Annotated in this window: 50 protein-coding genes, 3 pseudogenes and 1 riboswitch (2 of these 54 cut by a window edge); of the genes and pseudogenes, 26 read left to right on the forward strand and 27 right to left on the reverse strand. The window is 72.2% G+C overall.

The genetic code is table 11. The annotated features are described in order from the left end of the window. Positions 1–823: the start of a glycosyl hydrolase family 28-related protein gene (locus ACN263_RS08685; protein ID WP_422739294.1), read on the reverse strand. Its footprint begins 1,217 nt before the window's first position; the window shows 823 of its 2,040 coding nt (coding positions 1–823); it begins with the start codon at positions 821–823; the stop codon falls past the left edge of the window. A gap of 222 nt (positions 824–1,045) precedes the next feature. On the opposite strand from ACN263_RS08685, the gene ACN263_RS08690 reads away from it, so the two are divergent. Continuing rightward, entirely contained in the window at positions 1,046–2,137 is a 1,092-nt protein-coding gene (locus ACN263_RS08690; protein WP_422739295.1) for an NYN domain-containing protein, read from the forward strand. A gap of 86 nt (positions 2,138–2,223) precedes the next feature. Continuing rightward, positions 2,224–4,890, forward strand: coding sequence for an AAA family ATPase (locus tag ACN263_RS08695; protein ID WP_422739296.1), 2,667 nt, complete (start codon positions 2,224–2,226; stop codon positions 4,888–4,890). Positions 4,891–4,955: 65 nt separating this feature from the next. Here the strand turns inward: ACN263_RS08695 and ACN263_RS08700 are convergent, their stop codons facing one another. Continuing rightward, on the reverse strand, positions 4,956–5,879 hold the full coding sequence (locus ACN263_RS08700) for a hypothetical protein (RefSeq protein ID WP_422739297.1): 924 nt from the start codon (positions 5,877–5,879) through the stop codon (positions 4,956–4,958). Here ACN263_RS08700 and ACN263_RS08705 point away from each other — a divergent pair. The 6 genes from ACN263_RS08705 to ACN263_RS08730 all read left to right on the forward strand — a co-directional run bounded on the left by ACN263_RS08705 (position 5,863) and on the right by ACN263_RS08730 (position 10,910). Beyond that, a complete protein-coding gene (locus ACN263_RS08705; protein WP_422739298.1) occupies positions 5,863–6,954 on the forward strand; it encodes a hypothetical protein in 1,092 nt (363 codons plus the stop codon). The two genes, ACN263_RS08700 and ACN263_RS08705, sit on opposite strands and share 17 nt — an antisense overlap. Before the next feature lie 158 nt (positions 6,955–7,112). Next, entirely contained in the window at positions 7,113–7,334 is a 222-nt protein-coding gene (locus tag ACN263_RS08710) for a hypothetical protein (RefSeq protein WP_355050387.1), read from the forward strand. Positions 7,335–7,599: 265 nt separating this feature from the next. After that, positions 7,600–7,758, forward strand: a complete 159-nt coding sequence (locus ACN263_RS08715; RefSeq protein WP_422739299.1) for a hypothetical protein — start codon at positions 7,600–7,602, stop codon at positions 7,756–7,758. 389 nt (positions 7,759–8,147) lie between these two features. Further along, a complete protein-coding gene (locus ACN263_RS08720) occupies positions 8,148–9,473 on the forward strand; it encodes a trypsin-like serine protease (protein ID WP_422739300.1) in 1,326 nt (441 codons plus the stop codon). A gap of 187 nt (positions 9,474–9,660) precedes the next feature. Then, the gene (locus ACN263_RS08725; RefSeq protein ID WP_422739301.1) at positions 9,661–10,182 is read left to right on the forward strand and encodes a SigE family RNA polymerase sigma factor; all 522 of its coding nucleotides are present in this window, start codon (positions 9,661–9,663) and stop codon (positions 10,180–10,182) included. Then, complete coding sequence (locus tag ACN263_RS08730) at positions 10,179–10,910, forward strand: hypothetical protein (RefSeq protein WP_422739302.1); 732 nt, start codon at positions 10,179–10,181, stop codon at positions 10,908–10,910. Before ACN263_RS08725 ends, ACN263_RS08730 begins: the two co-directional genes overlap by 4 nt. Positions 10,911–11,031: 121 nt before the next feature. Here the strand turns inward: ACN263_RS08730 and ACN263_RS08735 are convergent, their stop codons facing one another. From ACN263_RS08735 to ACN263_RS08745, 3 genes are all read right to left on the reverse strand, one after another. Beyond that, a complete protein-coding gene (locus ACN263_RS08735) occupies positions 11,032–12,093 on the reverse strand; it encodes a Gfo/Idh/MocA family protein (RefSeq protein WP_422739303.1) in 1,062 nt (353 codons plus the stop codon). A gap of 86 nt (positions 12,094–12,179) precedes the next feature. Further along, a complete protein-coding gene (locus tag ACN263_RS08740; protein ID WP_422739304.1) occupies positions 12,180–12,845 on the reverse strand; it encodes a response regulator transcription factor in 666 nt (221 codons plus the stop codon). Beyond that, positions 12,833–14,122, reverse strand: coding sequence for a histidine kinase (locus ACN263_RS08745; RefSeq protein ID WP_422739305.1), 1,290 nt, complete (start codon positions 14,120–14,122; stop codon positions 12,833–12,835). Before ACN263_RS08745 ends, ACN263_RS08740 begins: the two co-directional genes overlap by 13 nt. 144 nt (positions 14,123–14,266) lie before the next feature. On the opposite strand from ACN263_RS08745, the gene ACN263_RS08750 reads away from it, so the two are divergent. The 3 genes from ACN263_RS08750 (at position 14,267) to ACN263_RS08760 (ending at position 17,437) form a co-directional block, all read left to right on the forward strand. Continuing rightward, positions 14,267–14,962, forward strand: a complete 696-nt coding sequence (locus ACN263_RS08750; RefSeq protein ID WP_422739306.1) for an SDR family NAD(P)-dependent oxidoreductase — start codon at positions 14,267–14,269, stop codon at positions 14,960–14,962. Beyond that, positions 14,956–16,590, forward strand: coding sequence for an MFS transporter (locus ACN263_RS08755; protein ID WP_422739307.1), 1,635 nt, complete (start codon positions 14,956–14,958; stop codon positions 16,588–16,590). Before ACN263_RS08750 ends, ACN263_RS08755 begins: the two co-directional genes overlap by 7 nt. 79 nt (positions 16,591–16,669) lie before the next feature. Next, complete coding sequence (locus ACN263_RS08760) at positions 16,670–17,437, forward strand: TetR/AcrR family transcriptional regulator (protein ID WP_422739308.1); 768 nt, start codon at positions 16,670–16,672, stop codon at positions 17,435–17,437. A 13-nt stretch (positions 17,438–17,450) separates the two neighbouring features. Here the strand turns inward: ACN263_RS08760 and ACN263_RS08765 are convergent, their stop codons facing one another. Then, positions 17,451–18,290 carry a helix-turn-helix domain-containing protein gene (locus ACN263_RS08765; protein WP_422739309.1) on the reverse strand — a complete coding sequence of 280 codons (840 nt, stop codon included), beginning with the start codon at positions 18,288–18,290 and terminating at the stop codon, positions 17,451–17,453. Between the two features lie 129 nt (positions 18,291–18,419). Between ACN263_RS08765 and ACN263_RS08770 the strand changes: the two genes are divergently transcribed. From ACN263_RS08770 to ACN263_RS08780, 3 genes are all read left to right on the forward strand, one after another. After that, entirely contained in the window at positions 18,420–19,340 is a 921-nt protein-coding gene (locus tag ACN263_RS08770; RefSeq protein WP_422739310.1) for an SDR family NAD(P)-dependent oxidoreductase, read from the forward strand. A gap of 89 nt (positions 19,341–19,429) precedes the next feature. Then, the gene (locus ACN263_RS08775) at positions 19,430–20,632 is read left to right on the forward strand and encodes a low temperature requirement protein A (protein WP_422739311.1); all 1,203 of its coding nucleotides are present in this window, start codon (positions 19,430–19,432) and stop codon (positions 20,630–20,632) included. Between the two features lie 13 nt (positions 20,633–20,645). Continuing rightward, positions 20,646–22,808 (forward strand): hypothetical protein, encoded by a 2,163-nt coding sequence (locus tag ACN263_RS08780; protein WP_422739312.1) that lies wholly within the window; start codon positions 20,646–20,648, stop codon positions 22,806–22,808. A gap of 11 nt (positions 22,809–22,819) precedes the next feature. On the opposite strand, the gene ACN263_RS08785 is transcribed toward ACN263_RS08780, so the two are convergent. Continuing rightward, entirely contained in the window at positions 22,820–23,209 is a 390-nt protein-coding gene (locus tag ACN263_RS08785; protein ID WP_422739313.1) for a hypothetical protein, read from the reverse strand. Further along, positions 23,206–23,655, reverse strand: a complete 450-nt coding sequence (locus tag ACN263_RS08790; protein ID WP_422739314.1) for a hypothetical protein — start codon at positions 23,653–23,655, stop codon at positions 23,206–23,208. Before ACN263_RS08790 ends, ACN263_RS08785 begins: the two co-directional genes overlap by 4 nt. A 472-nt stretch (positions 23,656–24,127) precedes the next feature. Here ACN263_RS08790 and ACN263_RS08795 point away from each other — a divergent pair, with 472 nt between their 5' ends. After that, the gene (locus ACN263_RS08795) at positions 24,128–25,702 is read left to right on the forward strand and encodes a Na+/H+ antiporter (protein WP_422739315.1); all 1,575 of its coding nucleotides are present in this window, start codon (positions 24,128–24,130) and stop codon (positions 25,700–25,702) included. A 128-nt stretch (positions 25,703–25,830) separates the two neighbouring features. Continuing rightward, on the forward strand, positions 25,831–27,126 hold the full coding sequence (locus tag ACN263_RS08800; protein ID WP_422739316.1) for a hypothetical protein: 1,296 nt from the start codon (positions 25,831–25,833) through the stop codon (positions 27,124–27,126). 73 nt (positions 27,127–27,199) lie between these two features. Here the strand turns inward: ACN263_RS08800 and ACN263_RS08805 are convergent, their stop codons facing one another. From ACN263_RS08805 to ACN263_RS08820, 4 genes are all read right to left on the reverse strand, one after another. After that, positions 27,200–27,943: an amino acid ABC transporter ATP-binding protein gene (locus tag ACN263_RS08805; protein ID WP_422739317.1), complete on the reverse strand. Its 744-nt coding sequence runs from the start codon at positions 27,941–27,943 to the stop codon at positions 27,200–27,202. After that, the gene (locus ACN263_RS08810) at positions 27,940–28,710 is read right to left on the reverse strand and encodes an amino acid ABC transporter permease (protein WP_422739318.1); all 771 of its coding nucleotides are present in this window, start codon (positions 28,708–28,710) and stop codon (positions 27,940–27,942) included. Before ACN263_RS08810 ends, ACN263_RS08805 begins: the two co-directional genes overlap by 4 nt. Before the next feature lie 39 nt (positions 28,711–28,749). Beyond that, positions 28,750–29,550: an ABC transporter substrate-binding protein gene (locus ACN263_RS08815; protein ID WP_422739319.1), complete on the reverse strand. Its 801-nt coding sequence runs from the start codon at positions 29,548–29,550 to the stop codon at positions 28,750–28,752. 333 nt (positions 29,551–29,883) lie between these two features. Beyond that, positions 29,884–29,995: riboswitch (SAM riboswitch) on the reverse strand. An 87-nt stretch (positions 29,996–30,082) separates the two neighbouring features. Then, positions 30,083–32,032 (reverse strand): amino acid transporter, encoded by a 1,950-nt coding sequence (locus ACN263_RS08820; protein ID WP_422739320.1) that lies wholly within the window; start codon positions 32,030–32,032, stop codon positions 30,083–30,085. 188 nt (positions 32,033–32,220) lie between these two features. Here ACN263_RS08820 and corA point away from each other — a divergent pair, with 188 nt between their 5' ends. After that, positions 32,221–33,351: a magnesium/cobalt transporter CorA gene (gene corA, locus ACN263_RS08825; RefSeq protein ID WP_422739321.1), complete on the forward strand. Its 1,131-nt coding sequence runs from the start codon at positions 32,221–32,223 to the stop codon at positions 33,349–33,351. Positions 33,352–33,375: 24 nt separating this feature from the next. On the opposite strand, the gene ACN263_RS08830 is transcribed toward corA, so the two are convergent. Both ACN263_RS08830 and ACN263_RS08835 read right to left on the reverse strand, forming a co-directional pair. Then, positions 33,376–33,561 (reverse strand): hypothetical protein, encoded by a 186-nt coding sequence (locus tag ACN263_RS08830; protein WP_422739322.1) that lies wholly within the window; start codon positions 33,559–33,561, stop codon positions 33,376–33,378. 205 nt (positions 33,562–33,766) lie between these two features. Further along, entirely contained in the window at positions 33,767–34,282 is a 516-nt protein-coding gene (locus tag ACN263_RS08835) for a 2'-5' RNA ligase family protein (RefSeq protein ID WP_422739323.1), read from the reverse strand. A 77-nt stretch (positions 34,283–34,359) separates the two neighbouring features. On the opposite strand from ACN263_RS08835, the gene ACN263_RS08840 reads away from it, so the two are divergent. Beyond that, positions 34,360–34,869, forward strand: a complete 510-nt coding sequence (locus ACN263_RS08840; protein WP_422739324.1) for a mycothiol transferase — start codon at positions 34,360–34,362, stop codon at positions 34,867–34,869. 19 nt (positions 34,870–34,888) lie between these two features. Here ACN263_RS08840 and ACN263_RS08845 read toward each other — a convergent pair whose 3' ends face one another. Beyond that, entirely contained in the window at positions 34,889–35,989 is a 1,101-nt protein-coding gene (locus ACN263_RS08845; RefSeq protein WP_422739325.1) for an NAD(P)-dependent alcohol dehydrogenase, read from the reverse strand. Positions 35,990–36,152: 163 nt separating this feature from the next. Between ACN263_RS08845 and ACN263_RS08850 the strand changes: the two genes are divergently transcribed. Both ACN263_RS08850 and ACN263_RS08855 read left to right on the forward strand, forming a co-directional pair. After that, positions 36,153–36,560: an SCP2 sterol-binding domain-containing protein gene (locus ACN263_RS08850; protein WP_422739326.1), complete on the forward strand. Its 408-nt coding sequence runs from the start codon at positions 36,153–36,155 to the stop codon at positions 36,558–36,560. Continuing rightward, positions 36,557–38,629, forward strand: a complete 2,073-nt coding sequence (locus ACN263_RS08855) for a glycogen debranching N-terminal domain-containing protein (RefSeq protein WP_422739327.1) — start codon at positions 36,557–36,559, stop codon at positions 38,627–38,629. Before ACN263_RS08850 ends, ACN263_RS08855 begins: the two co-directional genes overlap by 4 nt. Here ACN263_RS08855 and ACN263_RS08860 read toward each other — a convergent pair. Then, on the reverse strand, positions 38,598–38,876 hold the full coding sequence (locus ACN263_RS08860) for a hypothetical protein (protein ID WP_422739328.1): 279 nt from the start codon (positions 38,874–38,876) through the stop codon (positions 38,598–38,600). The genes ACN263_RS08855 and ACN263_RS08860 overlap by 32 nt on opposite strands. A gap of 104 nt (positions 38,877–38,980) precedes the next feature. Next, positions 38,981–39,484, reverse strand: a complete 504-nt coding sequence (locus tag ACN263_RS08865) for a DinB family protein (RefSeq protein WP_422739329.1) — start codon at positions 39,482–39,484, stop codon at positions 38,981–38,983. A gap of 166 nt (positions 39,485–39,650) precedes the next feature. On the opposite strand from ACN263_RS08865, the gene ACN263_RS08870 reads away from it, so the two are divergent. After that, positions 39,651–40,598 (forward strand): DUF72 domain-containing protein, encoded by a 948-nt coding sequence (locus tag ACN263_RS08870; protein ID WP_422739330.1) that lies wholly within the window; start codon positions 39,651–39,653, stop codon positions 40,596–40,598. 58 nt (positions 40,599–40,656) lie between these two features. On the opposite strand, the gene ACN263_RS08875 is transcribed toward ACN263_RS08870, so the two are convergent. Both ACN263_RS08875 and ACN263_RS08880 read right to left on the reverse strand, forming a co-directional pair. Then, positions 40,657–41,022, reverse strand: coding sequence for a hypothetical protein (locus ACN263_RS08875; RefSeq protein ID WP_422739331.1), 366 nt, complete (start codon positions 41,020–41,022; stop codon positions 40,657–40,659). A 203-nt stretch (positions 41,023–41,225) separates the two neighbouring features. Then, positions 41,226–41,852: a hypothetical protein gene (locus tag ACN263_RS08880; protein ID WP_422739332.1), complete on the reverse strand. Its 627-nt coding sequence runs from the start codon at positions 41,850–41,852 to the stop codon at positions 41,226–41,228. Positions 41,853–42,037: 185 nt separating this feature from the next. On the opposite strand from ACN263_RS08880, the gene ACN263_RS08885 reads away from it, so the two are divergent. Next, positions 42,038–42,208, forward strand: coding sequence for a hypothetical protein (locus ACN263_RS08885; protein ID WP_422739333.1), 171 nt, complete (start codon positions 42,038–42,040; stop codon positions 42,206–42,208). 54 nt (positions 42,209–42,262) lie between these two features. On the opposite strand, the gene ACN263_RS08890 is transcribed toward ACN263_RS08885, so the two are convergent. Beyond that, the gene (locus ACN263_RS08890) at positions 42,263–43,519 is read right to left on the reverse strand and encodes a hypothetical protein (RefSeq protein WP_422739334.1); all 1,257 of its coding nucleotides are present in this window, start codon (positions 43,517–43,519) and stop codon (positions 42,263–42,265) included. Positions 43,520–43,699: 180 nt separating this feature from the next. Further along, positions 43,700–44,410 (reverse strand): hypothetical protein, encoded by a 711-nt coding sequence (locus tag ACN263_RS08895; protein ID WP_422739335.1) that lies wholly within the window; start codon positions 44,408–44,410, stop codon positions 43,700–43,702. Between the two features lie 239 nt (positions 44,411–44,649). Between ACN263_RS08895 and ACN263_RS08900 the strand changes: the two genes are divergently transcribed. From ACN263_RS08900 to ACN263_RS08915, 4 genes and pseudogenes are all read left to right on the forward strand, one after another. After that, on the forward strand, positions 44,650–46,707 hold the full coding sequence (locus tag ACN263_RS08900) for a DNA gyrase/topoisomerase IV subunit B (RefSeq protein ID WP_422739336.1): 2,058 nt from the start codon (positions 44,650–44,652) through the stop codon (positions 46,705–46,707). Between the two features lie 32 nt (positions 46,708–46,739). Beyond that, positions 46,740–47,360: pseudogene (locus ACN263_RS08905) on the forward strand (DNA gyrase subunit A); the annotation flags it as partial. 27 nt (positions 47,361–47,387) lie between these two features. Further along, positions 47,388–48,035: pseudogene (locus ACN263_RS08910) on the forward strand (LAGLIDADG family homing endonuclease); the annotation flags it as partial. 393 nt (positions 48,036–48,428) lie between these two features. Next, positions 48,429–50,510 (forward strand): annotated as a pseudogene (locus tag ACN263_RS08915) (DNA gyrase subunit A); the annotation flags it as partial. A gap of 131 nt (positions 50,511–50,641) precedes the next feature. Here ACN263_RS08915 and ACN263_RS08920 read toward each other — a convergent pair. The 6 genes from ACN263_RS08920 to ACN263_RS08945 form a co-directional block, all read right to left on the reverse strand. Next, positions 50,642–51,274, reverse strand: a complete 633-nt coding sequence (locus ACN263_RS08920; RefSeq protein ID WP_422739337.1) for an alpha-ketoglutarate-dependent dioxygenase AlkB — start codon at positions 51,272–51,274, stop codon at positions 50,642–50,644. A 165-nt stretch (positions 51,275–51,439) separates the two neighbouring features. Then, positions 51,440–52,486 (reverse strand): PseG/SpsG family protein, encoded by a 1,047-nt coding sequence (locus ACN263_RS08925; RefSeq protein WP_422740640.1) that lies wholly within the window; start codon positions 52,484–52,486, stop codon positions 51,440–51,442. Beyond that, positions 52,483–53,205 (reverse strand): cytidylyltransferase domain-containing protein, encoded by a 723-nt coding sequence (locus ACN263_RS08930; protein ID WP_422740641.1) that lies wholly within the window; start codon positions 53,203–53,205, stop codon positions 52,483–52,485. The genes ACN263_RS08925 and ACN263_RS08930 overlap by 4 nt, the downstream gene beginning before the upstream one ends. A gap of 161 nt (positions 53,206–53,366) precedes the next feature. Beyond that, positions 53,367–55,211: a class I SAM-dependent methyltransferase gene (locus ACN263_RS08935; protein ID WP_422739338.1), complete on the reverse strand. Its 1,845-nt coding sequence runs from the start codon at positions 55,209–55,211 to the stop codon at positions 53,367–53,369. Continuing rightward, positions 55,201–56,052: a hypothetical protein gene (locus tag ACN263_RS08940; RefSeq protein ID WP_422739339.1), complete on the reverse strand. Its 852-nt coding sequence runs from the start codon at positions 56,050–56,052 to the stop codon at positions 55,201–55,203. Before ACN263_RS08940 ends, ACN263_RS08935 begins: the two co-directional genes overlap by 11 nt. 10 nt (positions 56,053–56,062) lie before the next feature. After that, positions 56,063–56,988: the 3' portion of a DegT/DnrJ/EryC1/StrS family aminotransferase gene (locus tag ACN263_RS08945; RefSeq protein WP_422739340.1), read on the reverse strand. 232 nt of this gene lie beyond the right edge of the window; the window shows 926 of its 1,158 coding nt (coding positions 233–1,158); its start codon lies beyond the right edge, outside the window — the gene reads right to left on this strand; its stop codon occupies positions 56,063–56,065.

Below are 56,988 nucleotides of genomic sequence, written 5' to 3' on the forward strand. Positions count from 1 at the left end.
AGTCCCGCCGGCCGGTGGGGTCGGCCCCGAACGCGAGGACGTTCGCCGCGAGCAGCCGTACCCGTGGCGGCGCGACCAGTTCGGAGTCGAGCAGGTCGATGACCGTCCAGGCGGCGGCCGTGCCGGTCGGCGCGGTGAGCCGGACCCTGTCGCCGGCCCGGTAGGTACGCCCGAGCAGCAGGCGCTGCTCGTCGTAGAAGTGGGTGGGCCGGAACGGCTTGGTGATGCTCGGGTACGGCGTGGTCGCCGACGGCACGCACTGGCACTCGGTGATCCACCAGTCCGGGTGCAGCAGGTCGGCCTGCGGGTCGTTGGTGAACGGGTACTGGTTGTAGAGCCACGAGTACTGCGAGGTCAGCGTCATGGTGCGGACGTGTGTGCCGTTGACGGCGACCTTCAGCGGCGCGGTGATCCCACCGCCGGTGGGGGCGTCCGGGATGCTGTACCGCACGGTGATCCCGTTGGCGGCGCGGGGCAGGACGAACTCGACGTACTCGCCGGGAGTGAGCCGGACGGCCCGGCGGCCGGACGCCTCGGCGGGCAGGGTGTAGGCGGACCGGTCCGGGCCGATGATCTCGCCGTTGGTGCGGGCGTTCTCGGCCTCCTGTTCGACGAAGTCGACGTCTGCCCCGCGTCCGGCGACGAGCGCCGGATCGAGCGCCGCCCGGGTGACGACCGGTTGTGTGCCTGGTGACCCGGCCGGGCCGGCGGCGGCCACGGTGGGTCCGGCGACCAGCACGGTGAGGCCGGCCGCGAGCGCGACGGCGGCGGCGACCGGGCGGCGGCCCGGGCGTTCGCGCGTCGGCAGGGTGCTGCGAGACATCGGTGACCCTCCTGGGTGGGTGGTGGTGGAGGTCCGCCCGGCGTTCCCCTGGACGCCCGACATTGACCGCCATGATGCAGCACCGGTACATCCCACTGCAAGACAACAATCCAAATATGAAAAGAGTCGACTATTGAGCTGCAAGAAATGGACGGACGTCGAGTTGAGCTGCGGCGCGTCGGGTGCCTCCGAACCCCGTACGGCCGGCGTAGGGTGAGCCGCGTGGAGCACGAAGATCGGATCGCCCTCTTCCTCGACTACGAGAACCTGGCGTTGGGGGCCCGCGACCACCGTGGCGGCGCGGCCTTCGACTTCCGGCCGATCGCCGACGCGCTGGCCGAACGCGGGCGGGTCGTGGTGCGCCGGGCGTACGCCGACTGGTCGTACTTCGACGAGGACCGCCGGATGCTCACCCGGTCCCACGTGGAGCTGATCGAGATCCCGCAGCGGATGGGCGCGTCCCGGAAGAACGCCGCCGACATCAAGATGGCCGTCGACGCGATCGAGTTGGCGTTCGAGCGCGACTACATCTCCACCTTCGTCATCTGTAGTGGCGACAGCGACTTCACCCCGCTCGTCCACAAGCTCCGGGAGCTCAACAAGCGGGTCATCGGCGTTGGGGTGGAGGGGTCCACGTCGGCGCTGCTGCCACCGGCGTGCGACGAGTTCCTGTACTACGACCGGTTGGAGGGCGTGGACATCCCGCCCGTACGCGCCCGGCATGCCCGCCCGGCCCGGCAGAACGGCCCCGACCAGCGGCCGCCCGAGCCGGAGCAGCAGCGGGAGCCGGAGGTGGAGGACCGGACGGCGGACGAGGAACCCGGCCGGGACGTGGACACGCTCGCCGTGCAGGTCGCCCAGACGGTGGCCGGGTTGCAGGGCAGCGCGAGCGGCGAGGTGACCGCCTCCCGGCTCAAGCGCACCCTGCTGCGCAAGGACCCCACCTTCAGCGAGTCCGACTACGGCTTCCGTACCTTCGGCGAGCTGCTGCGCCACCTCGCCGAGCACAACGTGGTCGACCTGGCCGAGGGGCCCGCCAAGGGCGACCCCGAGGTGTCCCTGCCCGAGCACGGCGACCGGGAGGTGGCGTTCGGCCTGCTCCGGGGTGTGGTGGGCGACCTGGGCAGCGCCGGCAACCCGGTGGCGCTCTCCGGCCTGAAGAACCAGCTCCGCCGGGTCCGTCCCGACTTCAGCGAGAAGAAGCTCGGCTACCGCAGCTTCCTACAGTTCTGCAAGGCCGCCGCCACCAGCGGCGCGGTCGACCTGCGGTGGAGCCCCGAGGCGGACGACTACCTGCTCACCACCTCGTCCTGACCCCATCGACCGCCGTCGAGCGGAAGTGCCGGGACTGCCCATAGGGTGGACGGCAGGGCTGCCCCGAGGGCGAGGTGAGGGTCGTCATGCCGGGACGTGGGGAATGGAGACTCGTCGGCCGTGACCTCGAGCTGAAGACCATCGAGGACGTCGTGGCGGCGCGGGTGCCCGGCCTGGTGCTGGTGGGCGAGGCCGGGGTGGGTAAGACACGGTTGCTGCGCGAGGCACTGGCCCGCGCCGGCGACAACGGCGTGGAGTGCCACTGGGTCTCGGCGACCGGCGCGGCCCGCTCGATCCCGTTCGGCGCGGTTTCCCACCTCATTCCCGCACCGACCCGACCGCACGCCGACCCGATGGGGCTGGTCGTCACCGTGGAGCGCGACTTCGCCCGACGCAGCGCCGGACGCACGGTCATGATCGGGATCGACGACGCACACCTGCTCGACGAGCCGTCCGCCGGGCTGCTGCACCAGCTCGCCGTGCACGGCCTGGCGGTGGCGGTGGCGACGGTCCGCGCGGGCGAGCCACTCTCGGACGCCCTCACCTCACTGTGGACCGGTTCCGGCCGGCGACTGGAGGTACGCCCGCTGCCGGCCACCGCCGTGGACCATCTGCTCGACGAGGCCGCGCCCGGTCCGCTCGACGCGCTCAGCCGACGTCGGCTGCGGCAGCTCGCCGACGGCAACCCGCTGCTGCTGCGGGAACTGCTCGCCGACGCGATGGAGACCGGCGGCCTGCACGAGGTGCGGGGCGTCTGGCGTTGGCGCGGCACCGCGTCCGGCAGTCCCCGGCTGGCCGAGCTGGTCAGCGCCCGGTTGCGCGCGCTCGAACCGGCCGCCCGGCAGGTGCTGGAGGTGGTCGCCTGCGGCGAACCCCTCTCCCTGGCCCTGCTGGAACGCTTCGTCGACCCGGCCGCCATCGAGGCCGCCGAACGCAGCGGCATGGTGGTCGCGGAGCGCTCCGGCGCCCGTACGGCCCTGCGGATGGCCCATCCGCTCTACGGCGAGGCGCTGCGCGCCAGCATGCCCGCCAGCCGCTCCCGCACGGTGTTCGGGCAGCTCACCGACGTGTTGGCGAGCATGCCACTGCGCCGCCGCGACGACGCGCTGGTGGCCGGCGTGTGGCAACTGCGCTCCGGCGGCGTCCGGCACCCGGGCATCGCGCTGGCCGCCGCGCGGCAGGCGATCGACCGGTTCGACATCGACCTGGCCGAGCGGTTGGCCCGCACGGCGTACGACGCCGACCCGGGGTGGGAGGCGCAGTGGCTGCTGGCCCGCGTTCTGCAGTACCAGGCGCGCAGCCAGGAGGCGTTCGACATGCTCCCGCCGGCCCCGCCACCGGGCAGCAAGCGGCTCGCCATCTGGGCGATCACCCGGGCCGGGCTGCTGTACTGGGGGCTGGACCGGATCGACGAGGCGCACGAGACGCTGCGGATGGTGCCGGCGGGCTCGCCCGGCCACGACCTGACCGAGGCCACCCGCTCGTGGGTGCTGTTCTACGACGGCCGGTGCGAGGCGGCGTTGGCGGTCGGTCAGGCCGTGCTCGCCCGCCCCGACACCGGCGTCCGCGCGGCGAGCTGGGCGACCATGGGCGCGGCCTCGGCGGCGGGCATGCTCGGCCGGCTCGGACTCGCGGCGGAGCTGGCGCGGCGGGGCCGGGCGGTGCTCGCCGCCGCGCCCGAGCACCTGCCCTGGAACGAGGCCCAGGTCGGGCTGGGGCTCTGCTACGCCCGGTACGCCGCCGGCGAGCTGGCCGAGGCCGTCGAGCTGGCCGACGAGGGCTACCGGGCGGCGGTGGCCAGCGACGCGCGGGGGATGGTCGCGGTGTGGGCCGGATTCCGGGGGATCATCGGCAAGGCGCAGGGGCAGCTCGACGCCGCCGAGGCCGACCTGCGCGAGGCCATCGCCCTGGTCGAGGAGAATGACCAGTACCACCTGGTACGGACGTACTGGGCCGAGCTGGCGGGCGTACGGGCCCTGGCCGGCGACCTGCCCGGTGCGCGACGCTGGCTGGCCGCGGCGGACGCCCGGGAGCGGACCGCCAACCGGATCTTCCACGCCTGGGTGGAGCTGAACCGCGCCTGGGTGCAGGTCGCCGAGGGGGACCGCACCGCGGCGCTCCGTACCGCCCGGCACGCGGCCGACCTGGCCCGCGGCAGCGAGCAGCCCACCATCGAGGCGGTGGCGCTCTACGAGTGCGCGCGCCTCGGCGCCCCGGAGCCGGTCCGGGACCGGCTGCACGCCCTCGCCGACCAACTCGGCGGGTTGGCGTCCACCCTCGCCGGCGCGACCGACGGTCTGCTCCACGACGACGGTCCGGCCCTGGAGGCAGCCGCGGACGACCTCGTCTCGCGCGGACACACCCTGCTCGCCGCCGAGGCGGTCGGCGTCGCCGCCCGGGCGTACGCCCGACGGGGTCGACCCCGGCTGGCGGTGGCGCAGCGGGCCGCCACGCTGGCCGAGGCGTGCCGGGGCGTACGGACGCCGCTGCTCGCCGCGACCGCCGTGGGCGTCGAGCAGGCGACGTTGACCCGCCGCGAGCGGGACGTCGCGCTGCTCGCGGTCGCCCTGTCCAGCCGCAGCATCGCCGACCGGCTCGGGCTGTCGGTCAACACCGTCAACAACAACCTGGCCCGGGTCTTCACGAAACTGGGTGTCCGCAACCGCCGGGAGCTGGCCGTCGTGCTCGGCCAGCAGACGTCCGGGCGTGCCGGGGCAGGTCACCACGAGCGATCGCCGCTCGACAGTAGGTAAGGACGACTGATCTACCGGGTTACCGCGCGCCTCCCTACCGTGCGGTAACACACCTACCGGTGCACTCAGTCCCTGGAGGACGGCATGAGCCAACTGGATGCAAGCGGACCACCAGGACCGCGACCCACCCGGTCGTTCCACAATGTTCTCTTCGCCGCCGGAATGGCGTTGGCGGTGGCCACCCTCACCGCGATCGTCGCCCCGACCGCCGGGGGCGCGTCGCCCGCCCCGGCCAGCGCCACCCCCGTGGCCGACTCGTCGTCCGCCGCGCCGCCCTGCACCCGTGAGTTGGAGGGTACGACCTGGCTGCTCGACCCGTGCGTCAAGCCGGGCGGGAAGCTCCCGGCGGAGGTCGAGGCGCGGCTCGCGCAGATCCGTACCCAGAACCGGATGGCGGCCGCCGACTGCCCGACACCGACCGGTTCCGCGTCACCCTCGGCGTCGGCCTCGCCGACCCGGCAGACCCGGCCGCCGGTGACGGCCCAGGCGGTCGCGCAGCGCGCCCCCGCCGCGACCGCGACTGCGCCCACGTCCCCGACGTCGCCCACCTCCTCGCCGAGCGGTTCGCCCTGCCCCTCGGGGAGCACGTCGCCCTCGGCCAGCGCGTCGCCGTCGGGTAGTTCCTCGCCCTCGCGCAGCGCGTCGCCGTCCGGCAGTTCCTCGCCCTCGGGGAGCGCGTCTCCGTCCGGTAGCGCGTCTCCGTCCGGGAGTGCGTCGCCGTCCGGTAGCGCGTCGCCGTCGGGGAGCGCGTCTCCGTCGGGTAGTTCCTCCCCGTCCGGCAGCGCGTCGCCGTCGGGCAGTTCCTCCCCGTCCGGCAGCGCGTCACCGTCCGGTAGCTCCTCCCCGTCGAGCAGCGCCTCACCCAGCGGCTCGTCGTCACCCAGCAACCCGACCGACCCGACCGACGGGCCGCCCTGGCCCACCGGCGGGCCGGGGTCGCCGCCACCCCCGCCGCCGACCGGCTGCCCCCAGGTGAACGGCAACCCCACCCTGGTGGACGCCAACAAGGACCGGATCCGCTGCCGGGAGGTGCAGACCGTCGAGGACGACACCGTGCTCACCGTCACCGGTGACTCGATCAGTTCGTCGCACCACCAGTTCGGCTACGGAATCATGGGACCCGGCTGCCCGAACACCTCGTTCGACGACCGCATGATGCCCGGCAACAACGGCGTCTACAGCTACGCCCGGCGCTACTTCGACATGGACGGCAGCATCGTCGACTACGACAACTACGCGCGTACCGGGTACGGCACCGGCGACATCATCGCCGGTCGCGCCGGTCCGGACTCGTGCGGCAACGCGTGGGCCCGGGTGGCCAGCCCGCTCGGTCTCGCCACCGCCCGCATCGCCAAGGCGAAGAGCGACAAGCACGACGCGTACCACGTCACGACCGGCGGCGTGAACAACACCAACTGGACGACGGTGCTGACCCGACTGGCGAAGTGCCGGGCCTACGAGTTCGCGGCGGAGACCCTGGACCCGTACGGCCTGATCCGGTTCGAGTGGGCGGCCGTGGGTGGCAAGGGCGGCATCATCACCAACGGTGGCGGCTGCAACTTCTGGATCGACCTGCCGGTGGGTGAGGACTACTACATCAACGTGCAGGTGCCCCGCTACGACGGTCCGAGCCGGTACGCGGGTGTCACCGCCGACGCCACCTTCATCGTCAACTCCCTGTTGGCGGCGGGCGCCGACAAGGTGGTGTGGATGCTCTACTACGACATCACCCCGGCCAACATCGACATCGGGCAGTACGCCTGGATGCAGCTCAAGGCGTACCTGCCGGCGGCCCTGCTCTCCTACATACCGCCGCAACCGGTGTCGATGCTGTCGCCGCTGATCGACCCCCTCTGGGTGGGCACCGTGCGAGGCGTGATCAGCGACCTCAACTGGGCCATCCAGATGGGTGTCCCGTTTGACCCGGCCGTCCGGGTGGCCTTCCCACCGCCGTTCACTCCGGGTGACATTCAGGTCACCGCGGAGGGTGGCTCGCCGCACCCCAGCCCTTCCGGGCAGGACAAGTTGGCGAGCACCCTGGCGGGCGTCCTCAGCGGTATGTGACGGGGGCCTGATCCATCGCTCAGGACGGGGAGGAGTCGCCGATGCGGTTCCTCCCCGTCGCCCACACAGGTGGAAGTGCGCCCGTATTGCCGCTATCGCCCCTGTATCTGCTCACCTGCGCCGTACCCCCGGCGCGAAAATTGCTATACGGTCGGCGAATGAAGGTGGAGGAACACTGGTGGAACGGTGACACGACCCCGCGCGGGCGCCGGGACGTGTACATCCGTACTGATGGGCAAGGTTGGGAGGTCCGCGCCCAGATCGGTGGGGCGTCGGGCCGCGAGCGGGTGCAGCAGTGCCCCAGCCGGGCCTCGGCGACCATCCTCGCCGATGCCTGGCGCGGGACGCACCCGTCCTGGCGCGAGCTGAAGCAGCGCTGATCCGGCACCGGGTCGGGCCGGCAACGCCCCCCGCGCCCCCCGGCCCACCCGGTGCTCGACCCACCCCCTCTTCGCGCCTCCGGGTCACTGCGAGCAGTGCACGATCAACTCGACATCGCCAATCTGGCGGCATCCCGAGGCCATGATGCCGCAACATCGCGGAAGCGGAGTGGATCAACTGCGGCTGCGGTGCCAGGTGCCGTGGGCGCATTCCCCGCGCCAGGCCGGGTACACGGGGGCGGTCCGCGCGCGAGGGAGGTCGCCCATGTCGCAGAGTCCCGACGAGGACAATCCCCGGCTCGACGAGGAGGTCCGGGAGGCCGAGCGCCTGCTCGCCAACCTCGCCGCGTCGTCGGACGACACGCTGACCGACGATGACGCGCGGGTGCCGGACGACGCCCCCAGCGCGCAGCCCACCGACTAGTGCTGCAGCGCTGAGCCACAAGCAGCCGATCTCATAGGCTTGCCGTCGACGGCGATTCTGGCCAAGACCACACCATCGGTCTGGTCGCAGGCGGTTATCACTTTCGGCAAGGGGAGTCGGTGCTGCGGGAGCCGCGCAGGGCCTCGTCGTTGACGGCGAGGCCCGCAGCGTCGTCTTCGATGATCGCGGCGTACGAGCGCTATACATCAGACGCGATCACGGCTGTGTCGATCCCCCGCCTCAGGTCGCCCTCGCATAGTCCATTGAGTAAATGCGCCAGGATGTCATGAAATGACCTTCGGGATCGCGGCTGCCGAAAATCGACGCTAGGCTTTCCCAATCCTTCCCGGCCGGAGGGTCAACTTGTCCTTGGCGACGGAGGGAATGAATTGAAAGACATCAACGAATGGGGTGTAACTGCCGCACCTCAGACAATCAAACGAGGTCGTGCTGTTGTTGCCATTGCCGCAGTAGCGACGATCATTATCTCCGGTGCGACAAATGGAGTGGCCGCGGCAAGCCCTGACCGACAGGCTCGGATGGAAGGCAGTGCTGCGGGGGCTGCCTTCCTGACGCCCGAAACCCTTCGGGTCATGCGGCAGCAGGAGGCGCTTCAGCCCGCGATCGAGATCCTGCAGTCCGAGGTCGACAAGTCGGCGTCATCGGGATACATGAGCATGGGTTTCGAGGGCGACGGCGTCGCACTGTACTGGAAGGGGGAGCTCACCCCGGGCATGCGACGGGCGGTGGCGGCGGCTCAACCCGTCGGCGCGGTCACGGTTCGCCCCGCCGCGCACTCCCTTGTGGAGTTGGAGGCAGCTGCCGCCAAGATTGATGCCGCATTCACCCCCGCGACCGGGGGTGACATCCAAGAGATCGTCATTCGCCCGGACGGCAGCGGACTCGACATCGTGAAGATGCCGCCGGCCATCGCCGAGAAGGTGAAGGCGAAGGCTGCCGCAAAGGGCGCTCGCGCTCAACTCGCCACCGAGCGTCAGCTATCCGACCTCGACGTTGGTGTGCCGTTGCTGGTCAGCACTGCCGAATCAACCATCGAAAATTTCGCTTGTAGCGGTGCCTGCAAGCGCAGGGATGACACTTCGGCCTGGAACGGTGGCACGTACCTCGTATTTAAGAACACCCCGACGGGTAATGTGCACTGCACCTCCGGTTTCGGTGTCCAAAAGGGTGGCCAAACCTACGTCCTCACTGCCGCTCATTGCGGCACGAACGAGATCGCCTACGACTATGTCGGCGAGCGGGTCGGCGGGATCTACCAGGAAAACTGGGACAAGGACATCATGCTTCTCAACGCCCGCGGCAGCCGGTTGATCTTCGACGGCAGCGCGACCACCAGCACCACCAAGGTGGTCAACAGCTACGGGAACCAGGTGACGAATGAGCTGCTGTGCCAGTCGGGTTCCACCAGCGGAACCATCTGTGGCCTGAAGAGCCAGTCGGGCAGTTACACGGTCAACGCCTGCGACTCGGACGGTGACTGTTACAACATGCACAGCTTGTCGAAGACCGTGCAGGTGGATGGGCGAGCCGGCGGAGCCCCGGGTGACAGCGGAGGGCCGTTGTTCTCGCTCAACGGCAGTGGTGTTCGCGCCAAGGGAATCCTTAGTGGAAGTGCGTCAGGGAACGCGACCATCATCTACTACCAGGACTGGAACACGATTGGCGCTGATCTCGGCGCCTACCCGGTGAACTGATGGTCATGTGCGCTTGACAGGCCAGCGCGGGCAGTGTGGGGTCGCCGAGCTTCTCGGCGGCCCCACCTCGCCGAACGGCGGGGTGGATGAGCGCCACCACGTCGGTACGCGTCGCCCATGGATCAACGGTTGCTCTCTGTTTACCTGAGGCGGGGGCCACGGCGTCTAAGGGGTGTGGGAGAGACACATGGCAGGTGGTGACCGCGAAGATGACTTCGCAACGTTTGTGAGCACCTACTCTCAGGGTCTTCTGAGGTCGGCGTGGATGCTCACCGGCGACGACGGTCGCGCCGAGGATCTGCTTCAGAGCAGCCTGTCCAAGGCATGGCGACGATGGAGTCAGGTCACGAGCGCGAGCAGTCCCGAGGCGTACGTCCGACGGATCCTCTACACCACGTACGTGTCGTGGTGGCGCCGGAGGTGGCACGGCGAACTGCCGAGCGCCAACGTCCCGGAGCAGATGTACGAGGCCGACCTGCCGGAACTGATCTCCAGGCGCGAGGCGGTGCGAGCCGCGCTGGGGCGATTGACCCGACAGCAGCGAGCTATCGTGACGCTGCGTTACCTGGATGATCTGTCCGTCGCCGAGACAGCAGCCATCCTCAACTGCTCAGTGGGCACGGTCAAAGTGCAATCGGCTCGTGCGATGGCCACTCTTCGCCGGGACCCGCGACTCAGTACGTACAGCCCGACCGGAGTTGACTCGTGAACGAAGACAGATTGCGACAACTGCTTACCGATGTAGCACCGGACCTTGCGCCGCCACCTGACCGGATCGCTTCGGTCCGGCGCCGAGCCGCACACCATCGGGCCTGGGTGGCGGCTGGCGCCACGGTGGCGGTGGCCGCCGTCTCGCTGATCGCCGCTATCCCCGCATTCAGCAGTCTCGGAACGACCCCAGCTGTCTCGAATGACAGGCCGGCCGGCGCGGTTGGTCCGACGACGACGTCCGGTGCGACCCTGAGAACCGATGGTTGCCGCACCGACTCGTCTGGCTCCGCGACCGACCCGAGGACTGCGGACGCAGGCACCGCCACCGACGTGGCGCAGCGGATCGCGGCGTACGCCGAGGAGCATTTCGCCGACGTGTACGCGGACTCGGCGCTCCAGGACTCCGGGCCTCGGGTCCAGGTCTATCGCAAGCCATCGCCTTCCTTCGACTCGTGGATACGCGCGGCCTTCTCGAAGGATTGCGTCGAGGTGAGAGACGTCGCCCACTCGGCCAAGGAACTGGAGGAATGGTCAACTCGGGTGAGCGACGACTCCGCGTACTGGAGTCGACAGGGGGTCACGCTGAATTCGGTCGGCACCGATCCGGTGAACGGCGTTGTGCGGGTCGGCACGAACGATGTGAAGAAGGTCCGTGAACTGCTCATCGACCGCTACGGCAACGATGCGCCACTTGTCGCGGTCGAGGGCGGGGGCCTCACCTGGTGAGGTCGTACGGCCTTGCCACCATCGGGCTCTGTCCGGGGCCCGTTGCACAGGAATCGGTTGGCCCGATGAAACAGGCCCCAGGGCAGCCCGTTGCCGCTTACTCGATTAAGGGCCGGCGGCCTCAGACGGCCGGGACCGGCAGCACCACGCCCTCGGCCGCCGACCGGTGCGCCAGCTCGATCAACTCGACCGTGGCGGCCGAGTCGCGCGGGTCCACCGGCATCGGCGTGCCGTCGCGCAGCGCCGTCGCCACCTGGACGTAGAAGCTCTGGTACGCGCCGGGCACGGTCGGCGTGGGGCGCAGGTCACCGTCGACGCCGAGCAGGCCGTACCGCTCCGGCGGGACCTCGCCCCAGCCCGGCTGGTCCGGTCGGCCGCCGTCGTGCAGCGCGGCCTCCTGTACGTCCAGCCCGTAGGTCGTGTAGCCGGCGCGGTCGCCGAGCACGCGCAGTCGCGGGCCGAGCTGCGCGGTGATGGCCCCCATCCACAGGTGCGAGCGCACCCCGTTGGCGTGGGTCAACGCCACGAACGCGTCGTCGTCGACCTCGGCGCCGGCCCGGCGGCGGTCGACCTCGGCGTAGACCCGCTCGACCCGGCCGAACAGCTGCACGGCCTGGTCGACGAGGTGCGCGCCCAGGTCGAACAGGGCGCCACCGGCCTCGTCCACCCCGGCGAGTTCCCGCCACCCCGGCTTGATCGTCGGGCGGAACCGCTCGAACCGGGACTCGAACCGCAGCACCCGTCCCAGCTCGCCGCTCTCCACCAGCGCGCGGGCGGTCAGGAAGTCGCCGTCCCAGCGGCGGTTCTGGAACACCGTCAGCGGCACTCCCCGCCGGTCGGCCTCCTCGACGAGCGCCCGGGCGTCCGCGGCGGTGGGAGCGAGGGGCTTGTCGACCACGACCGGCAGGCCGGCGGCGAGCGCCGCCCGCGCCATCGGCACGTGCTGCCGGTTCGGCGTCGCGACCACCACCAGGTCCAGAGCGTCCGGGGTACGCCACAGCTCGTCGGCGTCGTTGACCAGGCGGGCGTCCGGGAACATCTGGTGGGCCTGCTCGCGCCGCTGCGGTTCGCGCGTCACGATGGCGTCCAGCCGCAGCCCGGGTGTCGCGGCGATCAGCGGGGCGTGGAAGACCCGACCCGCCAGCCCGTACCCCAGCAGACCGACCCGCAGCGCCTCCGCCATGCCGTACCCCCGTCTCGCCGGCCCGCGCCCCTGGTGGCGCCGGTACCGCCGATCGAATCTACGCCCCGATCATCGCCCGCCGCCGGTCAGCCCACCGGGTCCGCGCGCAGGTAGGTGAGCACGGCGAGTACCCGTCGGTTGGTGTCGTCGCTGGGCGGCAGGTCGAGCTTGAGCAGGATGTTGCCGACGTGTTTGCCGATGGCGGCCTCGGTGACGTGCAGCCGGGCGGCGATGGACGCGTTGGAGCGGCCCTCGGCCAGCAGCGCCAGCACCTCCCGCTCGCGGGCGGAGAGCGCGGCGAGCGGGTCGCGGGGCCGGTGCAGCAGTTGCCGCACCACGTCCGGGTCGATGGCGGTCCCGCCGTCGGCGACCCGGCGCAGCGTGTCGACGAACTCGGTCACCTCTGCCACCCGGTCCTTGAGCAGGTAGCCGACCCGTTGGCCGTCGCCGCTGTCCAGCAGCGCCGCCGCGTAACCGGTCTGCACGAACTGGCTGAGCACCACCACCGGCAGGCCGGGCCGCTCGGCGCGGAGCGCGACGGCGGCGCGCAGTCCGTCGTCGCGCCGGCCGGGCGGCATCCGGATGTCGGTCAGCACCAGGTCGGGCTGGTGCGTGCGGGCCGCCGCCAGCAGCTCGGGCGCGGAGCCGACGGCCGCGCACACCGTGAAGTCGAAGCGGGTCAGGAGCGCGACCAGGCCCTCGCGCAACAGCACCTCGTCCTCGGCGAGCACCACCCGGGTCACCGGCGACATGGCAGCTCCACCCGGACCAGGGTAGGCCCGCCGGGCGGGCTGGCCAGCAGCAACCGGCCGTCGGCGGCGGCGACCCGGTCGGCGAGGCCGGTCAGGCCGGTGCCCCGGGCCGGGTCGGCGCCGCCGCGGCCGTCGTCGGACACCTCGACGACGAGGTCGCCGCCGGCCCGTGTGAGGCGTACGTCGGCGCGTGTCGCTCCGGCGTGCCGGGCCACGTTGCCCAACGCCTCGGACACCACGAAGTACGCGGTGGTCTCGACGATCTCCGGCAGTTCCCCGGTGACGTCGGCGTGCACCGTGACCGGCACGGGGGACGCGTCGGCCACCTCGCGTACGGCGTCGGCGAGGCCCAGGTCGGTGAGGCTCTGCGGCCGGATGCCGTGCACCAACTGCCGCAGCATCACCATCAGCCCGCGCGCCTGGTCGTGCGCCACGGCGAGGGGCCGGGCGGCCGGTGAGTCCTCGGGCACGTCCAGCCGGGCCAGGCCCAGCTGGAGGGTGAGGCTGGTCAGCCGGGGCTGCGCGCCGTCGTGCAGGTCCCGTTCAATGCGCCGCCGTTCCGCCTCGTACGCGCCGACCAGCCGGGTCCGGGAGCGGGCGACCTCGCGCAGCGCCGCCGCGTCGACCGGGCTGGTCAGCGCCCACCGGGCCACGGCGGCCTGGGCGGCGGCGAGCAGTCCCGCCCCGTAGCAGAGCACCGGGAGGAGCAGCACCCCGACGATCGCGTACGGGACGGCCTCGCCGGTGCTCTCGATCGGCCGCCAGATCACCACCGGATCGGCGTCGCCGGCCAGCCAGGGGCTGGTGACCATCCCGAGGTCCAGCAGCACCAGCACCAGGAACGTCCAGTACGCGACGGGCACCACACCGCCCAGCCAGAACAGGTACGCCACCTCCCGCCAGCCGGCCGCGCTGCGGTAGCGGGCGACCAGCCCCGGCCACGGCGACGCGGGCAGTGGGCGGCCGTCCACCAGGCCGATCCGCCACCGTTCGACGGCGGCGACCGGGACGCTGGCGAGCGGCGCGAGGGCCACCAGGGTGAGGCTGCCGACCGCCAGGAACAGCATCAGCGGTATCTCCGGCGGCCGACCGTGCTGCCGCAGCGCGTTGGCGGCGGCCAGCAGGGGCGCGCCGATGACGAGCAGCCCGACGGTGAGCACACCGGCGATCGGCACGGTGGTGATCAGGTAGGCCAGCGCGCGCCAGGGCCAGGCGGAGATCAGCCAGTCGCGGCGGCGCAGGGCCGCGGCCAGGTGGCGGGGGTGTTCCGAGGTCATGCCGCAGACGCTAATCGCCGGCCGGGGGCCGCCCCAGCCGTCCAGATCCCCTCTTCGGGGTAGGCCCAGCACTACCGGCGGGGTGTGCGGAGTCCGGAAACGGGAACGACGCGGCGGGGTGTGCCGGGCGGCGGCGGGAGCGACATGGGTGCCAGGACCTTCATGGTGGTCGGCGGGACCAGCGGACTGGGCCTCGCGGTGGCGCGGCTGCTGGTCGACGAGCACCGGGTCGTGGTGCTCGGCGACGTGCCGGCCGAGGTCGCCGAGGCGAGCGACGCGCTCGGTTGCGAGGGGACGGTCTGCGACGTCTCCTCCGCCGAGCAGATCCGGGACGCCTTCGCCGAGGTGGTGGGGCGGCACGGCAGCGTCGACGGGGTGGCGGCGTGCGCGTCGATGTGGGCCGGCGGTGATCTGACCGACCTGTCGGTGGAGCACATCCGGCGGGCCGTGGAGATCAACGTGCTGGGTACGACGTACCTGCTGCGCGAGGCGCTGGCACAGCTGAACCGGCAGGGCTACGGCAACGTCGTGTACGTCGGCGCGCTGGCGCTGGCGGCCCCCCGGCCCGGCATACCGGTCTACCGGGCGACCAAGAGCTACGGCAGCAGTCTCGTCGACTCGCTGGCCGAGGCCCAGCACAGCAACCGGATCAAGGTGATGCAGCTGCACCCCGGGCCGATGCCGACGCGGCTTCAGGAGCGGGTCGGCGCCGAGTTCCTGGACGAGATCTACGCCCTGCCCGAGCAGGTCGCCACCGAGGTCGTACGACTGCTGCTGTTGCGCCCCGACGACCTCTACGTCTCTGGTGAGCGGGTGCTGCGCGCGGACGGGCGGTGGTGACGGCGGGGGCCGCTGCGGGCGACCGTCCGGCCTCCGCGTGGGCGCCGCTGCGCGGCGCCGTCTACCGCAACCTGTGGCTGGCCCTGCTCGCCGCCAACGTCGGCACCTGGATGCAGACCGTCGGCGCGCAGTGGCTGCTGATCCACCACGCCAACGCCGCCACGCTTGTCGCCCTGGTGCAGACCGCCAGCCTGCTGCCGGTGCTGCTGCTGGCGCTGCCCGCCGGTGTGCTGGCCGACAGCTTCGACCGTCGCCACCTGCTGATCGCCGTGCAGCTGTTCCTGGTGGCGGTGGCGGTGGCGTTGGCCCTGCTCACCCTGACCGACCGGATGCCACCGGCGCTGCTGCTCACCCTGACCTTCGCGTTCGGGGTCGGGCAGGCGCTCACCCTGCCGGCCTGGTCGGCGGTGATCCCGGAGCTGGTGCCGCAGGAACAGTTGCGCTCGGCGTCCGCGCTGGGCTCGATCAGCGTGAACGTGGCGCGGGCGGTGGGACCGGCGCTGGCCGGTGTGCTGATCTCCCGGACCGGCGTCGCCCCGGTCTTCGGGCTCAACGCGGTGGCGTTCGCCGTCTTCGCGTACGCGCTGTGGCGCTGGCGGCCCCGAAACGCCCGCGCCGTCGAGGTGCCCGAGCGGTTCACCGCCGCGCTGCGGGCCGGGAGTCGCTACGTACGCCACTCGCCGACCGTGCGCCGGCTGCTGCGCCGCGCGTTGGTCTTCGTGGTCCCGGCCAGCGCGCTGTGGGCGCTGCTGCCGCTGGTGGCGGCCCAGCGGCTCGGGCTGGGCTCCGGCGGGTACGGGCTGCTGCTGGGCGCGCTCGGGGTGGGTGCCATCGCCGGCGGTGTGCTGCTGGCGGTGATCCGTACCCGGCTCTCGGCCAACCAGCTCCTGCTCGTCTCCGGCGCGCTGTTCACCGCTGCGCTGGCGGTGGTCGGCACCGTACGGGTGGTGCCGCTGGTGGTCCTGGCCCTGCTGCCGGCGGGGATGGCGTGGGTGACGGTGCTGGCCAACGTCAACGCCGAGATGCAGCTCTTCCTGCCGAGCTGGGTACGGGCCCGGGGCCTGGCCGTCTACCAGGTGTGTTTCGCCGGTGGGCAGGCCGCCGGCGCGTTGCTGTGGGGTCTGGTGGCCGAGATGGGCGGGCTGCTCCCGGCCTACCTCACGGCGGCGGCGGCGATGTTCGTCGGAACCGTGACCAGCCGGATCTGGCCGCTGCCGGATCTGCGGTCGGTGAACCGCGAACCGGCCGCCTACTGGCCGCAACTGCACCTGGCGCACGAGCCGGACCCCTGGGTGGGTCCGGTGCTGGTGACGGTGCGGTACACCGTCCGGCCGGAGCGGGAGGGGCCGTTCCTCGCGGCGATGGACGCGGTGCGCGGGGCCCGGCAGCGCACCGGCGCGATGCGCTGGGGGCTGTTCCGGCCGGCCGAGACGACCGACCGGTTCGTCGAGGTGTACCTGGTGCCGTCGTGGGACGAGCACCTGCGCCAGCACGGCGGCCGGCTGACCGGTGAGGACCGCGAGGCCGAGGCGCGGGCCCGGGAGCTGACCGAGGGTGTTCCGGAGGTACGCCACCTCGTGCCGGCCGCCGCCGGACCGCGGCTGTCCGACGACCGCGAAGGGGTCTGATCCTGCGTACACCCGGCCCCGGGGCGGCGGCGTCCGGCCGGCGTACCGCGTACGCGCGCGTTGTTAGGATGGCCGCACCATGGCGACTGAGCGCAAGCCGACCGCGGACCCGGCACGCAGCCTGGCCATCCTCTGGCGCACCCGGGAACCGACCAGCCGCAGCGCCGGGCAGGGGCTCAGCGTCGACCGGATCGTCCGGGCCGCCATCGACATCGCCGACGCCGAGGGTCTCGACGCGTTGACCATGCGCCGGGTCGGCGAGGCGCTGGGTGTGGGCACCATGTCGGTCTACACGTACGTGCCGGGCAAGGCCGAACTCGTCGACGTCATGATCGACACCGCGTACGGCGAGATGCCGCGTCCCGCCGTCGAGGGGGACTGGCGGGCCCGGTTGGAGCGGATCGCGCGGGACAACCTGGCGCTCTACCAGCGGCACCGGTGGATGTTGCGGGCCGAGACCACCCGTCCGGTGCTCGGGCCGCACCTGATGGCCAAGTACGACCACGAACTGGGCGCGGTCGCCGACATCGGGCTCACCGACGTCGAGATGGACGCGGTGCTCACCCTCGTGCTCGGGCATGTGAAGTCCTCCGCGCGGGCCGCCTCCGAGGTGGTCGACCTGGAACGGGAGACCGGGATGAGCGACGGCCAGTGGTGGCGGTCGCACGCGCCCTGGCTGGAGACGTTCCTGAACCCCGACAGCTACCCGACCGCGTCCCGGGTCGGCACGGCGGCCGGCCGGCAGCACGGCGCCGCCTACGGCCCGGAGTACGCCTTCGAGTTCGGCCTGCAACGCGTCCTCGACGGCATCTCGGTGGTGGTCGCCGAGCGGGCCGGCACCCGCTGACCCGCCGTCCGGGCTATTCGTCCGTCGCGGGCGCGGCGCCGGTGCCGGTGCCGCCGAGCCGGGCGAGGGAGCGGGCGGACGGGCTGCCCGGCTCGGCGTGGTAGACGACAAGCGACTGGGTCGTGCCGCTGATCATCAACTTCTCGTAGCGCAGCTCCAACTCGCCGACCTGCGGATGGTGGAACACCCGCAGCCCGCCGCCGGCGCGGACGGTGACGTCGTGGCGTGCCCACAGCCGCCGGAACAGCTCGCTGCCCGCCGTCAGCTCGTCGACCAGTTCGGTGAGCCGTGGGTCGTCCACCTCGACCCCCACCTGGGCGCGTAGGCCGGCCACCGCGCTCGCGGCGACCGCCTCCGGGGCCGGATAGAGCGCCGGAACATGCGGGCCCAGGAAGACCTCGCGCAACAGGTTCACCCCGACCCGGTAGATCGGTGCCAACGCGGTCGCCATCGGGTTGGCGAAGAGCACGTCCAGGTGCCGGCCGTGCACGAAGGCGGGCGTCTGCGTCCACGAGCCCACCAACTGCCGGATGCCCACCGGCACCCGTTCCGGCCGTCGTGCCGGGTGGCCTGCCGGTGCGTGTCCGCCGAGAAGGTGCAGGTGCGCCGTGGCCTCGGGGTCCAACCGCAGCGCCCGCGCCAGCGCGTCGAGCACCTGGCCCGACGGGTTGCGGTCCCGGCCCTGCTCCAACCGCAGGTAGTAGTCGGCGCTGATGCCGGCCAGCAGGGCCAGTTCCTCGCGGCGGAGGCCCGGCACCCGCCGACGGCCGTGTGCCGGCAGCCCGACGTCAGCCGGCCCGATCAGCTCGCGCCGGGCACGCAGGTACTCGCCCAGCGGGCCGGCGGTGCTCACCAGCTCATCGTAGGAGTGATCGCCGCCGGCCAGCCTGGTCCTGCCACTACCAGGAAAACCGGTAACCCGGATATCGCCGGTCGGCCGGGTGACAGTGGGCCAGGTATGGGTTTTCGAGAGGGGACAGAGATGACCACGCTCATCACGACACCGTTCGGTTTCGCCTCGACCGCCGACGAGGTGCTCGCCGGAGTCGACCTGAGCGGCAAGCGCGCCGTCATCACCGGCGGAGCGGCCGGCATCGGCATCGAGACCGCTCGCGCGCTGGCCGCCGCCGGCGCCGAGGTCGTGCTCGCGGTGCGTCGCGTTCCGGCCGGCCAGGACGCCGCCCGGGACATCGCGGCCAGCATCGGCGCGGACCGGGTCACCGTCCGCGAGCTGGACGTGGCCAACCAGGATTCGGTACGCCGATTCGTCGCCGGCTGGGACGGGCCGCTGCACATCCTGATCAACAATGCCGGGATCATGGCGCTGCCCGAGTTGGAGCGCACGGTCGAGGGCTGGGAGATGCAGTTCGCCACCAACTTCATGGGGCACTACGCGCTGACCGTCGGCCTGCACGACGCCCTCGCCGCAGCCGGTGGCGCCCGGGTCGTCTCGGTCAGCTCCAGCGGCAACCTCTTCTCCCCGGTGATCTTCGACGACCTGCACTTCGCGTTCCGGCCGTACGACCCGCTCCTGGCGTACGGGCAGTCCAAGAGCGCCGAGGCCCTGCTCGCCGTCGAGGCCGACCGCCGCTGGGCCGGCGAGGGTATCCGCGCCAACGCCTTGAACCCGGGCGCGATCGCCACCGGGTTGCAGAAGCACACCGGGGGACTGCGTACCCCGAAGGAGCGGCAGAAGACCCCGCAGCAGGGTGCCGCCACCTCGGTGCTGCTCGCCGCGTCCCCGCTGCTCGACGGCGTCGGCGGTCGCTACTTCGAGGACTGCGCCGAGGCCCCGGTCCGGACCGAGCGGCCCGCCGACTACAGCGGCGTGGCGGCGTACGCGCTCGACCCGGGCAACGCCGAGCGGCTCTGGACCACGGCGGCGGACCTCATCGCCCGCTGACCGTGGCGCCCGGCCCGGCCGAACCCACCCGGGCCGGGCGGCGCGGGTGGTACGACTGGGACGGCAGGTGACGTCCGGGAAGGGGGGCGATGACGAACGCGCTTCCCGGGCGGCTGCTCCAGAAGCGGGAGGATCCCCGCCGGACCTCGTTCCTGGAGCTCTTCTTCGACCTGGCCTTCATCTTCGCGTTGACCCGACTGTCCCGGGCGGTGGTCGACGATCCCAGCCTCAACGGCGGCTTCCAGGTCATGGTGATGCTGGCGGCGATCTGGTGGGTGTGGTTCGTGACCGCGTGGTCGGCCGACTGGTTCGACCCCCGGGCGCCGCTGATCGTCGTACTCCTGCTCTGGGTGATGTTCGGCGGCCTGCTGATGGCCGCGGCCGTGCCCACCGCGTTCGACTCGCACGCCGCGCTGTTCGCGGGCGCCTACGTGGCGATCCACCTCGGTCGGGGCGCGCTGCTGATCCCGGCGCTGCGCGGGCATCCGCTGCAACTGCGGAGCCTGCGGGTGGCGATCTGGTTCGCGATCTCCGGTGCGATGTGGCTGGTCGGCGTGGCCGTCCCCCCGGCCCGGGAGGTGCTCTGGACCCTCGCCCTGGTGCTGGAGTACTCCCTGGCCCGGCTGCGCTGGCCGTTTCCGTGGCTCGGGCGCAGCTCCTGGCCGGATCTCCAGGTCAACGGTGACCATCTCTCCGAGCGGTACCAGCAGATCTTCATCATCGCGTTGGGTGAGCTGATCCTGTTCGCCGGCATCGCCTACAGCGACTCCGGCCTGCACCTGGAGAGCACGCTGGCCTTCGCCCTGGCGTTCGTCACCGCGGTGGCCCTCGCCCGGCTCTACCTGGTGCCGGCCGGCTCGCGGCTGGGCGCGAGCATCACGGCGGCCGGCCCGCCCGGCAGCAAGCTGGCGCTGCTCGCCGGTTATCTGCACCTGCTCATGATCGCCGGCGTGCTGGCGACCTCGGTGGCCATGGAGATGACGATCGAGGATCCCCGCACCGAGGAGACGGCGCAACTGGCCCTCGGCATCACCGGCCCGGCGCTGTTCCTGACCGCCCGGATCCTGCTCGCGTGGGCGGTCGACGGCAGCCGGCCGTGGGCCCGCCTGATCGGGGTGCCGGCCATCATCGTGTGCGGGTTCGCGACCCAGCGGCTTCCGCACGTCGCCAACAGCGCCGTCGTCGCCGGGGTGCTGGTGCTGATCGTCCTGGTCGACGGGATGCCCGGCCTCCGCCGGTACGCCGACCGGGCGATGCGGGACGGCGCGTCCGATCAGCGGCGACCCGGGTAAGCCGGGGACGCCGATGCCCGCACCGCGCCACGATGCCCCACCGCGACCCGCCGACGTGGTGGAGTTGCGGGTGCACGGCGTGTCGGGGGCGGAGCCCTCGGTCGTCCTGGGCGCGGCGTCGGCGCGTCAGGTCGCGGGTGACGATCGCGGCGGCTTCTACCGCCCGAGCGGGGACCGCGCCGGCCCCGACGGATTGACGCTCGAGGCGTACCGCTGGGGTGACCTGCCCTCGGGCACGGTGGCCCGGACGCTCTCCATGGTCCTGTTGCTGCCGTTCATGCTCAGCAACGCGGCGGTGTGGATGCGCCCCACCGGCGGGCGCGCCGCCGGGGTCACCGTCCTCTGCCGGCTCCTCGCGCTCAACCTCACCCTGGTGTACGTGGTGTCCATCGCCGGGGTTGCCCTCGACCTGCTCGCCTGGCGCTGTCTCGGCGGGACACCCTGCCGGGCGCCCTTCGAGACGTTGTTCGGGCTGGACGACCGACACGTCGGGCAGCGGCTGGCCGTGCTGGCGTCGGTGCCGATCGCCGCCGTGGGGCTCCTGCGACTGCTCGGCACCCGCCGCCCCCGGCCGGCCGCCAACCCGCTGTGGGCCGTGGAGCCGCTGGTGGAGCGGTTACGGGCGATCCACGTCGCGGCCGCGCTGGGCGTACTCGACCTGCTGCTGCTCACCGCCCGGCAGGCCGGTGGCGCGACGGCCGGGACGACGCTGCTGCTCGCGTGTGCCGTGGCGGTTCTGGTGGCCTGCGTCGTCCTGCTCGCCGTCCCCGGTCTGCTCGACCGGGCCGCGACCGCGCGGACGGCCACCGGGGCGGCGCGCGCCACCGCCGTGGTGGCGGCCGGCCTGACCGTGGTGACCCTCGTCGTCGTGGCGAGCGACGGGCGGGGCTGGCCGCCGTCCGCCGGACTCCCCGGCTACGCCGGGATAGCGGGCGGCACGCTGCTCGGTCAGATGTCGTTGCTGGTGCTGCTCAGCGCGCTGGTGTTGGGGCACCGGGGACGCGGCGAGGGTCGCCGGGCGCCGCCGGGGGGAGCGGGCGCGGCGGTCATCGCGGCCATCGCGGTCGGCCTGGCCGGCGCGCTCGCCTCCGGTCTGGTCTACCAGAGTGGGGTACTGCTCGGCGGATACCGTGGTGACGGCGGTCCGCCGCTGCCGTACCGCTGGACGGTGCTCGCCTTCTTCCTGCACGTCGACGCGGCGGTGCTGCTGGGCGGGGCGCTGACCGTCCTGTCGCGGCGGCGTCGCCGCCGTGCGGCGGCGACGATCACCAGCCGCGACTTTCCCGCGCCGCCGCCAGCGGCGACCGTGCGGTTGCGGCAGGTCACCAAGGCCGTGGCCCGGGCGCGGTTCACCGAGTGGCTGGGCCTGCTGGCCGTCACCTACGCGGTGCTCGCCCTGATCGGACTGGCCACGAGCCTGCTCGGACTGTTCGGGCGCGAACCGGACGAGGTGGCCCGGCGGGTTCTCGGGCTGCCGGCCGGCGCCGTCGGAATGGCGCTGGTGGGCGGTACCTATCTGGTCGCCGCGGTGGCGGTCACCCTGCTGTCGGGCGGTCTCTTCGCCTACCGAACGGCGTGGTTCCGCCGGCACGTCGGGATCCTGTGGGACCTGGGCACCTTCTGGCCCCGGGCCGCCCACCCGTTCGCGCCGCCGAGCTACGCCGACCGGGCGGTGCCGGAACTGGCCGACCGGATCGGCCACCTCACCGGACGGCACGGCGGCGTGCTGCTGTGCGGGCACAGTCACGGTTCGGCGTTGCTGGCGCTCGCGGTGCTGCGGCTGCCGCCGGCCGCGCGGCGACGGGTCGCGCTGCTGACCTACGGCTCCCCACTGGACCGCCTCTACGCCCGGCTCTTTCCCGCGTACCTCGACGACCAGACGCTGCGCGAGGTGGGGGAGCGCATCGGGTGGCGGTGGGTCAACCTGTGGCGGGACACCGACCCCGTAGGCGGCTGGATCTTCGCCGCGCGCCGGCCCGGCGACCCCACGCCGAACCCCGCCGACCCCGCCGATCACGTCGACCGGCGACTGCGGGACCCCGCCGATCTGCTGCCGGCACCGGGCGACCGCCTCCCTCCGCCGCTGCGCGGGCACCACCCGGGCGAGTCCGACCCCGCGTTCCGGGCAGCCGTACACGACCTCGTGGGTCGGCTCCGCGGCTCCGCCACGACGTGAGCAGGGCGGCGTTACTCGGGGAGCCGGTCGGACTCCGCCACCACCGCGCGCACCCTGCGTAGGGTGGCGTCCGGCGCGCGGATCGCCGCCCGCCACCGGTCCAACGTGCGGGTCAGCACCCGGACGACGAACTGCAACTGGTTGACCTGCTCGCGCAGCGTGCCGAGTTCGGTGCGGGCGTGCAGCGCCTCACCCTCCAACTCGGTGATCCGGGTCTGCAACGGTTGCACCAGGGTGAGGGCGGCCTCGGTGAGGGTGTCGGCGGCGTCGGCCTTGAACTTGCCCCGCTGCACCAGCACGGTGGCGATCGCGACCAGCCCGGTCGAACCGCCGAGAATGCCGAACACACTGAGGGTCACCTGCACCCAGTGCGGCGCGGCGGGGGCGGGTGAGGTGTTCACGGCACACTTCCCTGTAGCTGCTCGGCGGTCAGACATTCACACGCGAGGACCAGGCGACGGAGGTCGACGGCGAGCTGCGCGGCCCGCCACAGCGACCCGATCGTCACCGCCACGACGAACGACGAGGCGACCATTGACTGCTGGCTCCACAGGGCTATCAAGGCCACCGCGTACATGCCGGTGATCGTGCCGAGCACCAGGACCGAAGCGAGTTCCATGCCGAGGCCGGTGGAGAGCCGGCCGGGCCACATGATGCCCAGCAGCCCCGTCACGCCCACCGTGGTCAGCGCGATCTCCCAGGCGATCTGGAGCGGCACCGGCATGGACGTCTGGACGGAGGTCGGCCGAACGTCGAGGATCATCATCAGGACGCCGCAGATGGGCGCCGTGACCAGGACAGCGACCTCGTACGGCTGTTGGCGGGACCGGATACGCAGATACCTCACGGCAACTCCCTGGTCGAAGACCCTGCCATCCACGGGCGACGGGGCGGTGCCGTCTCTGCGGGCTGCTGGCCCGGCAGTCCGCAACCGGTGGGGCGGGAACGGTCGATGGTCGAGAGGGTGGCCGACGTGCCGTCGTTGGTCGCCGATATCTGCCTGTGTAGCACCGATGACCGGTTGGCGTCCACCTGGTGTAACGTCGCATTTCCGCAGGTCAGAGGGTTTTGCGGCGGTCGGCGGGGTGGGCTGCGGCAACCCGGCCGCCCTTCGGCCGCTCGTTACCTCCGGTGTCGGATATCCAACTTCGGTCCGCCGGGCGGGTCCGCGTCGTCGCCCCGACCTGATCCGCGCCGCGCGGTCGATCCGACCTGAGCGCGGTCGGCGACTTGCCGGTTCCCGTGGAACCGGCCACCGGCGTGCGGTCAGATGGAACCACCGGCATCCGCCGTCGGCCGGCCGATCGAGGGGGTACGCCGTGCAGGTGCTCGTCCTGATCGTGGTGCTGGGCGCCACCGTCCTGATCGGCACCACGCTCGGTGGCCGGTACCGGGTCGCGCCTCCGGTGCTGCTCATCGGGTTCGGGGTGCTGCTCGGGCTCGCGCCGCCGCTGTCCGACGTGGAACTGGAACCGGACCTGGTGCTGCTGATCTTCCTGCCGGCGATCCTCTACCGGGAGAGCCTGACCATCAGCCTGCGCGAGATCCGGGCCAACCTGCCGGTGATCGGGCTGCTCGCCGTGGTGCTCGTGGTGCTCACCATGGTCACGGTCTCCTTCACCGCGCAGGCGTTCGGCGTCAACCCGGCCGCCGCCTGGGTGCTCGGCGCGGTCCTCGCGCCCACCGACGCCGCCGCGGTCACCGGCCTGGCCAAGCGGCTGCCCCGGAAACTTCTCACCACGCTGCACGCGGAGAGCCTGATCAACGACGGCACCGCGCTGGTGATCTTCGCGGTGACGGTGGGCCTGCTCACCAAGAGCGGGGAGCCGGGGCCGCTGGGCATCGGCGAGGAGTTCGTCGGGGCCAGCCTCGGCGGGGTGGTCGCCGGCCTGCTGGTGGGCGCCGTCGTGGTGCTGATCCGCAAGCGGCTCGACGACCCGCTGCGCGAGGGCGCGCTGAGCGTGCTAACCCCGTTCGCCGCGTTCCTGCTCGCCGACTCGGTGCACGCCAGCGGGGTCCTGGCCGTCGTCGTCGCCGGCCTGGTGCTCGCGTACGCCGGACCACGGGTGATCCGTGCCCGCTCCCGGGTGTTGGCGTACGCGTTCTGGGACCTGTCCACCTTCCTGATCAACGGCGGTCTGTTCGTGCTGCTCGGCACCCAGATCCCCCGGGCGGTGCGTGGCATCGTCAGCACCTCGCCGCCGAGGGCCGTGCTGATCGTGCTCGCGGTCACGCTCGTCGTCGTCGCCACCCGGTTGGGCTTCGTCTACCTGACGGCGCAGTCGGCGCGGCTGCGGCGTCGACGGATGGTCGAGCAGGAACGCACCACACCCAGCTGGCGGGTCGGGACGGTCGCGGGCTGGTCCGGTTTCCGGGGCGCCGTGTCGCTGGCCGCCGCGCTGGCCGTCCCGACGATGACGGTGACCGGTCGACCGGTGGTCGAGCGAGACCTGATCATCTTCGTCACCGCGCTGGTGATCGTGCTGATCATGCTGGTGCAGGGCACCACCCTGCCGCTGGTGGTGCGCTGGGCCAGGCTGTCCGGCGACCCCGAACGCGTCGACGAGGCCCGGCACGCCCGCCGGCGCGCCACCCAGGCCGGCCTGGAGGCCCTGCCCGGGGTCGCCGCGGAGGTCGGCGCCGAGGAGGAGTCGGTACGCCGGCTGCGAGCCGAGTACCAGCGTCACCTGGCCGACCTCGAGGAGACCGGCGGACGCACCGCCGAGGAGCGCCGACTGGAGCTCCGACTGCGCCTCGGCGTCCTCGCCCACAAGCGGCGGGAGTTGACCCGGCTACGCGACAGCCGGGAGATCGACGACCTGGTGCTCCTGGAGCTCCAGTCGGCGCTCGACAACGAGGAGATCCGGCTGCTGGGGCGCGGTCCGAACGAGTGAGCGCGGGACCCGTGACGGATTGGTGACATCGCCGCGCCCGCGACCGGGGCGTCCGGGCGGCTCGTCGGCGGGTACGGTGGAGGCGGTTTCGGCGTTCGTCGATGTGTTCGGTCGCTGAGGGGGTACCCATGACCACCGAGGCGAGCGCGGCCGAGCCGCGGGTGGTCACCGAGCGGCAGTTCCTCGACGAGTTGGCCTCGGTTACCCGCGAGCGCGTCGCCACCCGGTTCCTCTACCTGATGGCGCAGGAGGATGCCGTCGTCGGCGTCCAGTGGGAGCAGCCCGGGGTGGACCACCTGCGCCGTTACCGGGTCCGCGACGCCTGCCCGCACTGCGTCGTGCTCGCCGCCGTGGTGACGCTCGCGCCCGTACTGCCACTGGACGTGCTGCGGGCCGGCCGCGCCCGGCCGCAGTACGAGACGGTCCTGCGTACCGGCCGGCTGCCCCACCTGGCTTTCGCCCGTCCGACGGGGTCACCCGGTGCGAGCTGGCTGGGTGACTGCCACGCGGTCGACGGCGACCCGCACTCCGCCGCCGACTGCCCGAGGCACGCCATGCCCCCACCCACCGGCGACCCGTTGGCGCTGCGCCTCGGGGCACTTCCCCGGGCGGTACGGGAGCTGTATCCGCACGACGGCGCGGCGGCGGCCGACCTGGCGCAGCGGCTACGGATCGCCCAGGACTGGCGTGCGGACGCGCAGGCGGTGGCCAGCGGCATCCGCGAGGCGGCGGCGACCTGGGCGTTCCTGCGCAACTCCTGCGTGCTGGGGGTGTCGGTGCCCGGTGCCAACGGTCTGGTGCTCACGCTGCCGCCCGGGCGTGCTGCGGACGACCGGTCGCTCGGCGACCTGCACGAGGCGACGGTACGCGCCCTGCCGGCCGGCGGTCCGGTCCCGTACCAGGAACTGGCCTGCCTGCTGCCCGAACCGACGTCGACGACGCAGCGCATGCCGACGTACGCCGGCGCGGTTGACCTGACCGCCGCCGCGCCGGTGCGGACGCTGCGGTTGCCGGTCCCACGCCGGCCGCTGAGCACCACCGGTCGGGGTGTGCTGCTGCTCTACGAGGCACGGCACGCCATGGGCCGGCACATGGCGAGCGCGCCGGTACGCGACAGCGCCTACTGGGATTCCGAGGCGGCGTTGAACGTCTTCGAGTTCACCCTGCTGGAACGCGTCGCCGGGCGGCACTACCAGGAGGCGGTGGCCGCCTACCTCCAGGCGTTGCGGCGCGAGGGTGACCTGCTCGCGCGTCCGCACAAGGTGCTCGACCGGCGTCGCCGCAAGGCCCTGTCGCACGCGTTCGGCGGGCTGGACGACGAGGAGCTGCACCTGTGGGCGTCGGTCGCCTACCGCAACGCCATCCTGGAACTGCTCGGCGACCTGAAGGCGTTCGCCGCGCACCTGAGCATCCAGGCCGGTTGAGCGCGGACACCCGCCGACCGGAGGCGGGCCGGTCGCCGCGTTCGCGCCCGCTCGCCGCGGGTGCCCGACGGGCTTACAGCACCTGGGCCAGGAAGCGACGCAGCCGGGGATGCTCGGCCCCCTCGAAGATCCGCTCCGGCGGGCCGGCCTCCAGCACCACGCCCCGGTCCATGAAGGCCACCGTGTCGGCGACCTGCCGGGCGAAGCCCATCTCGTGGGTGACCACCACCATGGTCATCCCCGCGGCGGACAGGTCGGCCATCACCCCGAGCACCCCCTTGACCAGCTCCGGGTCGAGCGCCGAGGTGGCCTCGTCGAAGAGCATCACCTCGGGTCGCAGCGCCAGCGCCCGGGCGATCGCCACCCGCTGCTGCTGACCGCCGGAGAGCTGCGCGGGCCGGGCGTCGGCCTTGCCGGCGAGGCCCACCAGCTCCAACTGTGCCCGGGCGACCTGGACCGCCTCGTCCTGGCCGAGCTTGCGCAGTCGGCGCAGCGCCAGCGTGATGTTGCGCAGCACGCTCATGTGCGGGAAGAGGTTGAACTGCTGGAACACCATGCCCACCCGCTGGCGCAGCGCGTCCGGGTCGTCCCGCAGCACGCTGCGCCCGTCCAGCAGCACGTCGCCACGGTCGGGCTCGATGAGGCGGTTGAGCGTCCGCAGCAGAGTGGACTTGCCCGAGCCGGACGGTCCGATCACGCACGCCGTCGCCCCCCGGGGCACGTCCAGGTCGACGCCGCGCAGCACGCGGTTCGCCCCGAAGGCCAGGTGGACGTCGTGTGCCCGCAGGCTGACCGAGGTGGTCGTGGCGGTGGTCATGGCCGGTCTCCTTCAGTGGCCGTGAACAGCACCGGGTCGTCGTCCTGGTCCGGCGCGGCGGTGCTCCGGCCGTCGCGCAGCCGCCGGTCGATCCAGTTGACGAGGTGGGTCAGCGGGACGGTCAGCGCCAGGTAGAACAGACCCGCCAGCAGCAGCGCGGACTCGTTCCCGGTGGTGGCCGCGTAGTCCTGCCCGATCCGGAACAGCTCGCGTTGGCTGGCCACCAGGCCCAGGAAGTAGACCAGGCTGGAGTCCTTGATCAACGCGATGAGCTGGTTGACCCAGGCGGGCAGCACCCGCCGGATGCCCTGCGGGATGATCACCAGCCGCATCGCGTCGGTCCAGGAGAAGCCGAGCGCCCGCGCACCCTCCAACTGGGCGGCCTCCACCGACTGGATGCCGGCGCGGAAGATCTCACCGATGTACGCGGCGGCGATCAGCGACAGCGCGAGGATGCCCAACGGGTACGGGTCCGGCCCCCACACCCGCATGCCGAGCGGGGCCAGGCCGACGCCGATCAGCAGGATCGTCGCCGCGGCCGGCAGCCCCCGGAACACGTCGGTGTAGACGCGCGCCGGCCAGCGCAGCCACCGGCTGCGGGAGATGCCGGCCACGGCCAGCAGCAGACCCAGCACCGTGCCGAGCAGAGCGGCGGAGACCGCCAAGATCAGCGTGTTGGGCAGCCCGACGGTCAGCATCTCGGGCAGCGCCTCGCGCATCGCGTCGACGTCGAAGAACGTCTCCCACAGGGTGCTCAACGGATCCATCGTTCGCCTCTCCTACCGCCCCGCTCGCTCGTCACCGGATCAGGAGGCGGCCGACGCGGACGCCGAGGGCGCCGCGACCGTGCCGCTGCCCGGCGTGAAGTCGGCCGGGATCGGGCGGCCCGGGTAGTACTGGGCCTGCAACCGGTTCCAGGTGCCGTCGGCGATCACCTCGTCGAGGGCCCTGTTCAGCGCCTCGCGCAGCTTGTCGCTGCCCTTGGCGACGGCGTACGCGGTCGGCGCCGGGCTGAGCTGCTTGGCCGCCACGGTGATCTTGCCGTTGCTGTCGGCGGCGGACTTCTCACCGATCTCCGCCGGGGCGATCCACGCGTCTGCGGTGCCCGCCTTGAGCTGGTTGATCGCGCCGTTGTAGTCCGGCACGCGGACCGGGTCGAGCTGCTTGCCGGTGGCGTAGTCGTCCTGGACGGTGCCCTGCACCACCACGACCCGCTTGCCGGCGAGCTGGTCGAATCCCTTGATCGGCGAGCCGGCCGGCACGTCCAGCCCGAAGTAGCCGAAGTCGTACCCGTTGCCGAAGTCGACGGTCTTCCTGCGCGCCTCGGTGATGGTGATCGAGGAACTGCCGACGTCGAACTTGTGGTTGTTGACCTGGGACAGCAGCGCGGAGAAGTCGGTGCCGACGAACTCGACCTTCAGGCCGAGCTTGCCGGCCACGGCGGTCAGCAGGTCGTTGTCGAAGCCGGTGAACTTACCGTCCTTGAGGTACACGTTCGGCGGGGCGTCGGTCAGCGTCCCGGCCCGCAGCACCCCCGCCTGCGCCAGACCGTACGGGTTCCCGGCAGCGTCGGCCGACCCGCCGCCGTCGCCACCGCAGGCGCTCAACCCACCGGCAACCACAGCAGCGGCCGCAAAAATCCTCAAACCAACAGAAATACGCACAGAATTCTCCAAAAAGGGTGGCGTCGACCCCGTTGATCATGAAGTTATTGCCACGACACGCCGGTCGGGCGGACAACAACTTCATGATCAACGCGAGAGGTCGCGCGGGTGGGTGGGTGCCCGGGGGAAGGGGAGCGGGGTTAGCGCTTCAGGCGGCGGTACACGCCGCGCTGCGCATTCGCATCAGGTCCACGTGGCGGCGCCGGGTCAGGGCCGGTCCTGTGGGGCTGAGGATGTGCATACGGTCTCCCGGGTCTTGGTGCTGACCTGGGTGCCAGGCCACGCTTGCACCGACGTCCTGCCGGTGCCTGGTCTTCACCCGGGGCACCCCACCGCGGAGGAGGGTTGCCGGCCAGCGAGCCGGGGCTTCGCGCTGGCGCTCATGACCTGCGCCGAGGCTAGCAGCAGCCACCGGTCGGTCGTCCAGCCGATATGACCACGCTCACCGACGGTGACCGGCGCTCGGATGAGTGGGTCAACCGGCGTGCACGTGCGGTCGGCGGGTCTGGTCCGGCTCCTGACGGCGCAGGATCTCCCGGGTCACCGAGGCGATCTCGCCCTGCCCGAACGCCAGGTACCGCAGCACGTTGCGGGCCGGGCCGCCCTCGGTCCACTCGAAGTAGATGTGCGGGCGTCGCGCGCTGCGATCGCGGATCTCCAGCAGCAGCGCGGCCAGCGCGTTGGGCACCGAGGAGCTGGCCAGGCTGAGCACCGGGAAACGGTCGTGCGCCACGCTGCCGCGCACCAGCAACCCGGTCTCGAAGTCCGACGGATCGGTGACCCGGACCTCGACGAAGATCACGTCGCTGTCGTCGGGGAAGTCGTTGTCCGCCATGGTCTGGGCCAGCTTGTCGCGGTACTCCGCGAGGTCGCGGCACTCCGGCTCGTGCGCGACCAGGCGGATCCGGCGCTCGGCACGCTCGTCGATCAGCGCGCCCGCCAGCTCGTCCAGCTCGACGTGGTCGACCCGCAGCTCGAACGCCCGCAGCACCCGCGACAGGGCCGACACCAGGATCATCGCGCCGATGAAGCAGGCGGCGATCTTCACGCCGTCGGGACGCTCCGCCACGTTCGCCACGGTGGTGTAGACGAACACCACCGCGATGGCGCCGAACGCGACCATGCGCCCGCGCTGCCGTCGCCGCCGCGCCGCGAGGGTCACCGCCGTCGCCGCCGAGGTGATCAACACCAGCACCCCGGTGGCGTACGCGCCGCCCTGCGCGTCGACGCTGGCGGAGAAGACGACCGTGATCAGGAACGCCACCCCGGTGAACACCAGCACCAGCGGCCGGACCGCGCGCGCCCACGTCGGCGCCATGCCGTAGCGGGGCAGATACCGGGGTACGAGGTTGAGCAGCCCGGCCATCGCGGACGCCCCCGCGAACCAGAGGATCGCGATGGTGGAGAGGTCGTAGACGGTGCCGAACACCTCGCCCAGATGCTGGTGCGCCAGGTAGGCCAGCGCCCGGCCGTTGGCGGCCCCACCCGGCCGGAATGCCTCGGGCGGGATCAGCACGGTGGTGGTCACGCTGCTGGTGATCAGGAAGACGCTCATCGTCGCGGCGGCGGTGGTGAGCAGCCGCCGCGCGCCCCGGATACGGCCCAGCGGCCGGTCCTCCGAGTCCTGGCGGTCCCCCCGGATGTGCGGCATCACCGCCACCCCGGTCTCGAAACCGGACAGGCCCAGCGCCAGCTTCGGGAACACCAGCAGGGACAACCCGACCACCAGCAGCGGATCACCGTGCCCGGTCCGCAACGCGGTGCTCCAGTCCCCGACCGCGCTGGGGTGGCTCACCACCCGCCACAGCGCGTCGCCGATCACCACCGCGTTCAGCGACAGGTAGACCGCCACCAGCACGACGGCGATCCCGATGGCCTCGCCGAAACCCTTGAGGAACACCGCGCCGAGCAGGGCCACCAGCAGCAACGTGACCGCCACCTCGTGTCCCTTGAGGGCGCTGGGCAGGAACGGGTTCTCGTCGATGTGGGCGGTCGCGTCGGCCGCGGACAGCGTGATGGTGATGATGAAGTCGGTCGCGGCGAAGCCCAGCAGCACCAGCACGAACAGCTTGCCCGGCCAGTAGCTGAGCAGGCGTACGAGCATCGCGATCGAACCCTCGCCGTGCGGGCTCTCCACCGCCACCCGCCGATAGACCGGCAGCGCGCCCAGCAGCGTCACCAGCACCAGCACCAGCGTCGCCACCGGGGAGAGCGCCCCGGCCGCCAGCGCCGCGATGCCCGGCTGGTAGCCCAGCGTCGAGAAGTAGTCCACGCCGGTCAGGCACATCACCCGCCACCACGGGTGGTGCCGGTCCTCCTGTGGGTGGGCGTGCAGGCCCTGCGGCGTGGGCTGCCGCGACCCGTCGGCGAGCAGCCAGCGCCGTACCCGGTCGGTTCGTCGGCCGGCCCGCCTGATCACCCGCACCGGCGTCACCCCCGTCCCGCCCGTGGTCACCGCGAGTATCCGCCGTGTGGTCGACCTCCGTCCGGCGGTGTGCGGAACCCGCCCGCCGGGAGCACCGGGCGGGCCCGGGTTTCGGGCCGCACGCACCGGGGAAGCAGCGCCCCCGTCCCGAACCCCGGGCCGGGCAGCGCCGGGAGGGGAGCGGGCTCGTGGTCGGTGGCCGCCGCTTCCGCCGGGGCGACGGCTTCGGCCGCCGGCTCGACGAGCACGAGACGCGGGTCGGGGCGGTCACGCCGCCGCAGCCGGGGAGCCCGTCCGCGGGCGGCCTGGTGGACAGCGCCGTCTACATCCGGGGACACCGGTTCGCCTCACCGGCCGGTCTCGCCGAGACGTACGCCTGCCTCCAGACGCAGGAGCACGCGATGGCCTGGATCGGGTTGTACCGGCCGGACATCGACCAGATCTCCTCGCTGGCGCGCGAGTTCCGCCTGCACGACCTGGCGGTGGAGGACGCGATCAACGCCCACCAGCGGCCCAAGCTGGAACGGTACGGGCACACCCTCTTCGTGGTGCTGCGCGCCGCCCGCTACGACGACCTGCGCGAGGAGGTCGAGTTCTCCGAGCTGCACCTGTTCATCGGGCCCGGCTTCGTGGTCACGGTCCGGCACGGGGAGGCGCCCGACCTGGCCGCGGTGCGACGTCGCATGGAGGCCGACGCGCCGATGCTCGCCCGGGGGCCCGAGGCGGTGTTGTACGCGGTCCTGGACCAGGTCGTGGACGGGTACGCGCCGGTGGTCGCCGGGTTGGAGAACGACATCGACGAGATCGAGACCCAGGTGTTCGGCGGCGACCCGAACGCCAGCCGGCGCATCTACGGGCTCAGTCGAGAGGTCATCGAGTTCCAACGCGCCGCCCGCCCGCTGCTCGGCATGCTCGACGCCCTGGCGGCCGGCGCCGGCAGCTACGGCACCGACGAGGAGCTGCGTCGCTACCTGCGGGACGTCACCGACCACCTCACCCAGGTGGTGGAGCGGGTGGACGGGTTCCGGCACCTGCTGCAGAACATCCTCACCGTCAACGCCACTTTGGTCTCGCAGCAGCAGAACGAGGAGATGCGCAGCCTCACGGCGGCCAGCTACGCGCAGAACGAGGAGCTGAAGAAGGTCTCCTCGTGGGCCGCGATCCTGTTCGCCCCCACCCTGATCGGCACGGTGTACGGGATGAACTTCGTGCACATGCCCGAACTGAACTGGCGCTTCGGCTACCTGTTCGCGCTCCTGCTCATGCTGCTGGTCTGCGGCACCCTCTACCTGGTCTTCAAGCGCCGCGGCTGGCTGTGAGCGACGCCCGGCCGATGCCGGGGTTCACTCGATGCCGCGCAGGATGTGCCGCTCGTCCTCGATGTCGTCGTCGCCGGCGCCGATGCGCCCGAGCAGCACGGCGGCGGCCCAGATGGTCAGCGGGGTGGCGGCGCCGGTCATGCCACCGCCGGTACGGTCGTGCGTGGTCTGGCTCCGCTCGTTCCGCGGTGGCCTGCGCTGAGCCTGCATGGGCCCTGCCTCTCCTCGTCGAAGCCGCCGCGGGCGGCGCGGTGCGCCCCGCGCGCCCGGCCGGGCGGCCCGCGCGTGCGGGTCGCCACCGGTACGGCATCCACGTCGAACCATCCCACGTCGGGCCGGGTCCGCACCCCTGGTTTTCGGTTTCCCGACTCACGCCCGCCAAACCGGACAACTCGCCTCGGCGGTCGGGGACCGCTCAGCGCAGCGGGTGGGCGATGCCGCGGGCGTGGTCGGTGAGCGCCGCGCCGACCACGGTCGCCGCCAGCGGCAGCACCTCCAGGCAGCGGCGTACCGCGGCGGCCATCAGCGCGTTCGGTACCCGCATGGAAAGCGTGCAGTGCGGCACCCAGCGTCCCGGCTGGTAGTGCTCGACCAGCCCGATGCCGGCGGCGGCGAGCCGGCCGTGCACCAACCGGTGCTGCGCCAACAGTTCTGCCGTCGGCGTCGGGCCGAGCCAGAGCACCCGGCCGACGAACTGCCCGGCGTGCTGGAAGTCGAGGCGCAGCGGGGCCGCCACGACCGTTCCGCGCAGCGCCTCGGCGACCTGCTCGGGGTCGAAGCGGGGCGCCACCGCGAGGGACACGTGCGGGCGGTGGCGCTGCTGCAGCAGGGAACGCATGCTCTGCACGCCCTCGGCCTCCAGGGCGTCCCACAGCACCCGGATCCGCCGGGTGGCGTCCGGGTCCAGATACAGCTCCAGCGCCGCGACCACATGATCACGGTAGCGGTCGGGGTTCGGCTGTCGGTGGCCGGCGGTACGGTGCTCCAGAACCGACAGGAGGCGTACCCGTGGACGTGAGTGACCTGCTGACCGAGACGTACGACCGGCTGCCCGACCTCGTCCGCACGGCGGTCGACGGCCTCACGCCGGAGCAGCTGCGCTGGTCGCCCGGCGAGGGCGCCAACTCGATCGGCTGGCTGGTCTGGCACCTGACCCGCGTCCAGGACCACCACGTCGCCGAGCTGCTCGACGCCGAGCAGCTCTGGACCACCGGCGACTGGCCGGGGCGGTTCGGGCTGGTCGCCGACCCGCACGACACCGGCTACGGTCACACGCCCGCCCAGGTCGCCGGGGTCCGACCGGAGAGCGCGCAGGCGCTGGTCGACTACTTCGACGCGGTCTCGGCGCGTACCCGAAAGTTCCTCGCCGGCTTGCGGCCGGCGGACCTGGACCGCATCGTCGACGAGTCGTGGGACCCGCCGGTCAGCCTCGGTGTGCGGCTGGTCAGCATCGCCGACGACGACGCGCAGCACGCCGGCCAGGCGGCCTACGTGCGGGGCCTGCTCGAGCGCGGCTGACCTTCGGCGTCCGCCGGGCTCACGGCACGATCACGGCCCGGCCTTCGAGCGTCCCGTCGCGCATCTGGCGGTACGCGTCGAGGGCGTCCTCCAGCGCGAACGTGGTGATCTTCGGGCGGACCAGGCCCCGGGCGCCGAGGTCCAGCACCTCCACCAACTCGGGCCGGCTTCCCCAGTAGGTGGTCGCGATGCCCACCTCGTACGGCACGGAGAAGAACGAGACTCCCAGGGTGCCGCCGCCGATGCCCACGATCGTCAGGTCACCCACGGTGCGGGCCACCGCCGCGCCGAGCGTCAGGGTGGCGTCGCTGCCGACGAAGTCCAGCACCACGTCGGCGCCCCGCCCGCCGGTGGCCCGCCGGATCTCCTCGGTGGCCTCGGGCCCCGGCGTCACCGTGTGGTCGGCGCCGCACTCCCGCGCCAGGTCCAGCGCCTCGGCGCGGGTGTCCACGGCGACGACCCGGGCGGCCGTCGTCGCCTTGAGGATCTGCACGCCGACGTGTCCCAGCCCGCCGACGCCGATCACGACGGCGGTGCTGCCCGGCGGCAGTTTCGACCAGGACCGCCGGACGGCGTGGTACGGGGTGAGGCCCGCGTCGGTGAGCGGGGCGGCGTGCACCGGATCGAGCCCGTCCGGCAGCGGCACGAGGTGCCGCGCGTCCGGGACCAGCTCGTACTCGGCCATCCCACCGTCCAGGCCCAGCCCGCCACCCCCGCTCGGCACCGGCGCGCCGGCCGGGTTCTCGCAGTACGGGTCGATGCCGACGCGGCACCGGGCGCAGGTGCCGCACCCCCACGAGCCAAACACGGCCACGGGCTGCCCCACCGTCAACCCGGACACCCCGTCGCCGAGCGTGTGTACCCATCCGGCGTTCTCGTGCCCGAGGGTGAACGGCGGATTCCACGGCATCGCGCCCGGCTCGAACTCGTCCATCAGGTGCAGATCGGAGTGGCAGGCGCCCGCGCCGCCGATCCGTACCACCACCTGACCCGGGCCGGGCGTCGGTTCGGCGACCTCGACCAGCTCCGGTGTCGACCGCCACTCCCGCAGCCGCAGTGCCCGCATGTCGATCCCCCCGTCGCCGTCCTGGCGTAGCTGCCTGCCCACGGCACCGCGCACCAAACGAGTCCTTTCGCGATCTTGCAGTTTCTGCTGTCGATTCGCGTTCTCCCGGCTGATATGTCGCCACCGAAAGTGCAAGATCGCGGGGCGTTCACCCGGTCCGGGTGAGGACCGCTCACCCTGGCGCGGGTGATCCTGCGGGGACGCGGGAGGGGATGTGATGGGCACGACGGCGACGAGCTACCTGGAGCAGTTGGACACGGGCCGGCGTTTCGACCTACCCGAGACGACCACCGGCACGCTGCGGCTGGACCTGCGCGACGACGGGTACACCGAGCACTGGTACCTGACCGTGGCGGACCAGCACATCAAGGTCACCCGCTCGGCCGACGACGCGGACCTGGTCGTCCGCGCGTCCCGCGCGATCTTCGACGAGCTGGTCAGCGGTGACCTGCCCCCGGGTACGGCGCTTTTGCGCAACGAGCTGACCCTGCGGGGCGACATGCGGCTGCTGCTGGTGCTGCGGCGCGTCCTGCCCGGCCCGAAGGGCGCCCGGCACCCGCGCGAGCTGGGGCGGGCCGCGTTGGCCCGGCGGAGCGCGCCGGGCGGGCGGGACGACCGGCCATGAGGCAGGAACTCGTGCACGTTCTCGCCGGCAACGTGTTCGCCATCAGCGACGCCCAGGGTGACGTCGAGGTGGATCCGCAGGCGCCGGTCGGCCTCTTCGCGTTCGACACCCGCTTCCTCTCGCACTGGGTGCTCACCGTCGACGGTGAGCGGATCGACGCCCTCTCCCGCGACGACATGACGTACTTCGAGACCCGGTTCTTCCTGGTGCCCGGCGCCGCGAGCCACTACGTCGACGCCGACGTGTCGATCATCCGGCACCGCTCGATCCACGAGTGCTTCCACGAGAAGATCACCGTGCTCAACCACTCGCCGCAGCCGGCCGAACTCACCGTACGCGTGGAGATGGGCAGCGACTTCGCCGACATCTGCGAGATCGGAAACCTGCGGCGGCGGGACGTACGGGTCGACGTCGACTCCGCGCGCCAACGCCTCACCCTGCGCTACGAGCGGCAGCGGTTCGTCCGCGAGACGACGATCAGCAGCACCGCCGCGGCCGAGGTCGACGAGGGTGGGATGACGTTCAAGATCCGCGTCGCGCCGCACGGGCAGTGGGACACCGACCTGCACGTCGTCCTGACCATCGTCGGCGAGGGTGGCCAGGACATGCGGGAGAGCCTGCAGGCGCACCAGCAGGCCGTCCGCACCGGGATGCGGGAGGACCTGGCGGCCTGGCTGGACCGGGCGCCGCGGTTGGTGGCCGAGCGCGACGGCCTGGAGGAGATGTACCGGGGGAGCCTCGCCGACCTGGCCGCGCTGCGGTACCGGCCACTGTCGACCGCCGAGCGCGTACCGGTCGCCGGCCTGCCGTGGTCGATGGCCTTCCTGGGCCGCGACAGCATCATCACCTGCCTGGAGACGCTGGCGTTCACTCCTGAGCTGACCCCGGCCACGCTGCGGATGCTGGCCCTGCTGCAGGGCGGGCACCTCGACGACGAACGCGAGGAGGAGCCCGGCAAGATCGTGGCCGAGCTCCGCTACGGCGAGTCGAGCGTCTTCGGCGAGCGACCGAGCGCGGTGTACTACGCCGCCGCGGACGTCACCCCACTGTTCGTGGTGCTGCTCGACGAGTACGAACGCTGGTCCGGTGACGCCGAGCTCGTGCGCGAGCTGCGCCAACCGGCCCGGATGGCGCTGGACTGGATCGACGAGTACGGCGACATGACCAGGGACGGCTACGTGCGGTACCAGCGCCGCAACGAGCACGTCGGCGCGGTCAACCAGTCCTGGAAGGACGCCACGGACGCGATCATCGACGCATCCGGGCGGCTGCCCGACTTCCCCCGCGCCACCTGCGAGCTGCAGGGGTACGCGTACGACGCGAAGCGGCGCGGTGCCCGGCTGGCCCGCGAGTTCTGGGGCGACCCGGAGTACGCCGACCGCCTCGATGAGGAGGCCACGGCGCTCAAGGAGCGGTTCAACCGGGACTTCTGGCTGCCGGGCCGGGAGTACTACGCGCTGGCACTGGACCCGTACGGCGAACCGGTCGACGCCCTGTCCTCGAACATCGGTCACCTGCTGTGGAGCGGGATCGTCCCGGACGATCGCGCCGAAGCGATCGCCGAGCACCTGGTCGGGCCCCGGCTCTTCAACGGCTGGGGGGTGCGGACGTTCGCCGCCGGCCAGCGGCCGTACAACCCGGTGGGGTCGCAGTTGGGGGCGGTGTGGCCGTCGGACAACGCCCTGATCGCGGCCGGGCTGCGGCACTACCGCTTCGACGCGCACGCGGCCCGGATCGCGAACGGCATCTTCGACCTGGCCCAGACGCTCGGCGGGGCGGTGCCGGAGGTGATCGCCGGCTACGAACGGAGTCTGACGAAGTATCCGGTCCAGTTGCCGTCGGCCGGGCGTCCGCAGTCGTGGTCCTCGGGGGCGCTGCTGATGTTGTTGGGCACCCTGTTGGGTCTGCGGCCCACCGGGGAGGACCTGCTGGTCAGGCCGGCGCTGCCCGCGGGCTTCGGGCGGGTCGACCTGCTCGGCGTCCCGGGGCGGTGGGGCCGCACCGACGCGTACGCCGGCGAGCGATCCACCCGGCCGGTCAGGCCCCCGGCGTCCCCGTTCCGCTCCTGAGATCGGCAGCCGTCGCGTCTCTTTCCCCGGCCGTGTCCCGCTGGGCCGGGGGCGAGCTGCGGCGTTGCGCGTGGACGTGGCGGAAGCCCCGCACGGCGTGGCCCAGACCGGCCAGTTCGCCGGGCCGGGCGGCGGCGCGGACCGCGGTCAGCAGCAGCACGATCGGACGCGTGCCGGTGGACTCGGCGACGGGGAGACCACCGAGCAGCAGCTCGGCGGTCTCGCCGCTGATCCGGTCCGCGTTCATCTCGTGTCCCTCAGCGCCGCCTGGTCGGGCGATGTCACATCCGCACCGGCCAGGGGGCGAGGAACACGACGTGAACACGGACCGGCCGCCACCGGACCCGGAGCTCAGCCCATGGTCTTCGCCCCGTCGATCGCCTCCCGCAGGATGTCGGCGTGCCCGGCGTGCTGGGAGGTCTCGGCGATGAGGTGCAGCAGTACCCGACGCACCGTCCACCTCGCACCCGGCTCGAACCAGGGCGCCTGCGGCAGCGGGTGGGCCGTGTCCAGGTCGAGGGTGGCGATCAGCTCGTCGGTGCGCATGGCCACCGCCTGGAACCGCTCGACCAGCCCGGCCAGCGTCTCGCCCGGCGTCATCTGGAACTGGCCCACCCAGTCGATCTCGGCCCGCTGCATCTCCTCGGCACCACCGACGGCGAACAGCATCCACCGCTCCTCGGTGCTCGCGACGTGCTTGATCAGCCCGCCGAGGCAGAGCTCGCTCACGGTGCTGCGGGTGGCGGCCTGCTCGTCGGTCAGGCCGTCGACGGTCTGGAGGAGGAAGCCGCGGTGCCGGCGCAGCGTCTGCAGCAGGTCGGCGCGTTCCCCGGTGAGCTGCGCGGTGCTGGTCATGGTGTCGCCCTTTCTCGAAGTCCGTCGGCCGCCCGCCGAGGGTCTGCTCGACCGCCCTTGTGCAACAGACCCTAGGACCGGGCACCGACAGTTCCGGGTCGGACACGACGAGGGCATCGGGCGTCAGCGGTTGCCGATCGGGGTGCGGGACTGTCCACTGAATGACATGGGTGTCATCAAGGTGGGCACGTCGTCCTGGGCCGACCAGTCGTTGCTGCGCTCCGGCTGGTATCCCCGCTCGGCCAACACGCCGGCCGGCCGGCTGGCCTTCTACGCCGGCCGGTTCCCGCTCGTCGAGGTGGACACCTCCTACTACGCCGTGCCGGTGCCGGAGACGACACAGGGCTGGGTCGACGCGACGCCGGACGACTTCACCTTCGACGTCAAGGCGTTCAGTCTCTTCACCGGGCATCCCACGCCGGTCGCCGCGCTGCCGCGCGACCTGCGACCGACCGCCGGCCCCGGCCGGATCCGCCGCCGCGACCTGCCCGAGCAGGCGTACGACGAGCTGTGGGTCCGCTTCCGGGCGGCGCTGGCCCCGATCGCGGCCGCGGGCAAGTTGGGCACGGTGCTGCTGCAGTTCCCGCCCTGGCTGGCCCGTGGCGCCGCCGCCGAACGGCGCATCGTGGAGCTGGCCCAGCGGTGCCGGCCGTGGCGCGTGGCGGTGGAGGTGCGGCACGGGTCCTGGTTCGACGAGGACGCCACCACCGCCACCCTGGACCTGCTGCGCGCGCACGACCTCTCACTGGTCTGCGTGGACATGCCGCAGGGACATCCGTCGTCGGTGCCGCCGATCCTGGCGCGTACGGCGGAGCCGGCGATCGTGCGCTTCCACGGCCACAGCGACGCGTGGCGCGACGGCGACAAGCAGGACAAGTTCCGCTACGCGTACGCCGAGCAGGAACTGCGCGACTGGGCCGAACGGCTGGCCGGGATGGCCGACGACGTCGACGAGCTGCACGTGCTGTTCAACAACTGCTGCGCCGGGCAGGCCCAGCGGGACGCCACCCGGCTGGCGCAACTGCTCGCCGAGACCATGCTCGGCCGGACGCGGGTGCCCCTCGGGCCGCGTCGGCCGTCCGACGGTCAGACCGTCGCGGTGACGCCCGGCTGACGGGCCGTCGCCCGCGTGCGCACCGCTCCGAGCGGGGCACACCGGGCGACGTTGGTCCTCAGGAGCGCCGACCCCGGCTGCGCAGGGCGTCCTGGGACCGTTCGGTGACGTCCGCCTCGTCGGGGAAGGTCCGCCCGCTGGGCGCCGGATCGGGCGGCGCACCCGGTCCCGCCATGGTGGTGCGGGTCGGCTCGACCGAGCCGAAGCCGTGCCGTCCGGCCGGTCCGCTCCGCCCGGCCCGGGCGCCCGCGCGCCGTTCACCGCGCCGCCCCTCGGGCACCGCCGTCTCCTCGCTGCCCTCGTCCAGCGGCGAGTCGTCGCCGGTGCCCCAGGGCGCGTCGGCGTCGAAGTCGTCGCCGGTTCCCCACGGGTTGGTCGCCTCCGGCTCGAGCCGGTCACCGCCGCGTCCCTCGTGTGCCGTCATGGCCACCTCGCTCGGTCGGTCCGCCGCTGTTGACGGACGGGTTGCCCGTCCCCGGGCCGGTCCTGTCCACCGGGCGCGGGCGCGGGCCGGGCCGCTGCTCCGGTGCCGGAGTGCTTCGTGCCCAACCCGCCTGCCGCGCGCCGCGCCGGGCCGGCCGGCGTCCCGCCGTCGACGGTCCGCCGGGACCCCGGCCGGCCCGCCGCTCAGCGTCCGGCCATGGCCATCTGTCGCTTGCCCATGCCCATGCCGACCTTGGCCAGGCCCGCCGGGGCGCTGCGCATCCCGCCGGTACGGCTGAGGATGCCGCGCAGCACCTGACCGGGCTTCTGCTGCTCACCCATGTACGCGGTGACCACGACCAGCGACCCGGTCAGCGCCGGGATCGCCCACTGGAGCAGCTTCATCTGTCGCTGCGAGGAGGCGACACTGGCGGGTGTCTGGTGGTTGGGTTCGGTGGCGCCGCTCACCGGCGGTCCGCCCGCCTTCTCCAACCGCATGCCGACCAACCGGCTGTAGCCGGTGACGGCGAGCGCGCCGATCGTCAGCGCCGTCTTGAGGGCGCTGGCCTTGCCCACTCCGCGTTGGGCCGCCATCCGTGGGCTCTCGGTGACCAGTTCGCCGACCGCTCCGGCCAGGTGTGCGCCGATCGCAGCCGCGTTGACCGGCGTCCACTTCGACCAGCCGGCCGAGGCGACCGGGAGCCGCTGGGTCGAGTCGTTGATCTTCGCCGCTGCGCCGTTGACGCCGAAGGCACCCATGAGGGAGCCGCCGAACCAGGCCGCCAGACCCAGATCGTGCATCGAGCGCAGTGCGGTGTGTCGTTCGGACATGTGATCCCCTTCCGCCGTGTCGGGCGACGCGGCTTACCCGTCGCCCGGACGGCTAACCCCGTCGTCCGCCGGCCGTTCCCCGCGACGGGGACGTTCGGGCGTCGGGACCACGAACCGCGCCCGGCAGGAGTCGTCGGCGCGGCGGCGGGTAGATCCCGGTCGAGACCGACGGAGAGGGGAACGGCATGTCGCAGCCGGACGAGGTCCGCGAGAAGACCCCGAAGACCGACGCGGTGCTCATGCATCCGGACAACGATCCGCACCGCACCACGGCCGAGGTCGCGCCGCGCAAGGACCACGGGCAGATCCAGGTGGAGCGGGACGGCGACCGGACACCGGTGGAGCCGCAGGAGTGATCGGACACGACGGAGGCCCCGCCGGACGAGCGGGGCCTCCGGTGCGGAAACCGGTCAGGAGACCGAGATCGACCCGTTGCTGGCGCGGACACAGGACACCGCGCGGGCGGCGGTGACGGCGGCGCCGGCGAGGCACTGGCCGAGCACCTGGTGCCCGGTGGCGTTCGGGTGCCACGACTCCTGGCAGGTCTGGAAGTAACTGACGCAGGTGTTGGCGATCCGCTGAATCGCGATCTTGTCCTTGCCGGCGAGGCTGGTCACGAAGGTGCCGGTCGCGCCGTCCTGGAGCCGGATCGGGGTGGCCAGCGCGCCGGTCGGGCTGGACGTCGTCTCGCACAGCCGCGCCCCGTCGAAGGCCCGCTGCACGTTCAGGTAGACCAGGTCGTCGTTGGGGAACTCGGCGGCCAGGGTGTCCCGGGTGGACTTCACGATGCCGCCGAGACCCTGGGAGAAGCGGTGTCCCGGGGCGAGGCTGGCCCGGTGGATCGGGCAGCCGGCCGCGTACCTCTCGGCGCCGAGGTCACGGAACTTGTCCCGGGTGTCGTCGCGCCCGTCCTCCTCGTGGAACACGGCGTTCAGGTCCAGCGGCAGCGGGTTGGTGTAGTCCTGGAACACCACCCGGTGCTGTCCGTCCGCGTCCACCTGATCGAGGGTGGTGAGGATCTGGCGTACGGCGGCGGTGGTCTCCGCGGTGGCGGCGCTGAGCTGCGCGGCGGTGGCCAGGTCGGCGTCGCTGCACGGCTTCTGCTCCACCGGCCCGTTCAGGTACGCCCAGAACTCCCACCAGCCGGTCCAGGCGTCGGCGATGAACCGGTTGGCGCACGTCTCCGCGACGCTGCCGAAGGTGAACGAGCTGTTGTTGGACCCGAGGCCGATCAGCACCAGGTCGATGTCCTGGGTCTGCGCGACGGCACGGAGTTGGTCGAGCTGCGCGGCCACCGTACGGCCGTTGGCCCGTGCCTGCGAGGCGTTGGCGATGTCGTGCGGCTGACCGCCGGAGCAGGCCAGGTTGAACCGGTTCTGGATGCCCGGCAGGTTCGCCTGGTTCAGCGAGGCGTTCGCCGACCGGTGGCAGAAGAACGCGTTGTTGTTCGGCGCCGTCCAGCCGGGGAAGCCCTGGGTGACCCCGTTGGCGTCGACCACCGGGGTGTACGCCCCGGCGCCCTCCCCGCTGATGAAGCTGTCGCCGAGCGCCACGGCGGCGGTGGGCAGCGCGGCGGTCGCGGGGGCGGGCAGCGCGACGGCGGTCGACAACGCGGCCGTGACGATCGTGAGTGCCGCGGCGAGCGCGGTGCGGCGGAACCTGGGCATGGGGCCCCCATCCATCGAAAGATGAAAGATTCTCTGAGAGCGCGATCAGATCACCCCTGTGCAACGGGCGTCAATGGCCCGTAACAGAATCTTTCGACGATCGACACGTGGGTTGCGACGCGCAGCGGTACGCGACGGCGCGAGGTCACACCACTGTGGAGGGCGCCGGGCGCCCGGGCGTCAGGCGCCCTTGGCGGCAGGCACGCCGACGTCGCCCTCGCGCCGGCCGCGCACGGCCGCGCCGAGCGCGTTCAGACCAACACCCCAGATCAGGAGTACGGACAACCACTGCGCCCACCGCAGCGCGCTCATCTCGCCGGAGAGCAGGTTGCGCACGCTGCCGAACGGGGTGAGCCACGGCTGCGCCGGACGCAGCGCGGGCACGGCCTCCAACACCCCGAACAGCCCCAGCGGCAGCACGATCGTGGCGAGGAAGGCGACCACCCGCGAGCGCAGCAGCAGCCCCAGGCCGGTGCCCACCAGCCCGGCGACGATCTGCACCAGCACACCGCCCACCGCGACCGTGCCGACGTGCCGCCACGGGTCGGCCGCCCCGTCGGCCGGGCTCAGGGCCAGGGTCGCCGCGCAGATCACCACGCCGGCCACCCCGATCACGACGGCCGGCAGCAGCACCCCGAGCACGGTCGGGACGACTCCGGCGGACGTCCGGCGCGGGTCGTGCACGAGCAGGATGCCGAACAGCGGCGTTCCCACCGACATCAGGCTCTGGACCGTCCCCGACAGGTCGACGAACGTCCGGTCGGCGGGCGCCGCCGCCGCGGCGAGCGCCACGGCGGTGAGCAGCCCCGCCAGGAGCGTGCCCGCAAGCAGCCAACGGCGGGCCCGCGTGCCGAGGGAGCGCCGCAGGGACTCGCGTGCCGTCTGGTCCACGCCGACCGCCTCCCCGCGTCCGTCGTCCCCCGATTGACGGATCGTACCGAGGTGGGTGTCTCTGCGTGATCCCGTGCTCACGGCGCGGCTGTTCGGTGGCTCACGTTCACCGGGTCGAGCACGGCGGGTCGCGTAGGTCCTCCGGGAGTTGTCTCAGTCTCGGGCTAGGCTCGCTGCGGCGCGCCGGCCGACCGACGTCGGGACGGCACCACATCGCCGAGACCGGGGAGTACGACCAGTTGACCGCAGAGCCTGACACCCTGTACGGGGCCGATGACCTCACCCACCTCGAGGGGCTGGACGCCGTCCGTAAGCGGCCCGGCATGTACATCGGTTCCACCGACAGCCGTGGCGTGGGTCACCTCGTCAACGAGATCCTCGACAACTCCACCGACGAGGGCGTCGCCGGCCACGCCACGAACGTCGAGGTGACGCTGCACGCCGACGGCTCGGTGCAGGTCGACGACGACGGTCGGGGCATCCCCACCGACGTGCACGCCAAGTCCGGCATCTCCGGCGTCGAGCTGGTGCTGACCCGGCTGCACGCGGGCGGCAAGTTCGGCGGCTCCGGCTACAAGACCTCCGGCGGCCTGCACGGCGTCGGCGCCTCCGCCGTCAATGCGCTGTCCCGCCGGTTCGACGTCACCGTCCGCCGCGGCGGCAAGGTCCACTCGATGTCCTTCCGGCACGGCGTACCGGGGATCTTCGACGGTGCCGGGCCGGACGCGCCCTTCACCGCCGGGCCGGGCCTGCAGGTGACCGGGGCGATGAAGCGCGGCCAACGCACCGGCACGTCGATCCGCTGGTGGCACGACGCCCGCTACTTCGAGACCGGCGCGACGCTGGACGTCGACGCCGTCCGGATGAAGCTGCGCAACACCGCGTTCCTGGTCCCCGGCGTGACCTATCTGCTGCGCGATGCGACCGGTGAGGCGCCCGTCGAGGAGCGGTTCCACTACCCCAACGGGCTCAGCGACATGGTCGAGTTCCTCGCGCCGGCCGGCGACCGGCCGGTCTCCGGCACCCTGCTGGTCAACGGCGAGGGGACGTACCGGGAGAACGCCGCCGACGCCAACGGCGTCATGCAGTCGAACGTGCAGCGCCGCGCCGAGGTCGAGGTGGCGTTCCGCTGGGGCACCGGCTACGAGCGCACCGTCGAGTGCTTCACCAACACCATCCGCAACGCCCACGGCGGCACCCACCGCAAGGGTTTCGAACGGGCCCTCGTGCGTACCCTCGCCGACGCCGTGCGCAACACCCGCGGCCTGCTCAAGGCCAAGGAGGAGCCGCCTACCCTGGACGACGTCCTGGAGGGGATGACCGCCGTGGTGCACGTGCGGATCCCCGAGCCGCAGTTCACCTCGCAGACCAAGGACGAGCTGTCCACCACCGGCATCACCAAGGTCATCCAGAGCCTGGTGGACGCGCACGTCAAGTCCTGGTTGGAGGACCGGCGCACCAAGGCCGAGGCGCGCGTCGTCCTCCAGAAGATCGTCGACGCGGCCCGGGTGCGGCTCACCCAGAAGCAGCAGAAGGACGCCGCCCGGCGCAAGACCGCCCTGGAGGGCGCGTCCATGCCGCCGAAGCTGGTCGACTGCCGTGCGACCGGCATCGACCGCAGCGAGCTGTTCATCGTGGAGGGCGACAGTGCCCTCGGCACGAGCCGGATGGCCCGTTCCTCGGAGTACCAGGCGTTGCTCCCGATCCGGGGCAAGATCCTCAACGTGCAGAAGGCCAACCTCCAGCAGGTGCTGGACAATGCCGAGTGCGCGGCCATCGTCCAGGTGCTCGGCGCGGGGTCGGGGCGGACGTTCGACCTCTCCGCGCTGCGCTACGGCCGCGTACTGATCATGGCCGACGCCGACGTGGACGGCGCGCACATCCGTACGCTGCTGATCACCCTCTTCGCCCGTTACATGCGGCCGCTGATCGAGGCCGGCCGGCTCTACGCCGCGATGCCGCCCCTCCACAAGATCACCACCAAGGGGCGGAACCCGCAGACCGTCTACACCTACACCCAGGCCGAGATGGAGGCGACGGTCCGCAAGCTGGAGAAGGCCGGCAAGCAGATCGTCACGCCCATCCCGCGCTTCAAGGGCCTCGGTGAGATGGACGCCGACGAGCTGTGGGAGACCACGATGAACCCGGCCACCCGGGCCGTCCGCCGGATCACCCTCGACGACGTGGACGCCGCCGAGCGCATCCTCGAACTGCTGATGGGCGAGAAGGTCGAGCCGCGCCGCAACTGGCTGATCGACTCCGCCGACCGGGTCGACCGGGAGGCGATCGACGCATGAGCCGACGTTCCATTCGAGTGGAGAGCTGAGTCATGGCACGCCGCAAGGAAAACAAGGTCGACCTCTCCTCGTTCGACCAGGCCGGCGCGCGGGTCTTCGACAATCCGCTGGTCACCGAGGTCTCCGACTCCTACCTGGAGTACGCCTTCTCGGTCATCCACTCCCGCGCGCTGCCGGACGCCCGCGACGGCCTCAAGCCCGTACACCGGCGGATCCTCTGGTCCATGTACGAGCAGGGCTACCGCCCCGATCGAGGGCATGTGAAGTCTGCCCGAATTGTCGGGGATGCGATGGGCAAGTACCATCCGCACGGCGACGGGGCGATCTATGACGCGATGGTCCGCCTCGCCCAGGACTTCTCGCTCAACGCGCCACTAATCGACGGGCACGGCAACTTCGGCTCCCCGGACGACGGCCCGGCTGCCAGCCGTTACTGCGTTACCGGAGACACCCGCATTCGACTTGCTGACGGCACCAGCCCTCGAATTGCTGATCTGGTGAACCTTCCAGCGAATAGCGAAGCCGATGTCGACTTCGAGGTGCTCGACAAAGACGGTAAAGCTGTCCAGGTCGACAAGGTGTTCAACTCGGGCGTCCATCCGACGGTCCGGATCGGCACGGAGGCCGGATTCTCGCTTCGAGGCAGCGAGAATCACCTCGTGCTCTGCCTTGAGTCACCGATGGGTGTTCCGCTCTTTCAGTGGCGACGGCTCGATGAGCTCAACGTCGGCTCGATCGTCTGTGTGGCACGGAATGCCTGGTCCCAGGTTGTTCCCACCGCTCGTGAATACTCTCTGGGCGTTCTCGCTGGCGCGTGGGCTTCTGAGGGCTTTGCGAGTGAGACCAGGGCCGGTTTCAACAACACCGACGAGCACTTTTTCGGGGAGGTCCTGCACGCGTACGACCAAGTGGTTGGTGGTCGGCGTTACGTTGGCGAACGGCAGACCCGTCGCGATCGAAAGCGCATCCAGGAGATCGATGTCCAGATCTATGCCGGCGGTATGGACGCTTTCCGGGCAAGTCCAATGGCAGAGTTCATCGGGCATCAAGCTCGGGAAAAGTTCATCCCACAATTCATCTGGAACGGCGGCTGGGGCGTCAAGCGTGCCTTCCTTATGGCCCTCTTCGAAGGGGACGGAGGGGTGCGGGTCGCCAAGGACGGCTTCACCATCCAGTACACGAGTTACAGCGAGCGGCTCACCCGGGAGGTCCAAGAGCTGCTCACGGAATTCGGGGTCTTCGCCTGCTGGCGCCGTTACACGCGTCCCAGCGGCTCGGTCGAGCACCGCTTGGTGATCTCCGGTCTTCGGAACATCAAGGCATTCGCCAATCGGGTTGGCTTCCTCCGGACTAAACAGGCAAAGTTGAACTCGGTTTTGCGGCACGCGCCGTTGCGTCCGCATCGGCTGAGCAAGGACCAGGTTCCCTTCGTAGCTGCCTACGTGCGTGACGCTTTGGACTTCGACCGGCGTGGTAGTGGACGCAAGTGGTTGACGACGCACAATTTTGATCGCGTCGAGCGATGGGAGACCGAGCGCCTCCGGATTATCGATCGCATCAAGGAACCAGAACTTCTGGCGACCATCCTCCCGATCATGGACTCTGGGTACCGGTTCGAGCGCGTCACCGAAGTGACGCCGTGCGAGCCCGCGGAGGTCTACTCGGTCCGGGTCAACTCCGAGGATCATTCCTTCCTCGCCGGCGCTTTCGTCAACCACAACACCGAAGCGCGGATGTCCCGTGAGGCCATGCTGCTCGTCGGTGAGCTGGGCGAGGACACGGTCGACGTCGAGCCCAACTACGACGGGTCGCTGACCCAGCCGACCGTGCTGCCGGCAGCCTTTCCCAACCTGCTGGTCAACGGCGCGTCCGGGATCGCGGTCGGGATGGCCACCAACATGATCCCGCACAATCTCGCCGAGGTCGTCTCGGCGGCCCGCTGGCTGATCAACCACCCGGACGCCACTCTGGACAAGCTGATGGAGTTCGTCCCCGGGCCCGACCTGCCCACCGGTGGCATGCTGCTCGGCCTGGACGAGGTGCGCCGCGCGTACGAGACGGGTCGCGGCGTGGTGCGCATGCGCGGCAAGGTGGAGATCGGCCCGATCGAGGGCAGCCGGGGCCGTCAGGCGATCACCGTCGTCGAGCTGCCCTACGGGATCGGCGCGGAGAAGGTCATCGCGGCGATCACCAACGAGGTCACCAAGACCAAGCGGCTGACCGGCATCGCCGACGTCAAGGACCTCACCGACCGGGAGAGCGGCACCCGCCTCGTCATCGAGTGCAAGGTGGGGGTCAACCCGCAGGCGCTGCTCGCCGACCTGTACCGGCTGACCCCGTTGGAGCAGTCCTTCGGCGTCAACAACCTCGTGCTGGTCGACGGTCAGCCCCGTACCCTCGGGTTGAAGGCCCTGTTGGAGGTCTTCCTCGCCCACCGGTACGAGGTGGTCACCCGGCGCAGCGCCTACCGCCGGCGCAAGCGCGAGGAGCGACTGCACCTGGTCGACGGTCTGCTGATCGCGTTGCTCGACATCGACCGGGTGGTCCGGCTGATCCGGGGCAGCGACGACGCGCAGGCGGCCAAGGACGGGCTGATGAGCCAGTTCGGGCTCTCCGACATCCAGGCCACCTACATCCTGGACACGCCGCTGCGCCGCCTGACCAAGTACGACCGGATCGAGCTGGAGGCCGAGCAGGAGCGGCTGCGTGCCGAGATCGCCGAGTTGTCCACGATTCTGAACGACGAGCGGGTGCTCAAGAAGCTGGTCTCCGACGAGCTGGCGGCCGTGGTCAAGCAGTTCGGCGCCGAACGGCGTACGACGCTCGTCGACGGTGACCTGAAGGAGGTGTTGGCGGCGTCCGCGCCGGCCGGCCCGCTGGAGGTCGCCGACGACCCGTGCCAGGTGATCCTCTCCGCGACCGGGCTGGTGGCCCGGACCGCGGCCGAGTCGGAGGAGAGCGCCGAGGGGCGTCGGCGCAACGGCCGGGTCAAGCACGACACGGTACGCGCGATCGTGCACTCCACGGCCCGGGGGCGGGTGCTGCTGATCACCAGTGCGGGTCGCGCGTTCAAGATCGACGTGCTGCCGCTGCCGGTGCTGCCCGAGCAGGCCGGCACGGTGTCGCTGCGCGGTGGCATGTCCGCCGCCGAGCTGGTGCCGCTGGAGGCGGGGGAGACCGTGGTCGGGCTGGCCCCACTGGGCAGCACCGCCGAGGCGTCACCCGGGTTGGCGTTGGGCACCCGGCAGGGCGTGGTCAAGATCTGCGCTCCGGAGTGGCCGGTGCGCTCCGACGAGTTCGAGGTGATCGGCCTGCGCGACGGCGACGAGGTGGTCGGGGCGACCTGGCTGGCCGACGGCGCCGAGACGTTGACGTTCGTGACCTCGGAGGCGTCGTTGTTGCGCTTCGCGGCCGGACTGGTCCGCCCGCAGGGCCTCAAGGGCGGTGGCATGGCCGGCATCAACCTGCCGACCGGGGCGCGGGTGGTCTTCTTCGGCGCGGTACGCACCGACGACCCGGGTCACGGTGAGCCGATGGTGGTCACCTCCACCGGGGCGACGGTCAAGGTCACGCCGTTCCAGGCGTACCCGGCGAAGGGTCGGGCGACCGGCGGCGTGCGCGCCCACCGCTTCCTCAAGGGTGAGACGGACGTCGCCGTGGCCTGGGTAGGGCCGCGACCGGTCGGCGCGACCGCCACCGGCGAGCCGGTCGAACTGCCGGCGGCCGATCCCCGCCGCGACGGCAGCGGCTTCGCCGTGATGCTCGGCCCAACGGTCATCGGCCACCTCATCGAACGCGACTGACCCCCGGGGCCCTCGGCCCCACGCTTGACGCCCGTTGATCATGAAGTTATTGCCGCCGTCATCGGCGTGTCGGGGCAATAACTTCATGATCAACCCGCTGAGGGGTGGTGCGGCGGTGGGTGGGGTTGGGGTTAGGCGACGTTGATGGGGCGGAACTGGACGCTCACCCTGGGGCCGGTCGGGCGGGTGGTCTTGGGGATCGCGTGTTCCCAGGTGCGCTGGCAGGAGCCGCCCATCACGATCAGATCGCCGTGACCCACCGGGAAGCGCAGGCTGTCGCCGCCGCCGCGCGGGCGCAGCAGCAGCGGTCGGGGTGAGCCGAACGAGACGATCGCGACCATGGTGTCGCTGTGCGCGGAGCGGCCGATGGTGTCGCCGTGCCAGGCGACGCTGTCGCGGCCGGAGCGGTAGAGGCACATGCCGGCGGTGACGAAGGGCTCGCCCAGCTCGGGCGCGTAGTACCGGGTCAGCGCGGTGCGTGCGGCCGTGAGCACGGGGTGCGGCAGTTGCCGGTCGCCGTCGTACCAGCAGAGCAGGCGGGGCACGTCGACCTCGCTGTCGTACATGGTCCGGCGCTCCGCCCGCCAGGGCACCTCGGCGAGCAGGGTGTCGAGGACCGCGTCGGAGCCGCGCACCCAGCCGGGGAGATGGTCGACCCAGGCGCCCCGGCTGAGCTGGTGCCGCCGGATCGGGCCGGGCAGCGCCCCCAGGGTCGGCTCCGCGTCGGTCAGGTCGAGCATCGACGGCTGGTAAACGGCCTCCATGAAGCCCACCCTAGCAGCGTTTTAGTACACCAGTGCGAGCCCCGCACCCCGCGCCGCACCCTGCGTCGATCTTGCAGTTTCGGTTGACGACTTGAGGGGTTTTGCCCCTCTATGTCGCGACAGAAAGTGCAAGATCGCGGGGCCGGGGCCGGGGCCGGGGCCGGGTTAGGTCTTGGCGAGGGTTTCCAGTACCGCGTCCACTACCCGGGCGCGGCCTTGGCCGTCGACTGCGGCCCAGGCTCGGGCGGCCAGCGCCGCGCGGCGTTGCGGTGAGCGGAGCAGCGCGTTCAGCGTCCGTGCCGCCGTCGCGCGGGCGGTCCGCCCGGGCATCCCGGGAGCGGTCAGGTCCGGCAGTTCGCCGAGGCCGGCGGCCAGTCCGTGGCGCACCACCCGGGCGTACGACTCGCGCTGGTTGTCGACCACGCAGACCAGCGCCGCGGGTGCGCCGAGGCAGCACAGCTCCCAGGTGGAGGTGCCGGCGGCGCTGACCACGAGGTCCGCCTCGGTGATCAGGGTGGGCAGCGAGCCGGTGGGCGGGACGGGACGGACGACCTGCCCCCGCCCAGGGGTGATCGCCTCCAGTTCGGCCTCGATCTCGGGTCGCCCGACGACGACCGTGAGGTCCATCGGGTGGCCGGTGGACAGCAGCACCCGGGTCAGCACCGGAGCCGCGCCGACCGCGTCGGTGCCACCGAAGAAGGCCAGCACCCGGGGCCTGCCGACCGTCGTGGCGGGTCGGGGTGTCGCCGGACGGGCGGCCACGACCGAGTCGCGCAGCAGGACGTACCCGCTGCCGGCGAGCAGCCGCCCGGGCAGCGCCGGATGCTGCGCCCCGAAGTTCTGGTCGAGGTAGAGGTCGGCGTCCTGGCCCCGGCTGTCCCCGTCGATCACGGCGAGGGTGCGGATGCCGGCGGCGCGCAGGGCGCCGGCCCCGGCCGGGTCCAGCTCGTACGAGTCGAGGACCATCACGTCGAGGTCGTGTCGGCGGGCCGCCTCGACCAGCTCGCCCGGCGACTCCGGGCCGGGGTGCAGTTCGATGCCGCGCGCGGCCAGTTCGGCGCTGGCCCAGCCGACCCGCTCGACCGTGCCGAACACGGCGACGTGGGCGCCCCGGGCCAGGAACTCCTCGGCGAGGGCCAGGCAGCGTACGAGGTGCCCGACGCCGCGCCGCGGCCCGGCGTCGCAGCGCAGCCCGACCCGTAGCGTGCTCAGGACTCCTCCAGCCGCTTCTGGCGTACGTCGGCGTTGAGCGCGCGCAGCCGGGGTTGCCCGTCGAGCCAGTCGGCGAGCTTGGCCAGTGGCACGCTGACGTCGCCGAAGTGGTCGGCGACGGCGCTCACCAGCGCCCAGTCCTGCTCGGTGTCGAGGGTCAGCCGCAGCGCCGAACGGTCCGGGGTGAGGGTCACCCCGAGCACCCGGAACAGCTCCGGATGGGTGTACGCGTACGAGGTCACGTGCACCCGATGGTGGCCGGTGGCGAGCCGGTCCAGGGTGCGCAGGGCGTCCGCGCGGATGATCTCGACGTCCAGTCCGCGGGGCAGGGTGCGTGCGATCGACGTGCTCGCGTAGTCCAATCCGGGTACGGCCTGGTACACCGAGGCGACCAGCGTGATGATCTCCGGGTCGAGCAGCGGGCAGTCGGCGGTGAACCGCATGACCGCGTCACCCGGGTGGGCGGCGAGGGCGCCCACGAACCGGTCCAGCACGTCGTCGACGGGGCCGCGGTGGCACGGTACGTCGAGCCGGCGGCACTCGTCGACCACCGCGTCGTCGACCGGGTCGGTGCTGGTGGCGACCACCAGGTCGGCGAGGACGCCGCTGTCGTGGGCGGCGCGCACCACGCGGCCGAGCACGGACCGCCCGGCGAGCGGGCGCAGCACCTTGCCGGGCAGCCGGGACGAGCCCATCCGGGCCTGCACGATCCCGACGATCCGTGGCGCGACGGCCGCTCCCGTGCCGGCCGCCGGGTCGGGCCGCGTCGCCGGGTCGGGCCGAAACGCCGGGTCGGGCCGCGTCGTCGTGTCGGGCCGCGTCGCCGGGTCGGGCCGGGCAGCGGCGCCGGGCCGGGTCGCGGGCGCGTCGCCGTCGTCGGTCACTGCTGCTCCTCCTGCTCCGCGACGAGTTGCTCCGCGACGAGTTGCTTCGGGGCGAGGGCCGCCCGCGCGCGCCGCTTCGCGGCACGCGCGCCGCGCTTGGCCAGCCGGGCGGGTGTGATGGCGAGCCGGCCGACCCGGTAGCTGATGGACCCGCTGAGCAGGCCGATCTTCGCCTCGGCCCGGCGCAGCGCCCGCTCCCGGGAGGTGAGCAGCTCGTCGGTCCAACGGGTCAGGGCCGCCAGCCGGCTGATCTCCTCGCGTTGGCGCAGCCACGCCTCGCGCAACTGCTGGTAGCTGTGCGCCCCGACCGGTGGGTCGGTCGGTTCGACCGCCTGGAGTTCGTCGGCGAGGGCGGTGCGGTGCTCGGCGTCCAGGCCGTGCAGGCTGGCCGTGATCGCTGCTTCGGCCCGGACCGCCTCGGCCACTGTGGCCCGGTCGAGGTCGTGGCCGGCGAGCCCGCCGAGGACGACGGTGAGGCCGGCGACGTCCAGGGTGGACGACCACGGGTGGGCGTATCCGCCGGTGAGCATGGCCGCCGCGAAGCGCCACAGCCCACGGGCCAGCACCACGTCGCCGGGGAGCCGGTCGGTGGCCCGCCAGCTCGGGTCGAGCACCGCGAAGCGTTCCCCGTCGACCACCATGTTGTCGGCGCTGGCCAGCGCGGCGGCCCCGGCGAGCCGTCCGTCGGCGTCGGCCTGGTCGGCGAGCCAGCCCGCGTACCCGTGCAACAGCCCGCGGAGCGTGGCCAGGTCGCGGCGCAGCGCGGCGTCGAGCAGCAGGGTGTGCAGCAGCCGCCCGGCCGGCACCGGCCCGGTCAGCGCTGCGGGGTCCCGGTACGCGGCCTCACCGCTGGCGGACGGCGCGGTCGTGCCGGCGGTGGCGACGTACCCCCACCGCCAGCCGGACGGGCCGTCGCGCACTTCCAGCACACCGATCCCGGGCCGGCCGGACGACCCCGTCTGCACCAGCGCCACCGGCAGGTCCCCCTCGGCGGGGGAGTCCGTCGGCCTGCCGGGTCGGTGAGCCAGCAGCAGCCAGGCCGGCGCCAGGTCGGCGGCGCGCCCGGCGTGCAGGGCGTCCACCGCCAGCCGGGCCGGGTCCTGGAGCACCGTGGCGGGGGCGAACGCGCCCGCGCAGGCGCCGTGCAGCACCGCGTCGAACAGCCCCCGGTCCGCGCCGCGGTCGAGCTGGTCGGCGTCGAGCAGGGCCGTCGCCGTCGCCCCACCGGGGTACGCGGCCCAGCAGGCGCTCGGGCGGAGCCCGCTGTCGGTGATCCGCTGCCGGAGCTGGTCCCGGTTGGCGGGGTGGGCCGCGTCGAGCACCCCGCCGATGACCCAGGCGGCGTCGTCCCGGGCGGCGTACCAGGGGCTGGTGGCGACCAGCCGGTGCAGTCCGAGCGGGTTGTCCAGGCGCAGCAGCAACGTGCCGCCGGGGCGTACCGCGGCGACCAGCCGGGCCAGCACGCCGTCCCAGCCGAGCCGGGTGCCCTCCACCGACTCGATCGGGTCCAGCCCGGCGGCGGCGATCACCACGTCGTACGTGTCGTCGTCGGACAGGCCGGCGGGGCCACCCACGACCACGCGGGCGGCCCGCTGGGCCAGCGCCACGGCGTCCGGGTGACTGCGCAGCAGGCAGGTCACCTCGGCGTGGGCGAGCCGGTCGAGCAGCGCCGGGTCGTGCGGGCCGGCCAGCAGGACGCGGGCGCCGGGCGGCACGATGCGGGCGGCCAGCGCGGCCAGCGGCCCTCCGTCGGTCAGCCGCTCCTTCGGCAGGTCGGACCAGGCCAGCATCTCGCCGCCGGGCAGGGTGATCCGGCCGGCGGGTGCCGTCTCAGTCGTCACTGTCGTCCTCTTCTTCTTCCGGAAGGTTCGCCCAGCCGAGCAGCTCACGCAGCTCGGCCGGGGTGCAGCGGTGGTCGACGCCCAGTTCCGCGCGGGCGATCGACACGGCGGTGGGCAGGTCGACCTGGGTGCCGTGCAGCTCCGGCCACTGCCGACGGATGCGGGCGGTGCCACCGAAGGTCGGGTCCTCGTTGGACAGGATCATCGGGTCGCCGTAGACCGCCGGCTCGCAACCGGCCGCGATGCCGTAGAAGATCGCGCTGGTCAGCCGGTTGGATGCTACCCGCCGGTGCCGGCGCAGCTCGGTCAGTTGCTTGTCGAGGAACTCCGGGTCGGTGTCCTTCCACCAGTGTCCCCGGTAGCCGTGGCAGATCACCCGGAACCCGGCGCGCTCGTAGAGCCGCCGGACGTGGCGCATGCCGTACTCGTGCCAGTAGAGGCAGACCGTCACCGGCCCGGGCTCGGTGTCCCGGATGCGGGCGATCAGCTCCCGGTGGTCGCCCTTGACGTGCTGGCCCTCCCAGCCGTGGAACGGGTACCAGATGGTGCCCTCCCGCTCCTGCTCCGGCGGGTCGTCCGGACGCATGGCGAGCAGGTAGCTGAACGGGGCGCCGATCACGACGACGTTGCGCCGCCCCACCGACCAGGCCCGGCGGGCGGTCTGCTCGGACCAGAGCAGGCTCGGCGTGCGGTCGGCGTACGGGTGGCCCGGTGCCAGGCCGTCGCCGATGTTCCAGCCGTGCTGCACGTACCCGTTGATCCGGGGCGGGTGCCGGTCGCCGAGGCCGGCGTACCGGGCCAACACGTGGGCGTGGCCGTAGAAGTGGTTCGCGTGGTGCATCAGCTTCCCATCAGGCGGCGGAACGCACCGCGCTGCCCCGCAGGATCGCGGTCAGCGCGTCGATGACGCGGTCCTGGTCGGCGTCGCTGAGTCCCGGGTACAGCGGCAGCGACAGCTGCTGGGCGTAGAACGACTCGGCCACCGGGCACGACCCGCGCCGGTAACCCAGGTCGGCGAAGGCGGGGTGCCAGTGCACCGGGATGTAGTTGACCTGCACGCCGATGCCGGCGGCGCGCATCCGGTCGTACACCTCGCGGCGACGACCGTCGAGCACCCGGATCGGGTAGAGGTGCCAGGCCGGGTCGGCCCACGGCTTGCGGACCGGCAACCGTACGCCGTCCAGGTCGGCCAGCGCCTCGTCGTAGCGGGCGACAAGCGCGGCCCGACGGGCGGTGAACGCGGCGAGCCGGCGCAGTTGACTGCGGCCCAGGGCGCAGAGCACGTCCGGGAGGCGGTAGTTCAGGCCGAACTCGTGCACCTCCTGGTGCCAGCCGCCCTCGTCGGGGTAGCGCAGGTCGTCGCGCTCGCGGACCATGCCGACGCCCCGGAACCGGCGGGCCCGCTTCAGGACCTGCGGGTCGAGCGCGGCGACGGCGCCTCCCTCGGCGGTCGTCAGGTTCTTCGTGGGGAAGAACGAGAACGTGGTCAGGTCGGCGAGCGAACCCACCGGACGACCGCGGTACGACCCGCCGATCGAGTGCGCCGCGTCGGCGAGCAGCAACACGTCGCGGCCCGCCAGCGACGCGCGCAACGCGTCGTAGTCGGCCGGGTGGCCGGCGTAGTCGACCGCGGAAACCACTCTGGTACGCGAGGTGACCGCCGCCGCGGCGGCGGCCGGGTCGAGGCAGAACGTCTCGTCCTCGACATCCGCGAAAACGATCTTCGCGCCGAGCGCGACGGCGCTGCTGGCGGTCGCCACGAACGTCATCGGTGGGA

The sequence above is a fragment of the Micromonospora sp. WMMD729 genome (assembly GCF_049315225.1).
Lineage (GTDB): Bacteria > Actinomycetota > Actinomycetes > Mycobacteriales > Micromonosporaceae > Micromonospora.

Coding starts and splice junctions, on each gene's coding strand:
- ACN263_RS08695 (WP_422739296.1), top strand. CDS start 2,224: ATGCCGGGACGTGGGGAATGGAGACTCGTCGGCCGTGACCTCGAGCTG.
- ACN263_RS08710 (WP_355050387.1), top strand. CDS start 7,113: ATGAAGGTGGAGGAACACTGGTGGAACGGTGACACGACCCCGCGCGGG.
- ACN263_RS08715 (WP_422739299.1), top strand. CDS start 7,600: ATGTCGCAGAGTCCCGACGAGGACAATCCCCGGCTCGACGAGGAGGTC.
- ACN263_RS08725 (WP_422739301.1), top strand. CDS start 9,661: ATGGCAGGTGGTGACCGCGAAGATGACTTCGCAACGTTTGTGAGCACC.
- ACN263_RS08735 (WP_422739303.1), bottom strand. CDS start 12,093: ATGGCGGAGGCGCTGCGGGTCGGTCTGCTGGGGTACGGGCTGGCGGGT.
- ACN263_RS08740 (WP_422739304.1), bottom strand. CDS start 12,845: ATGTCGCCGGTGACCCGGGTGGTGCTCGCCGAGGACGAGGTGCTGTTG.
- ACN263_RS08745 (WP_422739305.1), bottom strand. CDS start 14,122: ATGACCTCGGAACACCCCCGCCACCTGGCCGCGGCCCTGCGCCGCCGC.
- ACN263_RS08750 (WP_422739306.1), top strand. CDS start 14,267: ATGGGTGCCAGGACCTTCATGGTGGTCGGCGGGACCAGCGGACTGGGC.
- ACN263_RS08760 (WP_422739308.1), top strand. CDS start 16,670: ATGGCGACTGAGCGCAAGCCGACCGCGGACCCGGCACGCAGCCTGGCC.
- ACN263_RS08770 (WP_422739310.1), top strand. CDS start 18,420: ATGACCACGCTCATCACGACACCGTTCGGTTTCGCCTCGACCGCCGAC.
- ACN263_RS08775 (WP_422739311.1), top strand. CDS start 19,430: ATGACGAACGCGCTTCCCGGGCGGCTGCTCCAGAAGCGGGAGGATCCC.
- ACN263_RS08780 (WP_422739312.1), top strand. CDS start 20,646: ATGCCCGCACCGCGCCACGATGCCCCACCGCGACCCGCCGACGTGGTG.
- ACN263_RS08800 (WP_422739316.1), top strand. CDS start 25,831: ATGACCACCGAGGCGAGCGCGGCCGAGCCGCGGGTGGTCACCGAGCGG.
- ACN263_RS08805 (WP_422739317.1), bottom strand. CDS start 27,943: ATGACCACCGCCACGACCACCTCGGTCAGCCTGCGGGCACACGACGTC.
- ACN263_RS08810 (WP_422739318.1), bottom strand. CDS start 28,710: ATGGATCCGTTGAGCACCCTGTGGGAGACGTTCTTCGACGTCGACGCG.
- ACN263_RS08830 (WP_422739322.1), bottom strand. CDS start 33,561: ATGCAGGCTCAGCGCAGGCCACCGCGGAACGAGCGGAGCCAGACCACG.
- ACN263_RS08850 (WP_422739326.1), top strand. CDS start 36,153: ATGGGCACGACGGCGACGAGCTACCTGGAGCAGTTGGACACGGGCCGG.
- ACN263_RS08855 (WP_422739327.1), top strand. CDS start 36,557: ATGAGGCAGGAACTCGTGCACGTTCTCGCCGGCAACGTGTTCGCCATC.
- ACN263_RS08860 (WP_422739328.1), bottom strand. CDS start 38,876: ATGAACGCGGACCGGATCAGCGGCGAGACCGCCGAGCTGCTGCTCGGT.
- ACN263_RS08865 (WP_422739329.1), bottom strand. CDS start 39,484: ATGACCAGCACCGCGCAGCTCACCGGGGAACGCGCCGACCTGCTGCAG.
- ACN263_RS08870 (WP_422739330.1), top strand. CDS start 39,651: ATGGGTGTCATCAAGGTGGGCACGTCGTCCTGGGCCGACCAGTCGTTG.
- ACN263_RS08875 (WP_422739331.1), bottom strand. CDS start 41,022: ATGACGGCACACGAGGGACGCGGCGGTGACCGGCTCGAGCCGGAGGCG.
- ACN263_RS08880 (WP_422739332.1), bottom strand. CDS start 41,852: ATGTCCGAACGACACACCGCACTGCGCTCGATGCACGATCTGGGTCTG.
- ACN263_RS08885 (WP_422739333.1), top strand. CDS start 42,038: ATGTCGCAGCCGGACGAGGTCCGCGAGAAGACCCCGAAGACCGACGCG.
- ACN263_RS08890 (WP_422739334.1), bottom strand. CDS start 43,519: ATGCCCAGGTTCCGCCGCACCGCGCTCGCCGCGGCACTCACGATCGTC.
- ACN263_RS08920 (WP_422739337.1), bottom strand. CDS start 51,274: ATGGAGGCCGTTTACCAGCCGTCGATGCTCGACCTGACCGACGCGGAG.
- ACN263_RS08940 (WP_422739339.1), bottom strand. CDS start 56,052: ATGCACCACGCGAACCACTTCTACGGCCACGCCCACGTGTTGGCCCGG.